46 protein-coding genes (1 of these 46 running past the window's edge) are annotated in these 57,671 nt (G+C 59.1%); 22 read left to right on the top strand and 24 right to left on the bottom strand.

Features of this window, described 5'->3' with window-relative positions:
* From Q0K10_RS07790 to Q0K10_RS07740, 11 genes are all read right to left on the bottom strand, one after another.
* Positions 1-541, bottom strand: the 5' portion of a protein-coding gene (locus Q0K10_RS07790) for a sigma-70 family RNA polymerase sigma factor (RefSeq protein WP_294505465.1). The gene continues 47 nt to the left of window position 1, outside the view; 541 of the gene's 588 nt are visible here — the first part of the coding sequence; the start codon lies at positions 539-541; the stop codon falls past the left edge of the window.
* A gap of 78 nt (positions 542-619) precedes the next feature.
* Positions 620-1,015, bottom strand: coding sequence for an NUDIX domain-containing protein (locus Q0K10_RS07785; protein ID WP_294505463.1), 396 nt, complete (start codon positions 1,013-1,015; stop codon positions 620-622).
* A 15-nt stretch (positions 1,016-1,030) separates the two neighbouring features.
* Positions 1,031-1,951, bottom strand: a complete 921-nt coding sequence (locus tag Q0K10_RS07780; protein WP_294505461.1) for a dihydroorotate dehydrogenase — start codon at positions 1,949-1,951, stop codon at positions 1,031-1,033.
* 8 nt (positions 1,952-1,959) lie between these two features.
* Complete coding sequence (locus Q0K10_RS07775) at positions 1,960-2,736, bottom strand: dihydroorotate dehydrogenase electron transfer subunit (protein ID WP_294505458.1); 777 nt, start codon at positions 2,734-2,736, stop codon at positions 1,960-1,962.
* Positions 2,723-3,352 (bottom strand): MBL fold metallo-hydrolase, encoded by a 630-nt coding sequence (locus Q0K10_RS07770; RefSeq protein WP_294505456.1) that lies wholly within the window; start codon positions 3,350-3,352, stop codon positions 2,723-2,725. The genes Q0K10_RS07775 and Q0K10_RS07770 overlap by 14 nt, the downstream gene beginning before the upstream one ends.
* A complete protein-coding gene (locus Q0K10_RS07765; protein ID WP_294505453.1) occupies positions 3,349-7,128 on the bottom strand; it encodes a DUF3857 domain-containing protein in 3,780 nt (1,259 codons plus the stop codon). The genes Q0K10_RS07770 and Q0K10_RS07765 overlap by 4 nt, the downstream gene beginning before the upstream one ends.
* A 493-nt stretch (positions 7,129-7,621) precedes the next feature.
* Positions 7,622-8,986 (bottom strand): MFS transporter, encoded by a 1,365-nt coding sequence (locus tag Q0K10_RS07760; protein ID WP_294505451.1) that lies wholly within the window; start codon positions 8,984-8,986, stop codon positions 7,622-7,624.
* Positions 8,987-9,141: 155 nt separating this feature from the next.
* On the bottom strand, positions 9,142-11,589 hold the full coding sequence (locus Q0K10_RS07755; protein ID WP_294505448.1) for a glycoside hydrolase domain-containing protein: 2,448 nt from the start codon (positions 11,587-11,589) through the stop codon (positions 9,142-9,144).
* Between the two features lie 74 nt (positions 11,590-11,663).
* Positions 11,664-12,485, bottom strand: a complete 822-nt coding sequence (locus Q0K10_RS07750; protein ID WP_294505446.1) for a type II secretion system protein — start codon at positions 12,483-12,485, stop codon at positions 11,664-11,666.
* A 4-nt stretch (positions 12,486-12,489) separates the two neighbouring features.
* Positions 12,490-13,227 (bottom strand): glycerophosphodiester phosphodiesterase family protein, encoded by a 738-nt coding sequence (locus Q0K10_RS07745; protein WP_294505444.1) that lies wholly within the window; start codon positions 13,225-13,227, stop codon positions 12,490-12,492.
* Positions 13,224-15,035: an FAD-dependent oxidoreductase gene (locus Q0K10_RS07740; RefSeq protein WP_294505442.1), complete on the bottom strand. Its 1,812-nt coding sequence runs from the start codon at positions 15,033-15,035 to the stop codon at positions 13,224-13,226. The genes Q0K10_RS07745 and Q0K10_RS07740 overlap by 4 nt, the downstream gene beginning before the upstream one ends.
* Before the next feature lie 202 nt (positions 15,036-15,237).
* Between Q0K10_RS07740 and Q0K10_RS07735 the strand changes: the two genes are divergently transcribed.
* Positions 15,238-16,182 (top strand): LacI family DNA-binding transcriptional regulator, encoded by a 945-nt coding sequence (locus Q0K10_RS07735; protein ID WP_294505440.1) that lies wholly within the window; start codon positions 15,238-15,240, stop codon positions 16,180-16,182.
* 202 nt (positions 16,183-16,384) lie between these two features.
* Positions 16,385-19,330 (top strand): pitrilysin family protein, encoded by a 2,946-nt coding sequence (locus tag Q0K10_RS07730; protein WP_294505438.1) that lies wholly within the window; start codon positions 16,385-16,387, stop codon positions 19,328-19,330.
* A gap of 39 nt (positions 19,331-19,369) precedes the next feature.
* Here Q0K10_RS07730 and Q0K10_RS07725 read toward each other — a convergent pair whose 3' ends face one another.
* The 5 genes from Q0K10_RS07725 to Q0K10_RS07705 form a co-directional block, all read right to left on the bottom strand.
* The gene (locus Q0K10_RS07725; RefSeq protein ID WP_294505437.1) at positions 19,370-20,494 is read right to left on the bottom strand and encodes a serine/threonine-protein kinase; all 1,125 of its coding nucleotides are present in this window, start codon (positions 20,492-20,494) and stop codon (positions 19,370-19,372) included.
* Positions 20,495-20,512: 18 nt separating this feature from the next.
* Positions 20,513-21,856: an ATP-dependent Clp protease ATP-binding subunit ClpX gene (gene clpX / locus Q0K10_RS07720; protein WP_294505436.1), complete on the bottom strand. Its 1,344-nt coding sequence runs from the start codon at positions 21,854-21,856 to the stop codon at positions 20,513-20,515.
* Between the two features lie 6 nt (positions 21,857-21,862).
* A complete protein-coding gene (clpP, locus tag Q0K10_RS07715; protein WP_294477174.1) occupies positions 21,863-22,468 on the bottom strand; it encodes an ATP-dependent Clp endopeptidase proteolytic subunit ClpP in 606 nt (201 codons plus the stop codon).
* 163 nt (positions 22,469-22,631) lie between these two features.
* On the bottom strand, positions 22,632-23,939 hold the full coding sequence (gene tig, locus Q0K10_RS07710) for a trigger factor (RefSeq protein WP_294505434.1): 1,308 nt from the start codon (positions 23,937-23,939) through the stop codon (positions 22,632-22,634).
* Positions 23,940-24,165: 226 nt separating this feature from the next.
* Positions 24,166-24,396 (bottom strand): NifU family protein, encoded by a 231-nt coding sequence (locus tag Q0K10_RS07705; protein WP_106055755.1) that lies wholly within the window; start codon positions 24,394-24,396, stop codon positions 24,166-24,168.
* A gap of 246 nt (positions 24,397-24,642) precedes the next feature.
* Here Q0K10_RS07705 and Q0K10_RS07700 point away from each other — a divergent pair, with 246 nt between their 5' ends.
* Entirely contained in the window at positions 24,643-27,483 is a 2,841-nt protein-coding gene (locus Q0K10_RS07700; protein ID WP_294505430.1) for a glycoside hydrolase family 2 TIM barrel-domain containing protein, read from the top strand.
* 21 nt (positions 27,484-27,504) lie between these two features.
* A complete protein-coding gene (locus Q0K10_RS07695) occupies positions 27,505-28,401 on the top strand; it encodes a hypothetical protein (protein WP_294505428.1) in 897 nt (298 codons plus the stop codon).
* Here Q0K10_RS07695 and Q0K10_RS07690 read toward each other — a convergent pair.
* The 4 genes from Q0K10_RS07690 to Q0K10_RS07675 all read right to left on the bottom strand — a co-directional run bounded on the left by Q0K10_RS07690 (position 28,371) and on the right by Q0K10_RS07675 (position 32,740).
* Positions 28,371-29,510: a hypothetical protein gene (locus Q0K10_RS07690; protein ID WP_294505426.1), complete on the bottom strand. Its 1,140-nt coding sequence runs from the start codon at positions 29,508-29,510 to the stop codon at positions 28,371-28,373. The two genes, Q0K10_RS07695 and Q0K10_RS07690, sit on opposite strands and share 31 nt — an antisense overlap.
* 82 nt (positions 29,511-29,592) lie before the next feature.
* A complete protein-coding gene (gene hisD, locus Q0K10_RS07685; RefSeq protein ID WP_294505424.1) occupies positions 29,593-30,882 on the bottom strand; it encodes a histidinol dehydrogenase in 1,290 nt (429 codons plus the stop codon).
* Positions 30,879-31,730: a pantoate--beta-alanine ligase gene (panC, locus tag Q0K10_RS07680; RefSeq protein WP_294505422.1), complete on the bottom strand. Its 852-nt coding sequence runs from the start codon at positions 31,728-31,730 to the stop codon at positions 30,879-30,881. The genes hisD and panC overlap by 4 nt, the downstream gene beginning before the upstream one ends.
* A 2-nt stretch (positions 31,731-31,732) precedes the next feature.
* Positions 31,733-32,740 carry a branched-chain amino acid aminotransferase gene (locus Q0K10_RS07675; protein ID WP_294505420.1) on the bottom strand — a complete coding sequence of 336 codons (1,008 nt, stop codon included), beginning with the start codon at positions 32,738-32,740 and terminating at the stop codon, positions 31,733-31,735.
* A gap of 265 nt (positions 32,741-33,005) precedes the next feature.
* Here Q0K10_RS07675 and Q0K10_RS07670 point away from each other — a divergent pair, with 265 nt between their 5' ends.
* From Q0K10_RS07670 to murJ, 18 genes are all read left to right on the top strand, one after another.
* Positions 33,006-33,635, top strand: a complete 630-nt coding sequence (locus tag Q0K10_RS07670) for an OmpA family protein (protein WP_294505418.1) — start codon at positions 33,006-33,008, stop codon at positions 33,633-33,635.
* 142 nt (positions 33,636-33,777) lie between these two features.
* On the top strand, positions 33,778-34,974 hold the full coding sequence (gene metK / locus Q0K10_RS07665; RefSeq protein WP_294505416.1) for a methionine adenosyltransferase: 1,197 nt from the start codon (positions 33,778-33,780) through the stop codon (positions 34,972-34,974).
* Positions 34,975-34,982: 8 nt separating this feature from the next.
* A complete protein-coding gene (locus Q0K10_RS07660) occupies positions 34,983-36,005 on the top strand; it encodes an adenosine kinase (RefSeq protein ID WP_294505414.1) in 1,023 nt (340 codons plus the stop codon).
* Position 36,006: 1 nt separating this feature from the next.
* Positions 36,007-37,413 carry an adenosylhomocysteinase gene (gene ahcY / locus Q0K10_RS07655; protein ID WP_294505411.1) on the top strand — a complete coding sequence of 469 codons (1,407 nt, stop codon included), beginning with the start codon at positions 36,007-36,009 and terminating at the stop codon, positions 37,411-37,413.
* 146 nt (positions 37,414-37,559) lie between these two features.
* Positions 37,560-39,290: a threonine--tRNA ligase gene (gene thrS / locus Q0K10_RS07650; protein WP_294505409.1), complete on the top strand. Its 1,731-nt coding sequence runs from the start codon at positions 37,560-37,562 to the stop codon at positions 39,288-39,290.
* Between the two features lie 100 nt (positions 39,291-39,390).
* Positions 39,391-39,891, top strand: coding sequence for a translation initiation factor IF-3 (gene infC, locus Q0K10_RS07645; protein WP_294505407.1), 501 nt, complete (start codon positions 39,391-39,393; stop codon positions 39,889-39,891).
* Positions 39,892-39,974: 83 nt separating this feature from the next.
* The gene (gene rpmI, locus Q0K10_RS07640) at positions 39,975-40,175 is read left to right on the top strand and encodes a 50S ribosomal protein L35 (RefSeq protein WP_106053776.1); all 201 of its coding nucleotides are present in this window, start codon (positions 39,975-39,977) and stop codon (positions 40,173-40,175) included.
* 25 nt (positions 40,176-40,200) lie between these two features.
* On the top strand, positions 40,201-40,551 hold the full coding sequence (gene rplT / locus Q0K10_RS07635; RefSeq protein WP_106053777.1) for a 50S ribosomal protein L20: 351 nt from the start codon (positions 40,201-40,203) through the stop codon (positions 40,549-40,551).
* Between the two features lie 269 nt (positions 40,552-40,820).
* On the top strand, positions 40,821-41,831 hold the full coding sequence (gene pheS / locus Q0K10_RS07630) for a phenylalanine--tRNA ligase subunit alpha (RefSeq protein WP_366942978.1): 1,011 nt from the start codon (positions 40,821-40,823) through the stop codon (positions 41,829-41,831).
* 26 nt (positions 41,832-41,857) lie between these two features.
* Positions 41,858-44,242 carry a phenylalanine--tRNA ligase subunit beta gene (gene pheT / locus Q0K10_RS07625; protein ID WP_294505403.1) on the top strand — a complete coding sequence of 795 codons (2,385 nt, stop codon included), beginning with the start codon at positions 41,858-41,860 and terminating at the stop codon, positions 44,240-44,242.
* 61 nt (positions 44,243-44,303) lie between these two features.
* Positions 44,304-44,789, top strand: a complete 486-nt coding sequence (ribH, locus tag Q0K10_RS07620) for a 6,7-dimethyl-8-ribityllumazine synthase (protein WP_294505400.1) — start codon at positions 44,304-44,306, stop codon at positions 44,787-44,789.
* Positions 44,789-45,310, top strand: coding sequence for a transcription antitermination factor NusB (gene nusB, locus Q0K10_RS07615; protein ID WP_294505398.1), 522 nt, complete (start codon positions 44,789-44,791; stop codon positions 45,308-45,310). The genes ribH and nusB overlap by 1 nt, the downstream gene beginning before the upstream one ends.
* The gene (gene ftsY, locus Q0K10_RS07610) at positions 45,307-46,257 is read left to right on the top strand and encodes a signal recognition particle-docking protein FtsY (protein ID WP_294505396.1); all 951 of its coding nucleotides are present in this window, start codon (positions 45,307-45,309) and stop codon (positions 46,255-46,257) included. Before nusB ends, ftsY begins: the two co-directional genes overlap by 4 nt.
* A 5-nt stretch (positions 46,258-46,262) precedes the next feature.
* On the top strand, positions 46,263-47,300 hold the full coding sequence (gene ribD, locus Q0K10_RS07605) for a bifunctional diaminohydroxyphosphoribosylaminopyrimidine deaminase/5-amino-6-(5-phosphoribosylamino)uracil reductase RibD (RefSeq protein ID WP_294505394.1): 1,038 nt from the start codon (positions 46,263-46,265) through the stop codon (positions 47,298-47,300).
* A 2-nt stretch (positions 47,301-47,302) separates the two neighbouring features.
* Positions 47,303-47,959 carry a riboflavin synthase gene (locus Q0K10_RS07600; protein WP_294505392.1) on the top strand — a complete coding sequence of 219 codons (657 nt, stop codon included), beginning with the start codon at positions 47,303-47,305 and terminating at the stop codon, positions 47,957-47,959.
* Entirely contained in the window at positions 47,956-48,726 is a 771-nt protein-coding gene (locus tag Q0K10_RS07595; RefSeq protein WP_294505390.1) for a hypothetical protein, read from the top strand. Before Q0K10_RS07600 ends, Q0K10_RS07595 begins: the two co-directional genes overlap by 4 nt.
* Positions 48,720-49,439: a pyridoxine 5'-phosphate synthase gene (locus Q0K10_RS07590; RefSeq protein WP_294505386.1), complete on the top strand. Its 720-nt coding sequence runs from the start codon at positions 48,720-48,722 to the stop codon at positions 49,437-49,439. Before Q0K10_RS07595 ends, Q0K10_RS07590 begins: the two co-directional genes overlap by 7 nt.
* Before the next feature lie 7 nt (positions 49,440-49,446).
* Complete coding sequence (murJ, locus tag Q0K10_RS07585) at positions 49,447-51,051, top strand: murein biosynthesis integral membrane protein MurJ (protein WP_294505383.1); 1,605 nt, start codon at positions 49,447-49,449, stop codon at positions 51,049-51,051.
* A gap of 64 nt (positions 51,052-51,115) precedes the next feature.
* On the opposite strand, the gene Q0K10_RS07580 is transcribed toward murJ, so the two are convergent.
* From Q0K10_RS07580 to Q0K10_RS07565, 4 genes are all read right to left on the bottom strand, one after another.
* Complete coding sequence (locus Q0K10_RS07580) at positions 51,116-54,829, bottom strand: hypothetical protein (protein ID WP_294505380.1); 3,714 nt, start codon at positions 54,827-54,829, stop codon at positions 51,116-51,118.
* A 14-nt stretch (positions 54,830-54,843) separates the two neighbouring features.
* Positions 54,844-55,500, bottom strand: coding sequence for a prepilin-type N-terminal cleavage/methylation domain-containing protein (locus tag Q0K10_RS07575; RefSeq protein WP_294505378.1), 657 nt, complete (start codon positions 55,498-55,500; stop codon positions 54,844-54,846).
* Positions 55,497-56,519 carry a LacI family DNA-binding transcriptional regulator gene (locus Q0K10_RS07570; protein WP_294505375.1) on the bottom strand — a complete coding sequence of 341 codons (1,023 nt, stop codon included), beginning with the start codon at positions 56,517-56,519 and terminating at the stop codon, positions 55,497-55,499. The genes Q0K10_RS07575 and Q0K10_RS07570 overlap by 4 nt, the downstream gene beginning before the upstream one ends.
* 385 nt (positions 56,520-56,904) lie before the next feature.
* Positions 56,905-57,671, bottom strand: a 767-nt coding sequence (locus tag Q0K10_RS07565) for a hypothetical protein (RefSeq protein ID WP_294505372.1), incomplete at its 5' end; no start/stop codon positions are given.

Below are 57,671 nucleotides of genomic sequence, written 5' to 3'. Positions count from 1 at the left end.
AACTTTTCATCGCATACTGCATGCGCCCGAGCACGGTGTTGATCGAACACCCCTGGATCTCCGCGATCTCCTTGAACGCGAGCTCCTGCTGACGCAGAAGAAACACCTCCCGCTGTTCGATCGGCAACCGTTCAACGGCCTGCGCAATCACATCTCCAACCTCTCCGAGCTCCAGCTCCTGATCCGGCTCCATCGCGGCCGGCCCGGCGACCTGCGGTGCCTCTTCCGTGTCGAGCTCCAGGGCCGCAGCGGCATTCCGGTTCCTCCGGATCCGGTCGATGAAGATATTCCGCCCGATCCGGAACAGCCACGCGCTGAACCGCCCCTCATCCCGGTAGCGGGGCAGTTTCTCCAGCACCCGCAGCCAGGTCTCCTCAAACACCTCATCCACTTCGGCCGGGTTGTTTGCGATCAGATTGTTCAGAAATCCGTACAGTTGGCGTTTATACCGGCCGTAGAGCTGCTCGAACGCCCGTTCGTCCCCCCGGACAAAGGCGGCGATCAATGCGCCGTCACTGGCTTCGACATCACTCTTTTCCATAAACATCAGCCCCTGTTCACACCATATAACGCGGCAGACCCGTAAAAAATTGTCCTGAAATCAAAAAAATTTCCCGATTCATCGCGATCCGGCCAGAAATTCCCAGACCGGACGATCCGGCGCAAGCAGTTCCGGCGGCATTTCTCCCCGGAGATCGAACCAGTCAAAACTCTGCCCCTCGAGCGGAGTGACCGCCTCTCCTTCCGGCAGAAAAGCGCGGATGAAACGCAGATGAATCACCGCCTTCTCCGTCTCATGCGAGATCCGGAAAAGTTCGTCAAGCGCCAGGACCTCGACCCCCAGCTCTTCGCGCAATTCCCGTTCCGCCGCCGCCTTCAGGCTTTCGCCGGATTCGATCTTGCCGCCGGGAAACTCCAGTCCGGCCGGCGGCTTCCCTTCCGGCCGGGTCGAGAGCAGAACCTTCCCGTTCCGGCGAATCACCGCGGCCGCGACATACAGAATTTTCTTCTCCATTCCGCGTCTCCCGTGTCAGCAGCGAACTGCGCCGATGATCTCCGAGATGCCCGCGATGCCGTGGCGGTCGAGATAGGCGTTGATTCCTTCGATGACCTTCAGCGCCGCATACGGATCGACGAAGTTCGCCGTGCCGACTGCGACGGCGGACGCCCCCGCGAGAAAGAATTCGATCGCGTCATCCCCGTTCATGATCCCTCCCATGCCGATGACCGGGACCTTGACGGCGTGCGCAACGTCGTAGACCATGCGCACGGCGATCGGTTTGAGCGCGGGACCGGAGAAACCGCCGGTACGGTTCGCGATGCGCGGGCGGCGCGTCTCAATGTCGATCGACATGCCCGGAATCGTGTTGATGAGTGAAACCATATCGCTGCCCGCGTCCACCACCGCCCGCGCGAAGTCGGCGATGCAGGTCACGTTCGGGCTGAGCTTGGTGATGAGCGGCAGTTTCGTCTTCGAACGGACGAGCGAAACCACCTCGTGCGCGAGTTTGAGGTCGGTACCGAAGGCGACCCCTCCGGCCTTGACGTTCGGGCAGGAGATGTTGATCTCAAGGGCCGCGATGCCGTCGCTTTCGGCGTCGAGCCGCTCGGCGACTTCGCCGTACTCCTGAATGGTCTTTCCCCACATGTTCACGATCGTGGTCGCATGGACGCTGCGCAGGAATGGCAAATAGTGTTCTCCGTGCAGAAATGCGTCGACGCCCGGCCCCTGAAGTCCGATGGCATTGAGCATTCCGCCGGTCACTTCCGCGACACGCGGCGTCGGATTGCCGGGCGACGGCTCCATGCGGATACCCTTGACGACCACCGCACCGAGTCGGGAGATGTCATAATATTGATGATACTCATAACCGTACCCGAACGTGCCGGACGCGGTCATGACGGGATTTTTCAGCGTGAGTCTGCCGAGATTGCAGGTGAGATCCGCCATGATGTTCCTTACTCCACATAAACCGAATCGAGATTGAAAACCGGCCCGTCGACACAGGCGCGCGCATAGGCCCATCCTTCCGGAGTGTCTGCCTTGACCTTCACCACACAGGCGAAACACGCGCCGATGCCGCAGCACATGAGGTGATCGATCGAAAGTTCACCGGGCTGATGATGCGCCCGCAACAGCTTTGCCAGTGCCATCAGCATCGGATGCGGGCCGCAGCCGTAAAAGAAAAACTTCCCGTCGGGCTTCTCTGCAAGCAGCTGTTCGACCAGCCCGGTTACGAAACCGCAATATCCCATCGAGCCGTCGTTGGTTGCGACGCGGACTTCGTATCCGGCCTTCTCATACTCGTCGGTGAGCAGCACGTCGCGTTCGCTGCGCGCACCGAGCAGAAAGAGTCCGCGCTGCGGAGCCTGCTTCGTAAGCAGATAAGTCGCAGCCGCGCCATAACCGCCCGCCACGAGAACGGGCGTCACACCGGGAGCCGGGTCGGAGAAGCCGACACCGAGCGGTCCCATCAGATCGCAAACCGCGCCGGGAGCAAGTTCCGAGAGTTCCCGCGTACCGTGACCGACGACCTTGTAGACCAGACTGAGCGTATCGTTTTCGCAGTTGTGAATGCTGAACGGACGGCGCAGAATGCGGTCGTAATGATCGTTGATCCGGACGTGTACGAACTGTCCCGCCCGCGCCTTCGAGCAGATTTCCGGCGCGTGGAAGCGGACGAGAAAGTAGTCGCCTTTGAGGCGGTTGTTTTCAAGAATTTCACCATTGATCATAGCCGGAGTCCTGTAAATATGGATTGTTTTTGCGTTCGCGCCCTACCGTGGTCGCGGGGCCGTGACCGGGATAGATCACGGTGTCGTCCGGCAGTGTCAGCAGCCGGGAGCGAATCGAGTCGAGCAGTGTCCGGGTGTCCCCTCCGGGCAGGTCGGTGCGGCCGACGCTGCCGGCGAAGATCGTGTCGCCGGCGAAGAGAGTCGCAGGCGTTCCGGGAAAGAGAAAACCGCTGCCGCCGGGCGTATGCCCCGGAAGCGGGATAATCCGGAAATCGGCCGCATCGACATGGTCCGTCGTCTTCGGCAGATGTTCCGCCGCGGAGAGATAGGGTTCGAGTGCATTCTCGGGGCTTTCGTAAAGATCGAGATCGGGCGCGCGCAGATAGACGTACTCAGGTTTCACCAGTCGGACAAGTTCTCCGAGGCCGGAGATGTGGTCGACGTGGGCGTGGGTGAGCAGCACGGCGCAGCGGTCATGGTTGATCCGGGCCGCCGCGTCGGCGATTTCCGGCGCGTCGCCGCCAGGATCGATGATGTACAGCGTCCTGCTGTTATCAGGCTGAACCAGATAACAGTTGGTTTCAAGGATTCCGGCTGGAATGGTTGTGATTTTCATGGATTGATCCGTTTCTGTTGTTTCAAGATGATCCGCGAAGCGGAGAGTTTCGAAAGTGCCTTCTGAAGCTCGACGAGCCTGCCGTAGTCGGCGGGAGAGATCTCCTCGACCGGAAGCGCGAGTTCATATTCCAGGGAAAGCACGCCGGGCCCCTCTTCCATGTGACGGAAGAAAGTGGCGCTGCCGGGTTTTCCGAGTTCGAGCCGGTCCGGCCCGGCGGCGACCGGAATGAAATTGCGGGGCAGCTCGATCCGGTATTCGAGCATGACTTTTGCGGGGCGGTTGCGCCAGAGCGGGGTTTTCCGGCTCGATTCGGCTGTTTTGACCAGGCGCGAAAGGGTGGAGAATTCGGGCAGTTCAAATTGCAGATGCCCTTTTGAAACCGCCGCAAAATCCGGCACGTCCAGCGTGAAGAAAAGTTTTCCCGGATAACCGTCGAAGGAGGTGACCGGCTCGCCCCGGAACACGGCGTTCTGCGAAATTCCGGCTGCGAGAGACTCAAAATACTGCCCGCGCTCCGCGGGAGTCATCTCCGTGAACATCTGACGCGCAGCCTGATAGTCGAGGCCGTAGTAGCTGCGGGTCGCCTCGATGCGGGCGGAGCCGTCGGCCTGCAGGCGGATCCGGCAGGAGAGCGCGAGCGCGCTCTCCCCTTTGCGGCGCGGCCGGATCGTCATCAGCCGCCCGGTGTCCAGAGCGAGACCGATCGCCTCCTCCGAGGCGGTGGAGCCGAGCGAGGCGTATTCGCCCGTATCGTTCAGATGACTGTCAAACGCGGGAAGATAAACGAGGATTTTTGTAAAGATGTTCTGCGGAGAACGCATGAGCGGCCGCGTGGAGGCCACCGCGTATCCGAGTTCCGAGGCGGCCACAAAATGGTAGTCGATTCCCACCGCCTTCAGCATCGCGCCGAGCAGAATCGCGCGATCGGCGGAGTCGCCGTAGCCAGACTTCAGCGTCACGTCGGCGGGGGAGAAGGCCGACCATGGCAGTTCGTTCAGCGGCGGTCCGGCCGGGCGGATGTTGCGCGCGACCCAGGTGCGGATCGCGTTGACCCGGAAATCGGCCGGCATCGACACGGGGGCGAGTTTGCGGGCGAGCGCGGCGGCTTCCGGCGCATCCCCGGTTTTCGCATTCAGCGCAGCCGCCAGTTTCTTTCCGAAATCGGCGTAGTCCCCGCTCGAAACCACAATCGTCGGCGCATACATCCAGAGCGGGGGGCGGTCCGACTCCGCCGGCAGCTGCGGAAGATTCGCGGCGCTCCATTCATAAAGGGCCAATTCGTTCTCCCGGGATTCGGAGAACGTCACCTCTTCCGGGGCGGCGGAGTAACGCAGCTGCAGTTTTTTCGGAGCTTCTACCGTAAAGCGCTTCGCGACGATCGGAGAGTCCGCGGCGAACACCACGGCGAGATGGAAGAACGGGCGATTCCGGCAGACGCGGCGGACGACCGTTTCAACCGTCGCACCCGGAACCACTCCCGGCAGACTCGCAACGATCAGCTTCCCCGCCGGATAGCGCGGCGCGGCCGCGACCCATGATGCGTCCATGGTATTGATCTCCTTCGGAGAAAGCGTTTTGACGGATCCGTCCGGGGCGGTCACTTTCGCCTCGATCTCCACCGATTCCCAGACCGGATTGAAGGCGATTTTGAGTTCGGAGTAATCCTTGACGCCCGCGTAGTTCAAGATCTTCCGCGCCATGCGGTCGGTACGCGTCCAGGCGGAGGCGTTCTCCAGTTTGACTTCGACCGAGGAGGAAAGAATGATCGAGTTCGCAGCGGGGAATGCCGTCGCGGCGGCGTTTCCCGCCGCCGTCGCAAAATCCGGGCAGGCGATCGGCAGTTCGCGTTCCGCCGCATCCACTCTGGCGAGCGCCCGCTTGAGTTCCGCGTACCCCTTCGGCCGGAGTTCAACCGTGTCGATCGAAAAGTAGTTCTCCCCCGTCAGCACCGCACCCTCCTCCCGCAGGACCCGGTTGAAGTTCATGATTCCGGGAGCGCTGATCGTGGTGTTCTGCGGCAGTGAAACGATGCGGCAGCTCGGCGGGAGAGTGAGTTTGTAGCGCTCCGAGACGCCGCAGGTCGAAAAGAGCTGCATCGGGAATTTCCGCTCCTTGAGTCCGACCGAGCCGAGCACGAAGTTCGCCGCGCCGAATTCGGAGCCGAAGCAGGGCAGTTCCAGCAGATAGACCGGCCCCTTTTCCGGCAGATACCCTTCCGCGCGGAAGGTCAGTTCCGCAACGAGCGGCCGGCTCATGTCGCGGATGTTCTCCGGAAAAATCTTCAGCGATTCCAGCTCCGCGCCCGCAACCGCCCGTTTCAGGCAGGTGGCGAAGAACTGGCGGCGGTAGTCGAGCGGCCAGCGCGAAAACGCATCGCGGTAGATCTGGTCGTTCACGCCGAGAAAGTCGATAACGCTGCGCCCCTCAAGCGTGCCGTCCGGCGTGACGGACGCCTCGGTTTTGATTTTGAGCAGATTCTTCGCAGTCGGAACCAGTTCGGTCCGGCGCAGAATCTCGCCTTCGGGTTTTGCGACGAGATAGCTCATATTCGCCATGGTTGAAGGAAGGAGTTCGGCAGTGGTCTCGTAGGTCGGGTCCATGAGAATGTAGTGGCCCGGCCGGTCCTCGACCGCCGTGACCGCGTGGTTGAAGTAGTTGTTCGGGACCTCGTCGTCTTTCGGATATCCGGCCATGAACAGCACCGGAAACGCCTTGATTCCGGCGACTTCGAGCATTGCGGCCAGCAGCGCGGCTTTGTCACGACAGACGCCGTAACGCTGGTTGAAGGTCAACGAGACATCGTGCGGTTCGTACCCAGGCGCTTCGGTCTCTGCGGTGATGCCCATGTAGCGGATCTGCTGGGAGACGAACTGAAAGAGCGCCATGATCTTCGCCTCGGGAGTTTTCGCGTCTTTCGTGAGTTCGGCGACCTTCGCGCGGATCTCGGGCGTCACGGCATCGAGGCGGGGACGGCAGATGTTGTAGTACCACCGGGAAATCTCCGGCCAGTCCTTTGCGGTGCTGACCAGAAGCCGCTGGACACACATGTAGACCGGCGGCATGTCCGGTTCGGGGATGATCTGCGGGACGTTGGCGGCGGTCCAGGTGTAGAGGATGCGGCCGTCTTTCTTCACTTCGGTGGCCCGGATGCTCCCTTTGACTTCGTCCTTGATCCGGATTGCGCGCAGCGGAAGCGCCTCCGGCGCATCGATCTTCACCTCGTAATGGAGGATCGGCGTATCGGACTGCAATACGTAGATGTTGCTCCATACCCCCGGAATGCGCGGCTTGAGGATCGTCTCTTTAGAAACAATGTGGACGATGTCGCCGATTTCGAGCTCCGGAATCGTCACGGCAAAAATTTTGTTGGCCGGATCGTAGATGTTCGCGCCCATCTGAGAGGGTTCGACCGCGACTTTCCCATTGGTTTCCACATCGATTTTCACGATTTTCCCATCGGGTTTGATGACTTCCAGGAGGGGGAGTTCCAGTTTTTCATAGGAGGTATTGAACTGGAAGGAGAGTTCGCGCAGATTGCGCCGCCCGGTTTCGGTCAGAATTTTCTGATAGAAGTCATCGGTTTCGACGCCGGTTCCGTCGGGCTGATAGACGGCGCTCTGCCAGTCGTACAGCAAAACGGTTTCGGCGTTCGGAAACCGTTCTGAAGTAGCGAGGGCCGATTGCGCCTTCAACTGTTCCGGCGTAACCGCCGCCGACAGCGACAAAACTGCGGACAGCAACGCCGCGAACAATACTCCAAACACTCGTTTCATTCTTTCTCCTCCAGACCTTCCGGGACTCAAAACAGCATTCATTCAACCTATAAGATAAACCTTTTTCCGGGAAAATGAAATGAAAAACGCAAGATTTATTTGAAATTTGCAGTTCCGGCACTATATTTATCAGGACATGGTCATGAAAAACCCTTTATTATTCAGGAGTTGAAATGGGACAGCAGCTTAACAAGATTCAGAAACGCCGCCGCCGCAAGGCCTACCTCGAACGCTGCAAAGCGAAGATCCGCGCTGCGATCGGCGCTGCGAAGAAGAAATAATTTTCTTCTGCGGACAGAGGCCCGGAGGTGTTCATCACTTCCGGGTTTTTTTGTCGTTCCGGTTCCGGAGTCCCGTGTGTTTTCCGCGAACGCGGTAATGGAAACGGGCACGGATTTCGTTCATGGTTCCCGGTCAAAGAATTCCTCCGGTACGGTGACGGCTCAGCTCTTTTCTTTTTTGCCGTGGACGTATATGGAACTTTGATTTGTTGTTACCGGTTTTTCTGTTCTTCTCTCTGTGCAATGGTCGGTGGTACATATCCGTGTTCGCCGCCGAGTTGTTTCCAACGCAGGTAGACCCAATGCATCAGCAATACGCTCAGGAAAGTGAAAAGGAAATCCCAGACAAAAAGGTATTGGTAACCGAGTTGATCAATGAACCATCCTCCGAAAGCATTCGATGCCACCAGCAGCACGGATTTGATCATGGCGTTGGCGCTGGAGAACTGCCCGAATTGACTTTTCGGAAAGAGGCAGATGGACAACGGCAACCCCGAATTGTTTTGTATAACATAGACTACCGTGATCAGCATGGTCGTAATGAAAAATGAGGGATAGTCATGGCAGAAGAAAAATCCATAAATGTTGACCGCTATCACCATCCATGCCGCCGCAATATACATGCGAAGCGGATGAAAACGATCGATCAGATAACCTACCGGAATTGCCAGGCCGATCGACAAAATGCTTCCGCATGCCATGATCCGGCCGTATTCGCCGGTCGAAAGTCCGAGGTATTCTGTGCCGTAGAGAATATTGAACAATGCCCGGCAGACCGTGGATACGTTGTTCAGACCGAGTCCCAAAAAAACAATCAGCCAGTAGGGCATGGAAAAACATTCCTTGAAATAAAGACGGATCCGGTCGACGAAAGTCATCCCCCCGGGAGACGGCGGAGGATACTCCCCCTCTTTGACCTTCAGGCACATTCCTCCAAAACCGATGACGTAAATCAACGCTATAACGATGCAGACTAGTGCCATGTGAGTCTGTATTCCCGGCATGACAAGCAGATTGAACAACAATCCGCCGCAACTGCCGGCCATGCGGAAGAAACCCATGAAACGTCCCAGCAGTTCCTGAGGGACAACATCGGAAAACAAATAGTAATAAACGCAACCCGCAAAAAGATCGAAAAACAGGAATCCGATGGAAAAACATGCGAGTACCCCGATAACAAACGATGCGACGGCCGCTTCGTTTTCCGTCACCAGGCCGGCGAGTCCTCTTCCGATCTGATCGCTGAATCCGAGCAGGATCAGAAACATGGATACAAAAGGAACGCCCCACAGAAGATAGGGAATGCGCCGCCCCCATCTCCGGGTGCGCGTCCGGTCACTGGCCGTACTGATAATCGGATTTACGATGAAGTTCAGCAGCGGCGGAATGCTTCCGCACAGCAGCCCGATCGTGAAGTTGCTGGCGTCGTGTGCCCGCAGCAGCAGAGGAACGATAACAGGTCTGGTGTTCTCGAGCAGCACCAGGCAGAAGTCTCCCCAGAGCAGCCAGCAGAACAGCGTCACGACACCGCAGCGGGTGTAGGTGAGAGTTCCGCACTTGTAGGTTTGTTTTTTCATGGAACATATTTGTGAGTGATAAAGCTCCGTGACAGGACGCGGCAATTCGTCCTGATTGTTTCGCCGGGCGGCGGAAGAAATGTCAGGAGCGATGGAGAGGGATCCCGCCGCATCGTTCTGCGGCGGGAATCGGATTTCCGGTATGGACACGACTTTTAACGGGTACCCGGGGCGTCTTCGATCAGGGAGGCGATTCCGGCCCGCCAGGCGCGGAGTACATTCGGATCGCGCGAATAATTCCGCATGCTGTTGACCAGAGCAGCGGGGACGATCAGAGCTTTTTCCGCTTTTGAGCACCAGAGGGGATCCTGTCCGCTTTTTTTCGCCTCCTTCAGGCGCATTTCCAAAATCTTCACATAGGCGTAATCCTCGAGTCCGTCACGGAAGTTTTCCAGCCGGATCGATGCCAGCGGGGTGCTGTCCGGCCCCGGATAGGTCCAGTTTCCGTCTCCGTTGTAGCCCGGATAGCTTTCCGCCGGCCATTCGAGGAAGGGACCGGAAGTGATCGGTTTTGTGCTGTTCCAGTGACTGGTCTGGTAGTAGAGAAAGCCGTCCGGCCGGTATTTCGCCGCCATTGCGCCCATCAGCAGTCTTGCTTCGATCGCCGGGGATTCGATGAATACATTCGCGTAAGGGCGTTGTGGATTGAAGCAGATGTACCACCAGACCTGTTTCCCCGCCTTACGGGCTAGCTCTGCCTGCTTCACGTTATATTCGGAGGTTTTGGGGCAGAACCAGTCGAATGAGGCGAGCTGGCCGTCGCAGCCATAGGTTTTGTCGAACGCCGTTGTGAACAGCGGTACATCGGGAAACTCTTTTTTCAGAATGGAGGCGGCCCGTTCCGCGTTGGAAAATGTCGGGGGCTTGCTTTCATCGCATCCGTAAAGATAAGCATATTCAAGCAGTCCGAGGGCTTTGGCTTTTTCATATCGCGCCCGGATCCGTTCGATTTTCTGCTGGAATTTGTCGTCATTTTCCTCGATGGGCTTGATATTGTCCAGATTGAAGGCGCGCAGAGTGCCTCTCCGTTTTCTTTCGACGAGATCGTCAAACTGCGGTTCCCAGTTATCGTAGGCGTAAAGGCTGTCGAGTCCCAGATAGTACTCCTGAAGAAAATCGCTCCAGGCTTTCTTCTGTTTCCGCCACGCCCTGGCCGGGGCGTCGGGATTCAGGCGCTCCCTCGGATCGGCCTGCGGATTGATCATGGGGATGATACCGTCCCGCGGCCAGAAGGTCACGGCCAGCGGGAGCATGGAGTGATCCGGCAGCGAAAAATTGCGAACGCGAATCGCAAGAGGAACGCGAAACACTTCTACGCCTTCCACCGTGACGCTCAGGTCTCCCCGGTAGATTCCCGCCGGCTGTCCTGACGGAATATCGGCCTTGATCCAGAACGGCTGCGCCTCTCCTGCACGGATTGTCACATCTTTCAGGAACGAAAGCAGCACATCCGGCCAGAACCCGAGGTAATCCGAACCGAAAATCGGTTGAAAACGGGTTTCGATGAATCCGACCGGGACTGCGGTGATTGCGGATTCCGGCAGGGTTCTTCCGGCCGGATCGATAAAGACGCCCGGGCGGATTCCGACAGCTGACCGGTCTTTGTTCAGCGGCATGGCGATTAGCTGGACAGACTCCTTCTCGTTGCCCGCCACATCAAGTTCGAGTTTTTCCGGGAGCGGATGAAAAACCGCCGCGCGCGGCAGAACTTTTTCGGCGGAATCGGCCATGCCGAGCAGAATGTCTTCGGAATTCCCGGCGGGAGAGAAGTTCCGGCGGGTTTTCGAGAAACTGTTCAAGACAGGCAGAAGTTTCGGCAGGTAATGCCATGTGGGACAGGCCGGGTTGTTCAGGAGCATATCGAATTTTCCGTTCAGAATCGCGGTATTCAACGACTCTGTTTCCCGGTTCAGATATTCGACGAAGGAATCCGGCAATCCGGCAGCTGCGTCTGAGATTGCCTTGGGGGCGATTAATTTCTGCTGCCGCAGCGGTTGGAGCCGGGCCTCTTTCCCCGCTGCGACGAGTTTTTGGAAATCCGGCGAGAGCGGCGGAACGGCTTCCCCGGGTTCGAGCAGGGTGATATTGTCGAGAAAGATCCGAACGCCGCCTTTCGGATTGGCGGAGTAGAAGTGTATCAACCCGACGTCCGTCAGATCGATTTTCCGGGTTCCCCGCCGGAGTGAAATCACCCATTGCCGCGCCGAGAACGGTTGAAGAATCTGCCGGAAAAGAGTTCCCTCCTGCGCCTTCTTCCCGGTATTGGCGAGATACAGATTGAATTGTGTCGCCTCGAGGCAGTCATTGTAGACCGTAACACAGAGACGATCGAATTTTGACCAGTCCTTCGGCACGCGGCGGGTTTCAAATGCCGGCCAGATGGAGTATTTCCCATCCCATTTCGGCGCGGTGAAAAGCAGGGCATATCTGCCGCCGGATACCACTTCCCGGGATCGGGTCAGGGTGTCGGTTTCGGAATGGCGGATCTTCCAGCTTGCCACATCCGACTCCTGTTCAAAATCGAAGAGCACTTCCGCCGCATTCCCTGCCGGCAGCACGGCCAGAAACATTGCCAGCAGGCAAAATAAATTGAATTTTCTCATAACTTCTCCTCCGGTGTTTCCATGTTCCGGTGATTGCTCGTCAAACGTTCCGTCCGGAACCGGTTACGTTGATTTTATTCTCCTTTTTTTCTGGTGAAAACCAGATTTTTGTCCCAGACGCTGACAGTGACATTCGCCTGATCCTGCACCTTGTATTCTTTCAGCAGGGAGTCCAGAAAACTTCCCGGATCCGAGTAGGCCGCGACATGTCCGTCGAGAAAGGCGAAATTCCCATGCGTTTTGTGCTGTCCAAGATAAAAGAACGAACTGTCATCGTAAGTTGATTCGTTCAGGTTCGAAGTTATGCGCACTCCGGCATGCATTGTGCCGCACCGGCCGTGATCGGAATCCGGATTCATCGCCTTGTAAAGGCAGAAAACGTCGCCGAGCATCACGAACTCCGATGGATAGACAATGCGTTGCGTGAAATAATAGGTGTTTTTGTTGACCGTTCTCATGCAGCGCAGTGGAATGTGTTTGTTCCGGGACGCGTAAATATTCCGCATCCGGTATGCGTTGTCCGGGTCGAATTTTGTGGTCAGATTGGACGGGCAGCAGACCTCATTCGGCGCGTATGATAAATAACCCTTCATCCGCAACGGCTTGCTCCAGTTGCTGTGTTCCGCCTCATCGATCACCAGGGCGCCTTTCCAGTCGTTGATGTAGAATATCTGCGCCGTGATACACTGTTTGAGATTGCTCGCACATTTGACGCTTTTGGCTCTTTCCCTGGCCTGATTCAGCGCGGGCAGCAGCATGCTCGCCAGAATCGCGATGATCGCAATTACAACGAGAAGCTCTATAAGGGTAAAAGCGGCAGGAGGACACCTTTTTTTTTCGAATTTTGAAGAGATTTGGCAGGGAGTCGGTTTTCCGGCGTGTATTGTATGTTTCATGGTCTCATTTTCCTCCTTTCGGGATCAGAATATTGGTTGGAATGTAATCAAGTTTCAGATCTATCATGATCCGGAGACGTTCCGGTGAATCTGCCGCCCGGAGACAGACTCGGACGCCGTGTTTTTTGGTTTCCGCAATCCGTTCCGGCGGCGCCGAGGCCGGATCCGGATAGTTCCACGAGACTCCGCCGTTGCCGAGTTCCGCCAGCCGCTCCAGCTGTTCCCGGGTGGTGAAAATGTGGTGGAGAAAAATGTTCGGGTCGATGCTTCGCGCCTCTTCCAGATGGGAAAATTCCGTAGAGGAGAATACGGCGTGATGGATCAGGTCGTATTTCCGCAGAGCAGCCAGGATTTTCCCCGCAACCGGCGCTTTGCTTTCCAGGAAGGGAACCGCACCGTATTTCCGGCAGATGGCGAGATACTCCTCGAACGTCGGCAGGAGCAGTTCATCATCATCCAGAAGTTCAACCCGGTTTCCCGAGGTGAAGCGGAGGCGGCGCAGTTCGGAAAGCATACTCTCCGCGATGGAAAGCGCCGCGTTGAAACGGCCGCCCGTATCCGGATTGTGACAGCAGACCAGCGCACCGTCGCGCGTTTCGTGCACGTCGCTCTCAATCGCCCAGAATCCGAGGCGCCCCGCCGCTTCAAATGCGAACAGGGAGTTCTCCGGCGCCAGCGGCGTAAAGCCGCGATGAGCGATCAGACGGGGGAAGGAGGTTTCTTCAAACAATCTTTTCCTCATTCATTTACCTCAAAGGCGAAAAGGTGGACGCTGCCGCTGCCGTAGGTGTGATACAGCCGGGCGGAAGCCCAGGTTTCCAATGGGACAAGACGAATCGCCTCGGTCTCCACATGGAGAGTATCCCGCACAAGGCGCATGATATTGTTGTCTTTTTCATAGACGCTCTCCCAGCCGCCGTCGGCAGACGGAATCTCCAGCCGGAATTTTTTCAACATGCACGTGGGAAATCCAAACGAAGTACCGTCGTAACTTTGCGCATGAAAAAGCGGCATGGGAATCTTGACGAGATTCGGATTCCCCTCCACAAATTCGCGGTCGAGATCGCTGTCGGTTACGAGCCGGAAGGAGGAGAGTTTCACTTTCCTCCCGAACGAATAGGTGATCGGCTGATTCAATTTCCCGAAAAAGCCGTTGTCCGTCCCGGCATAACGACGGTCGATCCCGTTGCGCAGTGCTTCCGGGTTGCCGGCAGGGGAATCGAGGGTCGCCGTCCGGCAGAGTTTTGAAATCTCCCGGCGGAAATGGGGCAGAAAACAGTCGTCATCGAGCAGCAGTTCCCGGATTCGGTCGATCTGGTCGCGGCATGCCGCACGCGGCGAAAGTCCGTGCGCAACTGCGACGGCGGCTGCCGTGCCGACCGCCTGCCCCATGATCCCGCAGGTGCCCATGACCCGCGTGGAGCAGAACGCCACATGGGTGGCGCTGATGTTCCGGCCGGCGAACATCAGATTGTCGATGTTTGCCGAGTAGAGCGCCCGCAGAGGAATCCCGTAGGGTTCGGACAACCGCCGTTTCTGCAGATGGGCGCCGCCGCATCCGGAGAGCTCGAAACCTCCCGGCAGATGGTTGTCGATCTGCCATGCACCGTAGGCGACTTCATCGGGGAAAGCGGCTCCCTGCTCCACATCGTTCTGCGTCAGGATGCAGTCGCCGATGTATCGGACACTTTCGCGTTTTCCCGGCAGAAACCCGACCCATTCCAGTTCCCAGTTGTCCGCCCCATGGTCGCCGTGGTTCTTCATGTGGTCCCAGCAGCCGAAGGCGATTTTCAGAAGTTCGTCACGGATCTCCTCGGTGTCGTGAATGGAATCACGCAGCCCCCCAAGTTCAATCCAGTAAAAATTGGTATTGAGATCCCGGAGCATCGTATGGGGCTTGTCGTGCATTTCGGCGTCGCTTGTGAATCGGCAGGCCCACGGCGGCGGCGTGAATTCGACTTTCCGGTCGGTTTCCCGGGCCTGAAGCAGCAGGCTCATTCCCATGGTATGACAGTCGGCTGTTTCGAGTCCGAACTCCTCGCCGTGTTCTGAGGCGGCTTCGCGTCCGATCCGATGAAGTGCTCCGGTCAGCGGGGCGAGAATACTGTCGCCGGAACAGTCGGCAAAGATTTTCGCCCGTACCGTGTGCCACGTATAGGTTGTGAGTTGAAATCCGGTTACAGACGTGATTTTCGTTCCGTTCATTTCGGCGTTGCAGCAGGCGCAGTTCATCAGCAGTGTAATGTTCGGTTCGAACCTGACCTTCTCATAGAGCAATGCGTCCCAGAGCGAATAATTCCGCTTCGGGTTGCGGTGCATGTTCTCCAATGCGATCTCTTCGAGAATGCCGGTCTCCTGCAGGTAAGGCACGCGTGACCCGGCCCCGCAGATCCACATGCGAATTTCGCTGGAGGCGTTTCCGCCGAGCACAGGCCGGTCGTGCATCAATGCGACCCGGAGCCCATGCCGTGCCGCGGAAATCGCGGCAAGCATTCCGGCAATTCCGCCCCCCACAACGCAGAAATCTACCTCGTGAACGTTTTTTTTCAATCCGTTTTCCTCTGAAAAAATGGGTTTCAATGGATGTTTCCTTCTTTTCGGTCTGTCATGCTTTTCATTTCCAATTATACTCGATTTTTCCTTTCGGAACAATAGACGAACCAGGCTATTTGATGAATAAAAATGAATAAAATTGGAAATATGAGATTTTAGCAATTATATTGTCATTACGATGAAAAAGGTCAATTCAACAATGGTGGCCCGGGCGGCGGGGGTTTCGCAGGCAACCGTATCGCGGGTTCTGAACAATCATCCGGCTGTGGATGAACGGACGCGCCATGCGGTGCTGGCCGCCGCAGCCTCGCTTGGATATTCTGTGCGGATTCGGGGAAAACATCTGCGTGTCGGGATTGTGATGTCGAAAAATACGCCGATCGGCAGTTATCAGGCGATGGCGCTTTCTGCATTGAAAACCGATGTTTACCGCCGGTCTTGGCAACTGGAAATTGTTTTCAACGAAGACCTTGCCGTGCTTGGAAGCCGGGCGTTGAGCGGAGCGGTTTCCATCTCGGGAGACCGGGACCTGAATTGCCGGTGGAGTGAATTCACCACGCTTCCGCTGGTGCGGTTTGCGGCGCGCAGTTCGCATTCGGACAACATCTATTCGGTCTACACCGACGAGGAACCGCTCTGGCGGGAAATGCTGAAAAAGCTTCATGATCTCGGACATCGCCGGATCGGACTTCTATTGCGGCGAACCCGATCGGCCGATTCGGTCCTCTATGAGAATTACGGAGAACTCTTTCCACGCTTAATGGCCGGATTCGGGCTGGCAGACGCGGAAGAGTTCGTCTCTTACGGCGAAGCGGGAATTCCGTTGGCGGAACGTCTGGACTCCCTTCTCGTCAGAGGGGTGACGGCTCTTGTCGTGATTCCTTGTGACACGGCGCTGGAGGTCTGCGCTGAGCTGCGGAAGCGCGGGATCCGAATTCCTGACGATCTGTCGTTGATTACACGCGATTTTGCCGGGGTTGCGGAATTCTGGGATCCTCCGCTGACGGTTCTGCGGCCCGATTATGCGGCAATGAGCGCCTCGGCTCTGGATCTGCTGGAGCGATTGGTTCGCGGAGAACGTGATGTGGAGGACATTGCGATTCCCGGCACTCTGATTCTGCGGGAATCGGTTCGCCGCATCTGAAACGGCTTCCATCTCACAGGGCGGGGAATCATCGCTCCTTCTTCGTGGTGCGGCGGAGTGGATTCTGCCGGATTCTTTCAAGCTCAGAGTGCCGTTTCGATTTGATTTTCCGGCGCAAAGCACTATGTTGAAAATCAAATTCCCGGGAATCTGCCTATGGAAATGTTTCCGGAGGGTTGTTCAGTCAAAAAGAGGAGGACTCATGTCTTTTTTTCATAAAATCACACTGGCATTGGTGCTTTGCTTCACGCTTGCGTCGGGGCTTTCCGGCGGAGCGACGCCGCTCTTCGGAACGCCGCTCCGGGATGACCCGATGCAGGCCCGCTTCCACCGCCTCGACAACGGCCTCACCGTGGCGCTCTCAGTCAACCGCGAAACGCCGAACATCCGCGGCTGTATCGCGTTCCGGGTCGGTTCCGGCAACGATCCCGCCGACAAGACCGGGCTTGCGCACTATCTCGAACACCTGCTTTTCAAGGGTTCGGAGCGGCTCGGCACGATCGATTTCGAGGCGGAACGGCCGCTGCTTGAACGGATCGAACAACTGTATGACCGTCACGAGGCGAGCAGTGATCCGGAGGAGCGCCTGGAGCTCTACCGCGAGATCGACCGCCTTTCGGCCGAAGCGGGGAAATACACCGTCCAGAATGAATTCGTTCAGGCCGTCAACGCGATGGGCGGCAGCGGACTCAACGCCTATACGAGCCTCGACCGGACGGTCTATTTCAGCTCGTTTCCGGCCAATCAGCTCGAAAAATTCATTCTGCTTGAGTTCGATCGGTTCAGGAGCCCGGTTTTCCGTGGTTTCCACACGGAACTCGAAACCGTGTTCGAGGAGTACAACCTCTATCAGGACCGTTCCGATGCGCGGTTTTCCCAGCTGCTGCTCACGGCGCTGTTTCCGAATCATCCGTTCGGCCGTCCGGTGATCGGGCTGCCGAAGGATCTGAAGAATCCCTCGCCGCGCCGTGTGATGGAGTTCTACCGACAGCATTACGTTCCGGGGAATATGATCATTGCACTCGCGGGCGACTTCGACCCGGATGCGGCCCTGCGGATGATCGAACAAACCTTCGGGACACTTCCCGCCGGAGAAATTCCGCCATCGCCCCTGCCGGAACTTGAACCGGTCAAGGGGGAGAGCATCCACACGCTGGTCGCACCGGAAAACGAACTCTGCGCGGTCGCGTGGCGAATGGAGAAACCGACGCTGCGGGAACTCGACCTGTTCGAACTCTCCGCACGGGTTCTGTCGAACGGGTCAGCCGGAATTCTCGACCAGAATCTGAATATCCCGCAGAAAGTCGCCGACTCCGGCGCCGGGAGCGGCGGGAAACCGGGCGTCTACGGCTACCTGCTCGTGAGCGCGACTCCAAATCCCGGAGATTCTCCGGAACGTGCGCTCGAACTGCTCAACGCCGAGATGGAAAAACTCAAGCGCGGCGATTTCCCCGACTGGCTGCTTACGGCAATCCTGGACCACGCCGAGCTCGACCGGACCCGCTCGCTGCGGAACAACGACTTCCGGGCCGATCAGCTGCTCGACAGCTATCTTGAGCGCATCGACTGGCCGGACGCCGCAAACACGCTTGCCCGCCGGAGATCGATCACAAAGTCCGAGCTCGTCGAATTCGCCCGAAAACACTTCGGCCCGGATCGCCTGGTCTTCTTCCGGAAAAACGGACCGCTCTCCCCCGCCGAAAAACTCGCAAAACCTCCGCTCACTCCGCTCGTGACCGCACAGGGACATTCGGCGCTCTTCCGGGAGCTTGCGGCGATGAAGGTCGTCGCGATCGAGCCGGAGTTCCCCGACATCGAATCGGGAATTCTCCGCGACAGCATCCGCATCTGCGATGAACACCAGTCTGACGACCGGGGGAAACGTGTGTTGCGGGAAGCCGAATTCAACCGGATCCCGAATTCCCGTGACAACCGTTTTCAGCTGAGTTACCGGTTCGCGATCGGCAGCCGCCACAACCGCCTGCTGCCGATTGTCGGCGAATACAGCGCGGTTGCCGGAACGGAACAGCGTTCCGCCGAGGCGCTGAAACTGGAACTTTACAAACTCGCCGGTTCGGTGTCGATCACCGTCGACAAGGAGGAAACGGTCGTAACCCTCACAGGGCTCGCACGGAACCTGCCCGCCATCGCCGGAATCGCGAACGAAATGCTCAGCTCCCCCGCCGTCAATCCCGACGCCCTGCGGCGGCTCACCGGGAAGATTCTGCTTGAACGCAAGGCGGAAAAGGAGAACCCGGACACGGTTCTGTACGCGGGACTTCTGCCTTTTGTGCGTTTCGGGGCGGAGTATCAGAAGAACTCCACCCTCTCCGCAGGTGAACTCGAAAGGCTGGAGGCGAAAGAGATCGCTTCGCTGCTGCGGGAATTGACCGGCTTTCCGGTCCGCATCAACTACTACGGTCCGGAGCTGCCTGAACTCAAACGCATCGTCGCAAAACTCATACCGCCGCCGGAGAAGAATCCTCCCGCCCCGTGGAGGCCCGTGGAGCGGCCGATCACGGCTCCCGCGGTCTATTTTGTACACGTTCCGAACGTGAGTCAGCTGAAACTGCTCTATCTCTCCGCCGGTGAGCGGTTCAATCCTGAAAATATCGGTGTGCGGTTTCTCTTCAACCGTTACTACGGCAGCGGAATGGCGTCAGTCACATTCCGGACGTTGCGCGAATCGAATTCGCTCGCGTACAGTTGCTACTCGAATTACGCCACTCCCGAAGAACCGACGGAGAATCACTTCTTTCTGATCTCTCTTTCCACCCAGGCCGACAAACTCGCCGACGCAATGAAGGCAGTCAGTGCAATGGGATTCCCCGTCGACTCCGCCGCGATTGAAAACAGCCGCGACACGCTGCTGAAATCGCAGGCCGCCGAGCGCTGGCATGACGAAGCCCTCTTTGAACTTGCGGAGAACTTTCGGAAAATGAAACTTCCACCGAATTACCGCGAAGTGACCTATCGGCAGATTCAGAAAGTTTCGGCGGCGGATCTGCAGGAGTTCTACCAACGCGAGATCGAGGAGCGCCCGCGCGCACTCCTCGTGGTCGGCGACGCCGACAAGGTTGACTGGAAAACGCTCGAAGCATTCGGACCCGTCAGGCGGCTTTCGGTGGACGAAATCTTTCCACGTTGAACCTCTCCAGCAAATCCTCCTCCCGGGCGTGGGAGGAGGTCACTGGATCGCATCCAGATAGTAGTAGGCGAGAGTCGCCAGCGCCGCGGCCAGAATCAACGTCAGCAGCACCAGCACGATCAGCCGGTTCCGGCCGAGAAACATGCCCGCGTGCTTGAGCGGCGAAGCGTTTTCGGCCTTCGGCACATAACCGGTCTGAAACGCGAAAATATCCTCGCGCAGTTCCGCCACGCTCCGGTACCGGTTGGCGGGATTGACCGCCATCGCCTTCTGGCAGATTGCCTCCAGCGCGGAAGGGATGTGGCGGTCATCCGGCGCGACCGCTCCCATCGGCGGGATCTCTCCCGCGACAGTACGGCGCAGAACCTCCTCCATCGGAAGGGCCGAAAGCGGATTGCTCAGCGTGAGCATCGCATAGAGAATTCCCCCGAGCGCATAAATGTCGGAGGCAAAACCGACCGGATGTTCCTTCGAAATCCGGATCTGTTCCGGAGCCATGTAACCGGGGGTGCCTTTTACATGCCCGTTCGCATCGACATCCTTGACGTTCGGCGAGGCGACCGGCGAATCGGGATTCAGCGAACGCGCGAGCCCCCAGTCGAGAACCAGCACTTCACCGTATTCGCCGATGTTCACATTTTCCGGCTTCAGATCGAGGTGACAGATTCCCTGCGAATGGGCGAATTCAATCGCGTTGCAGATCCGGATGAACACCTGCAGCAACCGGAGCTGACTGAAACGGTGCACCGTCTCCGGATCCTCCTTCTTAAGCCGCCGCAGCACCGACGCAAGCGACTGCCCGTGCAGATATTTCATCGTGAAAAACGGTGATCCGGAGCTGTCGACCCCGAGGTCGTGCACCGGCACAATGTTCGGATGCTCCAGCTGTGCCGTGAGTCTCGCCTCGCGCACAAACCGCTCCAGATCCACGCGCGGACGCTCCCTGAAATCCGGCATGATCGCCATCGCGACTTCCCGCCCCGTATCCGTGTCGAACACCAGAAGGACGCTCTTCATCCCGCCGAAGCCGATGCTCCGCAGAAATTTATAACGCTCCTGCGGCTTGATCGGCAGCGAGGCGAAAACATCCACTTCGTCCCGCCGTTCCGCGGGAGGGGCCCCGATGTTGATGACCCGGGTTTTAAGATCGGCGGATCGTGTCATTGGAAACGGTTATCCTTTTCAAGCCTGAGCTTTCTTCATCACGCGCCGCGTCACCGGTTTGACCGTGTCGGAGAGCAGTTTCGGGGCGGATTCCCCGCGCACCGCGTCCGCATCGACGACGCACCGCGTGACCCCTTCCGCAGAGGGCGCTTCGAACATCACATCGGTCATGAGCTCCTCAAGAATCGCGCGAAGTCCGCGCGCTCCCGTCCCCCGCTGCACGGCCTTGTCGGCCAGCGCGATCAGAGCCTCGTCCGTGAATTCCAGCGTGACCCCCTCCATCGCGAGCAGCCGCTGGTACTGGCGGATCAGTGCATTTTTCGGCTCCTTCAGAATGCGGATGAGATCATTTCGCTCAAGCGGCTCGAGCGAAGTGACCACCGGCAGCCGCCCGACGAACTCCGGAATCAGCCCGAACCGGATCAAATCCTCCGGTTCGCACTTCGAATAGGGGTTCTTTTCGAGCTTTTCCGCAGCCTTCTCCGCCTTTTCCGCCTCATCGTCGATGAGCCGCTTGAAGCCGAGCACCTGCTTGCCGCAGCGTCTCTGGATGATCTTGTCGAGCCCCACAAACGCACCGCCGCAGATGAAGAGAATATTCGATGTGTCGATCCGGATGAACTCCTGCTGAGGATGTTTCCGCCCGCCCTGCGGCGGCACATTCGCGACCGTCCCTTCCAGGATTTTCAGCAGCGCCTGCTGCACCCCCTCGCCGGAGACGTCGCGCGTGATCGAAACGTTTTCCGTTTTACGCGCGATCTTGTCGATCTCATCGACGTAGATGATGCCGATCTGCGTGCGGTCGATATCGTTCCCGGAAGCCTGATAGAGCCGCAGAATGATGTTCTCGACATCCTCTCCGACATATCCCGCTTCGGTCAGCGTCGTCGCGTCGCAGATCGCGAACGGCACGTCGAGCAGCTTCGCGAGCGTCCGCGCGAGCAATGTCTTGCCGCTGCCGGTCGGCCCGAGCAGCAGGACGTTGCTCTTGTCGAGCTCGACGTCCTTGAACAGTTCGGCATTCGCCCTGCTGTGGATACCCGCCTGGGTCTGAAGCCGTTTGTAGTGATTGTGAACCGCCACGGCGAGCACCCGCTTCGCCCGCTCCTGACCGATGACGTAGGCGTCAAGTTCCGCCTTGATCGCCGCAGGGGTCGGAACCTTGAGATTCAGCACGGGCGGAACGTTCCGCTTCGCCTGCTTCTCCTGGCAGAGCGCCTCGTAACCGTTGCGGAGACAGTTCGAACAGATCGCGAGTCCCTCGTAACCGCTCGGAGCAAAGATCACCTGCGGTTCGTCACCTTCACGCGCACCGCAGAAGGCGCACATGAGCTTATTGTCGTTGCCGCGTTTCCCTGCCATGATCCGTTACTTCTCCTGAGAGGGTTTGGACACCACCTTGTCGACGATTCCGTACTTGACCGCCTCTTCCGCTCCCATGAAGAAGTCGCGCTCGGTATCCTTTTCGATCTTCTTGATCGGCTGTTTCGTGTGGGAGGAGATGATGCCGTTCAGCATCGACTTCAACCGAAGAATCTCCTTCGCCTGGATGTCGATGTCGGCGGCGGTTCCCTGCGCCCCGCCCCAGGGCTGGTGGATCATGATCCGGCTGTTCGGCAGCGCGAACCGTTTGCCCGCGGCGCCCGCGCAGAGCAGAACCGCCCCCATCGAGGCGCACTGCCCGACACAGTAGGTCTTCACGTCGCAGGAGAGAATCTGCATCGTATCATAAATCGCAAGTCCCGCCGTGACAGAACCTCCGGGGCTGTTGATGTAAAGGTCGATATCCTTCTTCGGATCTTCCGCCTGCAGGAACAGCAGCTGGGCGACCACGAGATTCGCGACATCGTCGTCGATCGGCGTACCCAGCAGAATGATCCGGTCCTTCAGCAGCCGGCTGTAAATATCGAAAGCTCTTTCGCCCTGACCAGTCTGCTCGACCACCATGGGAACCAGAAAAGAGTTGGCTTTCATTCCGTCACCTCATCAAGTTGTTTGGTTATGAACTCCACTTGCTCCGGCGCGTCACCGCGCCCCCCTTCCAAAAAAACCGTCAAACAGAAAAAGAGCCGCGTCGGGCCGTCCCTCGTCGGCAACGGTCCGCCACCCGGCTCTTTCAAAGTGCGCTTTGTGCTGCTTACTTCGTCGCCATTTCGGCGAGGTGGTTCAGCACTTTATTGCTGAGCATGTCCAGCTGAATGTCATCCATTCCGCCGTTTTTCTCGAGCATCGAGCGGAACTCTTTCTCTTTGTAGCCGTAGTAGCGGCTCATCTCCCGAAGCTGGGTATCGACCTCGTCGTCTTCGAGTTTGATGTTCTCGGCCTTCGCAATCCGCCGGAGGATGAAGGTGCGGCGCAGAGACTTCTTCGCCTCCTCCTCGGCCTTCTTCTTATTCTCTTCGAGAGCCGCCTTGAACTTCTCGGCGTCCTCTTCGCTCTTCACGACCTCGCGCGCCATCTTCTGAAGCTCCTTCTGAACTTCAGCCGCGAGGATCGACGGCGGCAGTTCGAATTCCGGAATCGCCTTGTCCAGCTCCTCGTAGATCTTTTCGACGGTCGCGTTGTGCTGTTTGGCGGCATTCTCCTGCTCCATCGCCTTGCGGAGCATATCGCGGAATTCGGCGACGGACTTCACGCGCGCTTTTTCCGCGAGCTCCTCATCGCTGAGCTCGGCGCGGCGCTGAATGCCTTCGACCTTGACCGTGTACTCCACCGTCTTGCCGGCGAGAGCCGCTTCGCGGTAATCGGCCGGATATTCGGCCTTGAACGTGTACTCCTTGCCGACTTCGGCGCCGGTCAGCGCAGCGGTACAGCCCGGAATCGTCTCCGGATCACTGAGCCACAGGAACGTACTCTCGGCCTCGACCTGCCGCTTCAGAGCGGCGGAGGCGTCTTCCGGAAGAGCGAAGTCGCTCTTGTAGCTCACCTTGAGCATGTCGTCCTTCTGAGCCGGGCCGTTCACTTCGGTGTAGTTGCCGTACATCGTCCGATAGAATTTCACACGTTCGTCGATCTGCTCGTCGGTCACGGCGTCAAGCTCCTCCTTGACCTTGATCGCCTTGTAGTCGGTCAGTTCGAACTCCGGCGCGGTATCCACTCCGAGCGTGAACTTGAACTCCTGGTCGAACTCAAGCTTCGGTTCGCCCTCAATGCCGCAGGTCACAAGATCAAGCGACCCGTCCTTGCCCGCGAGTTCGAACGCGGCATAGATGATCTTCCGCTCAAGTTCCTGACGAATCTCATTGGCGTATTTGCTCTTGAGCATCGCAGCCGGCGCTTTGCCCTGGCGGAATCCCGGAATGGAGACCGCATACGCAAATTCGCGGAGCACCTTGTCCAGTTCACTTTTGACGGTCTCTGCCGGAACAACGAAATCCAACTCCTTGCGGCAGGGCTGCTTGGAACGCACTTCCATCTGCATGGAATCTACGAGACTCTTCGCCATCTGAATCAAACCTTTCTTTTCTAAGCCGTCCGGCTGCTCTGTTCCGAACATCCGACTGCGGCCGGGCTTTGCATTACCTTTTCAAACTCTTACAGATACAGAGCAATTAATGTAACACCCGTTTTTCCGTTTTTCAAACGAAAAAAAAGAAAAAACGGGCACACCTCCAAAAAAACGGCACTCCATCAGGGGAGCGCCGGATTTTCTCCATATCCTGGAAAAGGCGTTAAAGAACCCGTTCGATCACGATTTCCGGATCGATCTCCTCGCGCAGAATGCGTTCGAGCCCCCCCTTGATGGTCATGGCCGCATGGGGGCAGCCGCCGCAGGCGCCGCGCAGCCGAAGCTGAACCGTTTTCCCATCGATCCCGACGATTTCGAGATCGCCGCCATCCGCCTGCAGGTGCACTCTCAACTCTTCGAGCCGATCGGTGATTTTCTTGCTGAGGTCGTCCATAATATGTCGCTCCCGGTGTTACTGGTGAATGGGCCTTCGCCGCGGGACGTCTCCCATATTCCAGTCTCCGCGCCCGGCCCGATGTCTGCTTATGTCAAACAGTATATGCCGGGAACATGGAAAAATCAAGCTGCCGGATGAAAAATCGCATTTTTTTCATCGGTTTTCGTCCGACAGGGGTTGCAAATCCACTCCCCGGCCGTTCCATTAATCAACAAAGACGAAATGGAGTCACCCGGAAAAATCATGAACCAACTGACTGAACTGCTGGAAAATCCCGCCGTGTTCGGGATTCATAAACTTTCTCCCCGCGCCACCTCCTGGCCGTCGAAGCGGACGGAACTTGCCCCCGGAGAATTCCTCTATGATGTCGATGACTGGCGCCTCACACTCGACGGCAGCTGGAAGTTGCACTGGTCGCCGACGCCGGATGGCCGGATCGACGGCTTCGAAGCTCCCGGTTTCCATGATTCCGCATGGAATCAGATCGAACTGCCGGCGAACTTCGAATGTGCCGGATTCGGCACGCCGATCTATTCGAACATCACCTATCCGTTTCGCTGCGCTCCTCCGCATGTGATGGAGGAGCCTCCGCACGACTGGACCACATTCGTCGAGCGCAATCCGACCGGGCAGCTGCGCAGAACCTTCGACCTCCCCCCCGAATGGCAGGGCCGCCGCACGGTCATCCACTTCGCGGGCGTGCAGAGCGCCTTCCGGCTCTGGATCAACGGAATGTTCGTCGGATACAGCGAGGATTCGATGGGACCGGCCGAGTTTGACATTACGCAACTCCTTCATGCCGGAAGCAACCTCGTTGCGCTGGAGGTGTACAAGTATTCGAGCGGAAGCTATCTGGAGGATCAGGATTTCTGGCGTCTCTCCGGCGTTTTCCGCAGTGTGTTTCTCTATTCGACGGCGCCGGTTTTTCTCGCCGACGTGGTGATTTCCGCCGATCCGGAGCGTCGCACAGTGCGGGCGGCATGTGAAATTTCCGGATGGAGCGACGCATGTTCGCTTGAACTTTGCGTACGAACTTCCTCCGGAAAAACCGTTGCGCGGGTCTCCGGAGGAACGACGCTCGAAGCCCGGCTCGAACAGATCGAACTCTGGAGCGCCGAAACGCCGAATCTTTATTGCGCGACGCTCGTTCTGCGCCGCGGCGGAGAGATCCTCGACATCCGCCACTTCCGCACCGGATTCCGCTCGATCGAGATCCGCAACCGGACATTTCTGTTCAACGGGAAGCCGATCAAGTTCCACGGCGTGAACCGCCATGAACTCGATCCCCGGCGCGGCCGGGCCGTCACCCGGGAGGGGATGATCCGCGATATCGAGATGATGAAGGCGGCGAATCTTGACGCGGTGCGGTGCAGCCACTACATGAACCATCCGCTCTGGTACGAACTCTGCGACCACTACGGCCTTTACGTGATCGACGAGGCGAATGTCGAAAGCCACGAGCTCTCCTATCACGCCTGCGTGCTCCCCGGCGACGATCCGGCCTGGACGCCTGCCGTGGTCGACCGCGCCGACCGGCTCGTCAGGACCGACCGGAACTCGGTTTCGATCACGATCTGGTCGCTCGGCAACGAGGCGGGATTCGGCACCGCGTTCGAAGCGATGGCCGCGCGCATCCGCGAACTTGATCCACGTCCGATCCAGTATGCCGACATGAACGTCGTCGCCGATTTCGACAGTCAGACCTACCCGACGCCGCACTGGCTCGCGGAGTATTCAAAGGACAACGCGATCCGCATTGGCGAACACGGCGAGATTCCGCACCCGCGCCAGCATGGACCGAACCCGAGTACGAAACCATTCATCATGAACGAATACGCGCATGCAATGGGAAACAGCACCGGGAATTTTCAGGAGTACTGGGATGTGATTGCGCGTCACAATTGTCTCGCGGGGGGCTTCATCTGGGAGTGGTGTGAACATGCGCTCGCATTGCCGGGAGGCGGTTACGGTTACGGCGGCGACTTCGGCGACCGCCCGAACGACGGAAATTTCTGCTGCGACGGCCTTGTGCGTTCGGATCGAACGCCGAATCCCGGCCTCGCGGAGGTGAAATGGGTGCATCAACCGCTGACGGCGTCGCTCGACCGTGTCGCACGGACGATCACGCTGACGTTGCGGAGAAGTTTCCGCTCAAGCGCCGGAGAGCCGCTCGTCTGGAGCCTTCTCCGGAACGGCGAAGAGGCCGCCTCGGGCGCCTGGGATTTCATTCTGGCCCCCGGTGAATCAAAGCGTGTACCGTACCCGGCGGAGCTGCCGGAGACGGGCGAACTTTTCTGGCGGATCGCACTCGGGGCGTCCGCCGAAATCGAGCTGCCGCTCGGCGGGGAACCCACGTTCACTCTCTTTCCCGATCCGAATCCGCTGTGGAGCGAGCCGGAAGAAGCCGATGAGGCCGTTGCGCCGGATCTCCCCTGCATGGAACCGCCGGAAATTGTCCTCGACCGCGCCGAAACCGACAACGACCGCGGCTGCGGATTCGATCGACGCACCCGGACACGCCGCCCCGGAGATTTCCGCAGCTTCCTCGTCTGGAAACGGACGGAGGACGGCGCGCTCGCCGAACTCGTGTTCGATCCCGAACCCGCCTGCCCCGAAGTCGCCCGGGTCGGGTTGCGGCTCGTGCTGCCGAAGCCGGCCGTGGCGCGCCTGGAGTGGTACGGCCGCGGCCCGCACGAGGCGTATTGCGACCGCAAACACTCCGCCCTGGTCGGCCGGTACGGAACGGATGCACCGGAGAAACTCTGCACGCCCTACACGCGACCGCAGGAGAACGGGCAGCGGATCGACGTCCGGATTCTCACGCTTGTCTCGGCATCGGGGGAGCAAATGGAGATCACCTCGGACCGTCTGTTCGGTTTCACGCTGCGGCCTTACCGTGCCGCGTCGCTGGAGCGGGCGCGCCACGCCGGAGAGCTGCATGACGAAGGGATCTGGGAACTTACCCTCGATCACGTGCAGCGCGGCGTCGGCGGAGACAACAGCTGGAGCCTCGATGTTCACGACCCCTGCCGCGTCCCGAACCGGAAGATCGAAACGCGTTTCCGGTTCCGGCGCAAGTCATAACAAATTCCGGAGGAAATCAAAATGACGTTTTGTGATACAGTCGCTTATCGGAACTGGAAGAACTGCCTGCGCCTCTCAAACGGGACAGTCGAACTGATCGTTTCCGTCGGGCTCGGCCCCCGCATTCTCTGCTACCGCCGGATCGACGGCGGCGTGAATTTCATGAAGAATTTCGACGAAGAGATGGCCGACGTGAAACCGGATGAGTGGCAGAGCTACGGCGGCCACCGTCTCTGGCATGCGCCGGAGGTGTGGCCGCGCACCTACTACCCCGACGTGGATCCGGTCGAACACAGCTGGGACGGACGGACGCTCTTCCTCAAATGTGCGACGGAACGCACCACCGGACTGCGCAAGGAGATCGATATCTGCCTCCTCGGCAGCGGGAGCGGCGTCGTTCTGCGCCACCGCATCTTCAACGAAAATCCGTGGGCGGTCACATTCGCGCCGTGGTGTCTGACCGTCATGGCCGAAGGCGGTGAACTCGTCGTTCCGCAGGAACCCTATGTGCCGCACGGCAAAGAACCGGACGAATCGTTCGAATACGCCCGCCCGGTCGTTCTCTGGCGGTTCACGAAAATGGCGGATCCGCGCTTCACCTGGGGGGACGACTTCATCCGGATGCGTCAGGACAACCGGTACGTCTCCAAGCAGAAATTCGGCGCAACCGTGAAGCCGGGCTGGGCCGCGTATGATCTCGCGGGCGAGCGTTTCGTGAAACACTTTCCATACGATCCAACTGCGACCTATCCGGACGGCGGCTGCAATGCGGAGTTCTTCACGATGCCCGGATTCCTCGAGATCGAGTCGCTCGGACCGCTCGCTCCGGTCGAACCCGGCAAATGTGCCCGGCTCGATGAACGGTGGGAGATTCAGCCGGCTCCGGATCAGCGCGCGAGCGAGAGCACCGTTTCGTAATAGAGAAGGCGCCGCCGGGCGTCAGATACCGCTCCGGGCAGATCTGCGGCTTCAAAGACGCGAATCGCTTCCGCCTGGAGCTTTTTCGCCTCTTCGAGCTTTCCCAAGCGGTAGGCGAGCAGCGCCTGCGTATTCAGGCATGAGCCGCGCAACGCCCCCTGCGCATCGGTCTTCAGCAAAGTCCGGGCGCGTTCCGTGAGAACCCTGGCGCTCTTGAGCGCTTCCGGCTCGTCCGGCTGGCGGGTCAGGAGCATCCACGCCATCTGATTGTCGGCATCAGGATCGTTTTTCACCGCCTCGGTATAGGCGCGGACGACCGCCTCGTTCTGCGAGGCGAGCTGCGGATTGCGGGCAATGAGGTTCATCGCCTCGAAGTAGAGCCGGGTCACCTTCGGTGCAAGTTTGATCTGCGACTGAACAAGTTTCAACGCTTCGGCGGCGCGGCCGTTGCTTTCGAGCACGAAAAGCCGGATCCGCAACGCGGTCGGCTGGCCTGGTTCGATCCGGAAGATGGAGTCAACGAGTCTCCGCATTCTCGATTCATTGTCGCCGCGCAGCAGGGTCGGGAGTTCATCGAGCAGCGGGGAGAGTTTCCGCTGTGCATCGCGGTCGAGCGTGCCGTCGAGACACTTCTGCAGCGCCTCCCCGAGATAGGCCGCCTCCCCGCTCCAGACGATCTCCCCCTCCCTGTCCGCAACAAAAGCCAACGGGAGAAGCAGACTGCTGCCGATGTATTTCGGCGTCAGCGTCCGTTTGGTGTCGACCCCGAAACTCGCGGTGAAGTCCGGGCGCCGTTTGAGCAGTTCTTTCACATCGGTTTCGGAGTCCGGAGTCACGACTGCGAAACGCACCCTGTTCGCAAATGTGCGTCGGAGAAAATTCAGCAGCGTGAGCGTATCGTCCGTATTCTGGGCGCGGGTCAGCAGAAACACCACCACCTTGAACTCGGGGTCGCCGGGCGACGGGTTCTCCGGCGGCAGCATCGCAAGCGGAGCGCCCTGCACCCAGTTCACCCCGATCAGCTCCTCGACCGGATCGCCCGGGCGCAGTGCGAACGCCTCGGCCGCCGCCAGAAGTGCGGCCGCAAACAGCAGAATTTTTTTCTCCATACAGAATTCCTCCGGAAAAACGAAATATTTTGAGTTCTGAATAAATATACTCCGCCTTTCCGGGCAGTCAAGCTCAACCCGGCTACTTCACCCGGATCGTTCCGGCGCGCCCGTGGGCGGCGAGTCCCTCCATTTCACCGAAACACTCGACGATGCCGACCTCCCGGCGCAGTGCGGACTCCTCATATTTCACGAGGCTCGTGCGCCGGAAGAATCCGGCCGTTTCAAGCCCGTTGAAGTAACGGGCGCTTGAGGCGGTCGGCAGCACGTGCGACGGCCCGGCACAGAAGTCGCCGATCGGCTCCGGCGTCCACGGCCCGAGGAAAATCGCCCCCGCGGCAGTGATTTTCGCGGCGACCGCTTCCGGATTTTCGGTCTGGATTTCGAGGTGCTCCGGCGCATAGGCGCTCGCTATGCGGGCGGCCTGTTCAAGGTCGGCGGCATGGATCAGGAAGACGCCGTGCTCTTCGACACGTTCGATCGTCGCGATGCGCGGCAGCGTCGCCTTCTGACGCCGGAACGCGGCCTCCACCCGTTCGATCATCGCGCGGTCGGTCGTGACCAGCACCGCCTGCTCGAGTCCGGATCCGTGTTCGGCCTGGCTCAGCAGGTCGGCCGCGATGAACTCCGGATTCGCGTGGGCGTCCGCGATGACGAGAATCTCCGAGGGACCCGCAACCATATCGATCGCGACCCGGCCGTACAGCAGCTTCTTGGCCGCAGTCACGTAGGCGTTGCCGGGGCCGACGAGTTTTTCAACCCGGCGGATCGACTCCGTCCCGAGCGCGAGCGCCGCGACGCCGTAGACGCCGCCGAGCCGCAGAATCTCAGTCACCCCCGCCCGACGCATCGCATAGAGCACGGCCGGATGAACCTTCCCCTCCCGGTTCGCCGGGGTGGTCGCCACGATTTCGCGGACTCCCGCCGCCCCCGCGATCCCCGCCGTGTGCAGCACGGTCGAGACCAGCGGCGCCGTGCCGCCCGGAATGTAGACGCCGACACGATCCATCGGCGTGAATTTCTCACCGAGCGTCACCCCGGGGCGCGGCGAAGCGCTCCACGGGCGCGGCAGCGTCGCCAGAGCGAAATCGCGCACCTGGAAGAGCGCCGTATCGATCGCTTTCTTCTCCCGTTCCGAAAGCAGCTGTTCCGCTTCGTCGATCTCCTCCTCCGTCACCCGGAAGCGGGACGGATCAAGTTCGGTGTGATCGAATTTCGCGGCATATCGGACGATGGCGGCGTCTCCCTCTTTCCGGACATCCTCGATGATGGCCGCAACCTGGGATTCGATCTCCGGCGGGTAGCCGGGACGGTCCGCCAGCGCCCGCAGTTCCTCTTCAAAACCGGGAGCGTTGTAATAAAGTTTCTTCATCGTTTCACCCATACGAGAGTGTTGTCGATCAGTCGCGTTTTGCCGAAGTAGACGGCCAGCGCGACGAGCAGGTCTGCAGATTTTTCCGTCGGCGGTTCAAGGGTCGAGGCGTCGAGCGCTTCGACGTAATCGATCCGCCCGCCCGCCTTTTCGATCTCATGCCGCATCGCCTCGAGTACGGCGGGAATCGCTTCGATCCCCCCCTCGATCAGCGCCGGCCGCGCGGCGTCGAGCACGCGCGAGAGCACGACCGCCCGCTCTTTTTCATCTTCGGAGAGATAGGCGTTGCGCGACGAGAGCGCCAGTCCGCTGTGTTCGCGGATCAGCGGAGCAGCGATGATCTCCACCGGGAAGTTCAAATCCCGCACCATGCGTTTGATGACCAGCAGCTGCTGCGCGTCTTTCATGCCGAAGACGGCGTAGTCGGGCAGCGCGAGGTTGAACAGCTTGGCCACCACGGTCGTGACGCCGCGGAAGTGGCCGGGCCGCCGTGCGCCGCAGAGCGGCCGGGAGAGTCTGGTCTCCTCCACGAAGGTCGAGGCGTCCGGAGCGTACATCACACCGGGTTCCGGAGCGAAGACCGCGTCCGCGCCGTGCTCTTCACAGAGTTTCGAATCGCGCTCGAAATCGCGCGGATATTTGTCGAGGTCCTCGGTCGGCCCGAACTGGATCGGGTTCACGAAGATCGAGACGATCACGATATCGGCTTTCTGCCGGGCGATGTCGATCAGCGACAGATGCCCGGCATGCAGATACCCCATGGTCGGAACCAGCGCGGTCGTTTTGCCCGACCGCTTGTTCGCAAGCGCATACGCCTGCAACTCGGCAGGCGTTCTGAAGATCTTCATGATTAAATCTCCACCAGCCACCCGTGTTTGTCCGGACGGGCGCCGTCCTGGATGCCGGTCATTTCGTCGTAGAGCTTCTTCAAATGCGGACCGATCTCCGTAAGATGGTAGTCGATCACCTTGTCACCGTCGAAGATGCGGCCGACCGGGGTGAGCACCACGGCGGTGCCGCAGGCGGCGACCTCCGCGAAATCGGGGAGTTCCGAGGCGCGGATCTTCCGCCGCTCGACCGGCATGCCGAGATCGGCCGCGATGGTCATGAGCGACTTGTTCGTGATCGAAGCGAGAATCGAGTCGGAGAGACTCGTGACGTATTTGCCGTCTTTCGTGATCGCAAGGAAGTTGCTTGTTCCGAATTCATCGACGAAGGTGTGGGTCGCCGGGTCGAGGAAGAGCGCCACCGCGCATCCCTTCTCTTTGGCCTGCTTGCTGGAGATCAGGCTTGCGGCGTAGTTGCCCGCCGCCTTGATGTGGCCGGTTCCGTGCGGCGCGGCGCGGTCGTAGTCGCGCGAAATCATCGCGTCGACCGGCTTGATGCCTCCCTTGTAGTAGGCGCCGACCGGGACGACCATGATGACGAGTTCATACTCAAGACTCGAACCGACGCCGATCTGCGGAGTCGTTCCGAACATCACGGGACGGATGTAGAGTGCGCCGCCGGTGCCGTAGGGCGGAACGTAATCGATGTTGTCACGCACGACGGTCTTGACCGCTTCGACGAATTTTTCAACCGGAAATTCAGGCATGAGCAGATGGGCCGCGGAACGATTCAGACGGATGCCGTTTTCATCCGGGCGGAAGATGCGGACCTTGCCGTCCTTGCAGCAGAACGCCTTGCCGCCTTCGAAGATCGCCTGTCCGTAGTGGAGCGCATTGGCCGCGACGCTGATGCTGATGTCGTAGCTGTTGTACAGCTTGCCGTCATCCCATTTCCCGTCGGCGTAGTGAAACCGGATATTGCTCCGGGTCGGCATGAATTTGAATCCGAGGTTCTCCCAATCGATATCCATGATCTGCTGTCCTCCCTATCTGCATTTACAGGATGTTACAGAGGAAAATATAGCAGAGTTGCGTTGCAATATCAAGGTTTTTTTTGAAGTTTGGGGGCAAATGCGGGAGGATTTTCCGTCCCGGCGCCGCTGCGCGGCCGGAATTCATAAAAAAAAACCGCTTTTGTCGGAAAATCATTGGAAATTTTTTATTTCAAGTCTATGTTATGAGAAAACGGGTTGTCATTGGTTTTCGGAGACTTATTTCCAGAGAGGAACAACAGTTATGATGAAGCATCTTTTCGGTTCGGCGCTTGCGCTCGCGATTCTCGGATTCGGAACAGCCGGCTGCGGTCTTTTCAGCAACGAAACCCCGGCGGAGGCGACCACCCCGGTGGAGGAGGCGTACGCGGATCCCGGTTTCGGCATGAACAACACCGGTCTCAACGGCGTCCCCGGCGATTCGTTCGGCAACGGACCGTCCGGCTGGGCTCCGGGTGCGACCGATGCGGGAATCGACTCCGTCGCCGGGAACGGCTCCGACTGGGTTGAGGCCGATCCGGCCAACCGGCTCAACATGCCGATCATCTATTTCGCTTATGACTCGGATGTGCTCGTCCCCTCGGAGCAGGCGAACCTCGACCGCATCGCCCAGTATCTCCAGGCGAATCCGTCGCTCGGACTCGTGATCGAAGGTCACTGCGACCAGCGCGGCACCGAGGAGTACAACCGCGCGCTCGGCGAACGCCGGGCAAATGCGATCCGCGCTTATCTCGCCGGCTGCGGCGTTGCCGACGCGCGGATGAGAACCCTCAGCTACGGCAAGGACAAGCCGGCGGTCGAGGGCACGGGCGAAGCGGTCTGGGGGCAGAACCGTCGCGGCGTTCCGGTCCCGATGCGGATGCCGCAATATTGATCATGACGAACCGCATGATGTTCGTTCTTGACTCTTTCTGACGTTTTGAACTTCGCTCGTCCGACCGCATTCGCGGTCGGTCGGGCTTTTTATGTATGAAATAAAAATGCAATAAATCTTTAAATATCAGGAGTTTATGTAAATGAGCAAAATTCATGCCGATCATGTTTTCACCTCCGAATCGGTTTCGGAGGGGCATCCCGACAAGGTGTGTGATCAGATTTCCGATGCGATCCTCGACGCCTGCCTCGCGCAGGATCCCGAGAGCCGGGTTGCCTGTGAGACGCTGACCACGACGAATCTCGTCGTCATCTCCGGTGAGATCACGACGAAAGCGAAAGTCAACTGGCAGGAGGTCGCTCTCGACGCGGTCCGCAAGATCGGTTACAATGAGCATGGTGTCGGTTTCTGCGCCGATGATGCGAAGGTGATGATCTGCATCCACAAGCAGTCTCCGGACATCTCGCAGGGCGTGACCGAAGGTCAGGGCCTCTTCACCGAGCAGGGCGCCGGCGACCAGGGAATGATGTTCGGTTACGCGTCGAACGAGACGCCCGCCTACATGCCGGCGCCGATCTATTATGCGCACAAGATCGTCGAGGAACTCGCGCGGCTGCGCCACACCGATCCGGAGAACTACCGTTACCTGCGGCCCGACTCGAAGAGCCAGGTTTCGATCCGCTACTCCAAAGGCAAGCCGGTTGCGCTGACCGCGGTCGTGGTTTCGCACCAGCACACGCCGGACATGGACATCAAGTGGCTGGAAACTCTCGTCAAGGAAGTTGTGAAAAAGGTTGTTCCGGCCGAGCTGCTGAATGACGACATTGTGTATTATGTCAATCCGACCGGCCGGTTCGAGATCGGCGGTCCGCACGGCGACACCGGCTTGACCGGCCGCAAGATCATCGTCGACACCTACGGCGGCGTCGGCAGCCACGGCGGCGGCGCGTTCTCCGGCAAGGATCCTTCGAAAGTCGACCGTTCGGCCGCCTACATGTGCCGTTACATCGCGAAGAACATCGTCGCGGCAGGACTTGCGGACAAGTGTGAAATTCAGGTTGCCTACGCCATCGGCGTGGCCGAACCGCTTTCGATCAATGTCGACACCTACGGTACCGGCAAGCTCAAGAACGAACAGGATCTTGAGAAGGTCGTCCGCAAGGTGTTCAGCCTGAAGCCGGCGGCGATCATCCAGACGCTCGGGCTCAAGCATCCGGGCAACGGCTGGTGCTACGCGGACACGGCGGCCTACGGTCACTTCGGCCGTTCGCAGTTCCCGTGGGAGAAGCTCGACAAGGTCGAAGAACTCAAGGCCGCCGCCGCGGAATATCTGAAGTAATCAAGATCATGGGAATTCTGAACGGACGCAACTCCGCGGACGGCGGGGAATTCCGGCTGCTCGGCGTCGGGTCGCCGCTGCTGGACATCCTCGTACCGGTCGATGACGCGTTTCTCGAAACCGTCCCCGGCGAAAAGGGGGGGATGGTCATGGTCGAGCCGGAGTTTCAGGAGGAGGTTCTGCGGCGGCTGCCGTCGGAGCCGCGGCTTGTGCCGGGCGGTTCGGCGGGCAACACGATCTTCGGGCTCGCGCGCCTCGGGATTCCGGTCGCGATGTTCGGCAAGCTCGGCACAGATGAGAAAGGTTGTTTTTACCGCCGCCGGCTGCGGGAGCTCGGGGGATCCGACGAGGAGTTCATTGCGACCTCGGAGCTGCCGACCGGGACGTGTCTCTCGATGATCACGCCCGATGCGGAGCGCACGATGCGTTCGGCGCTGGCCGCCTCGCTGCTCGTGCGGCCCGAGGAGGCCGCCGCGGTCGATTTTTCGAAGTACGATTTTGTCTATATCGAAGGATATATGTTCTATTCGGCGGTCATGCCGACCGTGCTGCGGAAGGCGAAGGAGGCGGGTTGCCGGATCGGAATCGACCTGGCTTCGTTCGAAGTGGTCCGGGATTTCCGCGAGAGTCTGCCGTCGATTCTGAAGGAGTACGTCGACGTGATTCTCGCAAACGAGGAGGAGGCGGCCGCGCTGCTCGGGGAGATGTCGGTCGAGGAACGGCTTGAACGTCTTGCCTCATGGTGCGACGTCGCCGCCGTGAAGCTCGGACGGAAAGGCGCGCTCGTGAAGTCCGGAAACGAAACCGTGCGGATCCCGGCGCAGCTCGTCGAAAATCCGGTGGATACGACCGCCGCCGGCGACCTCTGGGCGACGGGGTTTCTCTACGGGCTCTGCCAGGGAAAGAATCTGGCGGAAGCGGCCTATTACGGTGCGCTCGTGAGTTCCGAGGTGGTCAAGGTGGTCGGCTCCGAAATTCCGGAAGAGCGCTGGAGCTATATCAGAAGCAGGATGCAGGAAGGAACCAATTGAGATGGAATACAAGGTGAAAGACATCAATCTGGCCGACTTCGGCCGGAAAGAGATTGAAATTGCCGAGCAGGAGATGCCCGGACTCATGGCGACCCGCGCGAAATACGGTCCGCAGCAGCCGCTCAAAGGCGTCAAGATCATGGGAAGTCTGCACATGACGATCCAGACGGCCGTGCTCATCGAGACGCTCAAGGCGCTCGGCGCGGACGTCCGCTGGGCGAGCTGCAACATCTTTTCGACGCAGGATCACGCGGCGGCGGCGATCGCGGCCGACGGGGTGCCGGTCTTTGCCTGGAAGGGCGAGACGCTTGAGGAGTACTGGGAGTGCACCTACCGGGCGATGACCTGGCCGGACGGTTCCGGGCCGGACCAGATCGTCGACGACGGCGGCGACGCGACGCTGCTGATCCACCGCGGGTATGCGGCGGAGAACGATCCGTCGATTCTCGATGTGCCGACCGATGTGGCGGAACTTGCGATCATCAATGCGCTGCTCAAGCGGGTGCTTGCGGAGGATCCGCAGCACTGGCACAAGGTTGCCGCGAACGTGAAGGGCGTCTCGGAGGAGACCACTACGGGCGTCCACCGGCTCATTCAGATGCAGGCGAAAGGTGAACTGCTCTTTCCGGCGATCAACGTGAACGATTCGGTCACGAAGAGCAAGTTCGACAACATCTACGGCTGCCGCCACAGCCTGACCGACGGAATCAAGCGTGCACTCGACGTGATGCTTTCCGGCAAGACGGTCATGGTCTGCGGCTACGGCGACGTGGGCAAGGGGTGCGCCGAGGCGCTGCACAACGAACGCGCCCGGGTGCTGGTGAGCGAGATCGATCCCATTTGCGCGCTTCAGGCCTGCATGGCCGGTTTCCAGGTCTGCACGGTCGAGGATGCGCTGCCGCAGGCGGACCTTTTCGTCACGACCACCGGCAACTGCCGGATCATCACGGCTGAGCACATGGCGAAGATGAAAGATCAGGCGATCGTCTGCAACATCGGTCATTTCGACGACGAGATCGAAGTTGCGCGGCTCGAAAGCTGGCCCGGCATCAAAAAGACGGTCATCAAAGGCAGCGAGTGTCCGGTCAGCCGTTTCACGTTCCCGGACGGGCACAGCATCTATCTGCTGGCGGAGGGGCGGCTCGTGAACCTCGGCTGCGCGACGGGACATCCGTCGTTCGTGATGTCGAACAGCTTCACGAACCAGACGCTCGCTCAGATCGACATCGCCCGCAGCAAGGATCGGAAAGTCGGCGTCTACCTGATCGAGAAAAAGCTCGACGAAGAGGTTGCGCGGCTTCACCTTGAGAAACTCGGCGCGAAGTTGACGAAACTTACTCCGGAGCAGGCCGCCTACATCGGCGTTCCGGTTGACGGGCCTTACAAGCCGGAGAGTTATCGTTACTGAGAGATGCCGGGAAGGGAGAACAGAATGAATCGGAACTTGACCAAGAGAGGAATCCCCCGCGTCACCGACGCGGGCGTGACCGGCGGCCGCGGATGACGTTTATTTCGTGCAGGCAGTAAGAAGTTTGGAATGGAAGGTTTACGAAAATGAGTGATTATCCTCTTGAGACGATCCGCCACAGCGCGGCGCATGTGATGGCCGCGGCGGTTCAGAAACTGTATCCCGATGCGAAATTCGACATCGGTCCGGCGACCGAGAACGGGTTCTACTACGATTTCGACATGGAGCACCGCCTCGTCAACGAAGACCTGAAAGAGATCGAGAAACAGATGAAGAAGCTGATCGGCCGCAAGCTGCCGTTCGAGCACTTCGAGCTTCCCCGCGACGAGGCGCAGAAAATGCTGACCGAGGCGGGCCAGCCCTACAAGCTCGAACGTCTCGCGGACATTCCCGAGGGGGAGAAGATCGGCTTTTACCGGACGGGCGACTTCGTCGATCTCTGCCGCGGGCCGCACGTCTCGAATACCGGCGACATCGGCGCGGTGAAGCTGCTGTCCATTGCGGGCAGCTACTTCCGCGGAGACGAGAAGAACAAGATGCTCCAGCGCATTTACGGGACCGCGTTCGCGACCGAGGCGGAACTCAAGGAGCACATCCGCATGCAGGAGGAGGCGGCGAAACGCGACCACCGCAAACTCGGCCAGGAGCTCGATCTCTTCAGCTTTTCCGAGAACGTCGGACCGGGGCTCGTGCTCTGGCATCCGAAAGGGGCGTTCATCCGGCACACATTTGAGACTTTCTGGAAGGAGGAGCACTACAAGAACGGGTATCAGCTGCTCTACACGCCGCACATCGGCCAGAGTGTGCTCTGGGAGACGAGCGGACACCTCGACTTCTACCGGGAGAGCATGTATTCGGCAATGAAGATCGACGAAAAGGATTATTTTGTCAAGCCGATGAACTGCCCGTTCCACATCGAGATCTACCAGTCGCGCCTGCGCTCCTACCGGGAGCTGCCGTTGCGCTGGGCGGAACTCGGGACGGTCTACCGTTATGAGAAGTCCGGAGCGCTGCACGGCTTGCTGCGTGTGCGCGGGTTCACGCAGGACGACTCGCACATCATCTGCACGCCGGAACAGATCGAGGATGAGATCGCCGAGGTGCTGCGGTTCAGCCTCTACATCTGGAACTGCTTCGGGTTCAAAGATATCAAGCCGTATCTGTCGACGCGTCCTGCGAAGGCGGTTGGCGAGCCGGAGCGGTGGGAGAAGGCGATCACCTCGCTGCGGAAAGCAGTTGACAAGCTCGGTCTCGACTGTGAAGTCGACGAGGGCGGCGGTGCATTCTACGGGCCGAAGATCGACCTGAAGGTGAAGGATGCGATCGGCCGCGAATGGCAGACCGCGACGATCCAGTTCGACTTCAATCTGCCGGAACGGTTCGACATGACCTACATCGGCGAGGACGGGAAAAAGCACCGTCCGTTCATGGTGCACCGTGCGCTGATGGGTTCGCTCGAGCGTTTCTTCGGAATTCTGATCGAGCAGTACGCGGGAGCGTTCCCGCTGTGGCTTGCGCCGGAGCAGGCACGGGTGCTGCCGGTTTCGGAGAAACAGCTCGACTACGCGAAGAAGCTCGAACTCGAGCTGCGGCAGAAGGGATTCCGGGTCGAAACCGACGTGCGCGCGTCGAGCCTCGGGGCGAAGATCAAGGATGCACGCAACGAGCGCATTCCGTATCTGCTCGTGGTCGGCGAGCGCGAGGCGGCGGACGGAACGGCGGCGGTCCGGAACCGCCGGGAAGGGGAACTCGGGACGCTTTCCGTCGAACAACTTGCGGAAAAAATGCGTTACGAGGTTGAAAATAAGATCGTTTGAAGTATTGTATTCGGATACGACAATTCGCGCCGGGGGGTGCCCGGCGCGGAAAAAATAGCAAAGAGCCGACGTCTGGAAGGAGGGTATCGCTATTGCTAAGTTGTTGAAACCCAATGATCGCAGCTTCACTGCGGATCAGGTTCGTCTGATCGGGCCGGATGGCGAACAGATGGATGTGGTTCCGCTGGCGAGAGCGCGTGAGCTGGCGCATGAGGCCGGATTGGATCTGGTTCTGGTATCGGATCGTTCCACGCCGCCGGTGGTGCGCATCATGAATTTCGGCAAACTTCAGTATGAACAGAAGAAGAATCTGAAGGCGCAGCGCCGGAATTCCGCAGCCCAGAAGCTGAAGGAAGTCAAGTTTCATGTGAACATCGACAGTCACGATTATGAGACAAAAATCAAACATGCGCTTGACTTTTTGGATAAAGGGTGTAGATTAAAGATCACTCTGGCTCTCCGGGGTCGTGAGATGGCCCATCAGGATCTGGCTTTTCAGCTGATGGATCAGGTCATGGCCGAGCTGGCGCCGTACGCGGATGCCGACGGGAAACCGAAGATGCTGGGGCGGAATATTTCCGTGAACTTCGCTCCGAAATAAGGGGAGCGGGAAACGCGTCGCAGCCGGTGGTGCATTGACCGGCTCGACGGAAACTAATCCTTACAAAAGGGAAGGAACGAACAATGCCGAAGCTCAAGACCAGAAAATGTGCCGCCAAGCGGCTCAAGCAGACCGGAACCGGCAAGTTCCGGCATCACAAGGCGGGCGCCCGACACCTGAAGTCGTCCAAGAACGCCAAACGCCGTCGTCGTCTCCGTCAGGACGGAGCCGTGAAGTCGACCGAAATGAGCCGGATCAAGGCCGCGCTCCCGTACGGTCTCTAATTCTTAACGACGGAGGAAAGCAAAGATGTCGAGAGTTACTTATGCCGTGCCGTCGCGCAAGCGTCGCAAGCGCACTCTGGAGCGCGCGAAGGGGTTCTACGGGAACGCAAGCAAGAACATTCGTACCGTGTACGACGCCGTCGACAAGGCGGGCGTCCATTCGTACAAGGGGCGCAAGCAGAAGAAGCAGCAGTACCGCGGTCTCTGGATCGTGCGCATCAACGCCGCCTGCCGCGCGCTGGATGTGAATTACAGCAAGTTCATGAACGGGCTCAAGAAGGCGAACATCGAGCTGAACCGCAAGGTTCTTGCCGATCTCGCGGTCAACGAACCCGCGGAGTTCAAGGCGCTGGTGGAAAAAGTCACCCAGGCCTGAGGCTCGCAACACATGGCTCAAGCAGCTTGAAGGTGGTGACTTTTTTCACCGGCTTCAAGCTGTTTTTGCTTTTATCTGCGGAAAGGATCACGATAATGTCTGGATTGAGGCGATTTAGCAGCCGCCGCCGGATGACCCGAGGCCGTCCCCGGGGGACGGATTCGGGTCATCCGGCGGCGGGAGGATTTGTCGGAATTCGGAGTCAGGAATAGAGCCGCCCCCGACGGCGGCGGATGGATACAGTTCAGGAACGGAATTTTATGAACGCGATCATTGAAAAAATCAACCGGGCGCTGGAAGAGGCGGCGGCGAAGGCCGCGGCAGCCTCCGCCGCAGACGCCGTCGAACAAATTCGGATCGATTACCTCGGACGCAATGGATTGTTCCCGGCGCTTTCGAAGGAGATGGGCAGCGTCGCGCCGGAGGAGCGCAAGGAGACCGGACGCGCCTTCAACGAAGGGAGAAACCGGATTCAGGCCATGATTGAGGAGGCCGCAGCACGCCTCGCGTCAGCTCCGGGCGCCGCCGAAGGGGCGCTCGACCTTTCGCTGCCGGGACGGCGCTGGAACTGCGGGCGCAAACATCCGGTCACGATCGTTGCCGACGAGTGCGCGGAAATCTTCCGCCGCATGGGATTCATCGTCTCGGAGGGGCCGGAGATCGAGGATATCTTCCACAACTTCGACGCGCTCAATACGCCGATGGATCACCCGTCACGCGATCCGCAGGATACGTTTTACTTTGAGGACGGTCGCATTCTGCGCACGCAGACCAGTCCCGTGCAGATCCGCACGATGGAGTCGCATGAGCCGCCGGTCCGCATCGTCGCGCCGGGGCGGGTGTTCCGCCGTGACACGCCGGACGCGACCCACGGCATGAACTTCCACCAGATCGAGGGGCTCTACATCGACAAGGGGGTCTCGATGGCGGATCTGAAGAGTGTGCTGCGCATGTTCGCGACCGAGATGTTCGGGCCGAAGGTGAAGATCCGGCTGAGGCCGCACTTCTTCCCGTTCACGGAACCGTCGGTCGAGTACGATTTCTCCTGCATCATGTGCGGCGGCAAGGGGTGCCCGGTCTGCAAGCACTCCGGCTGGATCGAGATCGCCGGAGCGGGCATGGTCGACCCCGCGGTGTTCAAGAATGTCGGATACGATCCCGAAATCTGGACGGGGTACGCGTTCGGGCTGGGCATCGAGCGGCTCGCGATGCTGCGCTACCGGATTCCGGATCTGCGTTATCTCTATGAGAACGACGTCCGGTTCCTCGAACAATTCTGAACGGCTGAAATGAGGATGGATCTCAAATGAATATTTCAAGAAACTGGCTTTCCCGTTACGTCACGATCGATTGTGACCTTGAAACCCTCTGCGATAAACTCACGATGGCCGGAATCGAAGTCGAGGCGGTCGAATCGGCGGGGACGGTTCCCGCCGGCGTCGTCACCGGCCGGATCCTGACCCGCAAACCCCATCCGGATTCGGATCACATGTCGGTCTGCACAGTCGACATCGGCGGAGGAACGGTGCTCCAGATCGTCTGCGGCGCGCCGAACTGTGACGCCGGGTGCGTCGTCCCGGTCGCGACGATCGGGACGGTCTTCCACACGCCGGAGGGGGATTTCAAAATCAAGAAGTCGAAGCTCCGCGGCGTCGAGTCGCAGGGGATGATGTGCAGTGAAAAGGAGCTCGGGCTCTCCGAAAATCACGAAGGGCTCATGATTCTCGATCCGGCGACGGAGCTCGGGCAGCCGGTCGACCGGCTCTTCCCGGGCGACACCCGCATTGAGATTGAAGTGACGCCGAACCGCCCCGACTGGCTCTCGATGTGGGGCGTCGCGCGCGATGTCTCCTGTCTGCTGGGGACGGAGGCGAAACTTCCGGAAATCACGATTCCCGCGTGCGACAAACCCGCGCCGGGACTTGTCACGGTCGAGGCGCCGGATCTCTGCACCCGCTACATCGGGCGGCTGATCCGCAACGTGAAGATCGGGCCGTCGCCGGAGTGGATTCAGAAGTCGCTCGAAAGCATCGGTCTGCGGCCGATCAACAACGTGGTCGACGTGACGAACTTCGTGATGATGGAACTCGGGCAGCCGCTGCACGCGTTCGACCTCGCGAAACTCAAGGAGGGGCGCGTGATCGCGCGCCGCGCAAAGTCCGGGGAGAAGATCACGACACTCGACGGCAAAACTCTGACGCTGGAACCGCGCCACCTCGTGATCGCCGACGCCGAGAAGCCGATGGCGCTCGCGGGCGTCATGGGCGGCGAATACTCCGGCGTCACGGAGGAGACGACAGACGTGCTGCTTGAGAGCGCGGTATTCTTCTCTTCGAACATCCGGGCAACGAGCCGGGAGCTGGGCATTTCGAGTGATTCGAGTTACCGTTACGAACGCGGCGTCGACTGGGACATGGCGGAGCTCGCGTCGAAGCGGGCTGCGCAGCTGATCCTCGAAACCGCGGGCGGCGAACTCGGCAGCGAGGCGGTCGATGTGAACACGGGCCGCCCCGCCGAGAAAGTCATTCCGTGCCGGTTCGACCGGGTGCGCGCGCTCATCGGCACGCAGGTGTCGAACGAGCGGATCGTGGAGATCTTCCGCACGCTGCATTTGAAGGTGGACGACGTGACCGGAAGCGGCTGCGTTGTGACTGCGCCGCTCTTCCGTCTCGACCTTGAGCGCGAGGCGGACCTGATCGAAGAGGTGGCCCGCATCGACGGGCTCGACCGGATTCCGGAGATCGCCGTGACCGGCAAGATCTGCGGTTCGATCCGTGAGGATGCGTATCTGCCGCTTGAGACACTGCGGAACAAAATCATTTCACTTGGTTTTTACGAGTGTCTGCACTACAGCACGGTGAACCGGGAGTCGGCGCTCTCGGACAGCCGGTTCACGGAATCGGATCTGATCCGGCTGAAGAATCCGATCAGCCAGGAGCTGGCGATCATGCGGCCGAGTCTGCTCGGCGAAATGCTCGGCACGATCGAGCGGAACATCTCGCGCCGGAATCTCACGCTGAAGCTCTTCGAGACCGGCAAGGCGTTCTGCCGCAATCCGGAGCTTTTCCCGGAGGAGCGGTTCGAGCTCTGCCTGGCGCTGACCGGGCTGAAGCATCCGGAGCAATACTCGGAGGAGCTCAAGGCGCAGTACGATTTCTTCGATATGAAAGGCGCGCTCGAGTCACTTTTCGAGTTGATGAACACCAAGCGTTACCGGTTTGTTCCGGTCGAGGACGGGCGGTTCCGCAAGGGGTGCGCGGCCGAAATTCAGATTGAGGGGAAGAAGGCGGGCGCATTCGGCGAACTTGCGCCGTCGCTCGTAAAGGGATGGCGCACGACCTATCCGGTTTTCGTCGCACAGCTCGATATGGCGGTGCTTCTGGCGGCGGATCACGGAGTCGGCTACTACGTTCCCTTCTCGCTCTTCCCGGCGACGAGCCGCGATGTGGCGTTCGTCGCTCCGACGGGGCTCACGCACGCGGACGTGCTGGAGTTCATCCGCAAGGCGAAACCGGCGGATCTCGAATCGGTGCGGCTCTTCGATATCTTCGAGAAGGATGGGCGCAAAAGCATGGCCTATCAGCTCACGTTCCGGAACCGGGAGCGGACGCTGACCGATGCGGAGGTCAACGCCCGTTTCGACAAGCTGCGCGAGAAGCTGAAGAATGAGTTGAAGGTGGAATTGCGGTGATCTTCCCGGAGACCGGGAGTCCCGAAGTGAATGTGCAACAGCAATTGGGAAGGATATGACAATGAGCAACAGCAGAAGTGCCGGGACGGTGTTCGAGGGAAATCTCGACGCGAAAGGCCTGAAATTCGGAATCGTCTGCGCGCGTTTCAACGATTTTTTCGTGAGCCGGCTGCTCGACGGAGCGATGGATGCGATCGTGCGGCACGGCGGCAGCGCGGCGGATGTGGCGGTGGCGTATGTACCCGGCTCGTATGAAATTCCGTTCGCCGTGAAAAAGCTGCTTGAAACGAAGAAGTTCGATGCGGTACTCGCACTCGGCGTGGTGATTCAGGGAGCGACTCCGCACGCGGGTTACATCAACGCGGAAGTGGCGAAGGGGCTTGCGCAGCTCGGGCTCGAATTCGGCGTTCCGGTGACCTACGGCATGATCACCGCGGAGAACCTGGAACAGGCGATCGAGCGCAGCGGAACGAAGGCCGGCAACAAAGGTGTCGACGCGGCGGTCGCGGCGATTGAAATGGCGAATCTGACCAGGGCGATCCGGTGATGTTTGAGGACGACGACTTTACCGGGGCGCAGGAGCCCCGTCCCCACGCCAAGCGGATGGGGCGTGAGCTGGCGATGCAGTATTTGTTCCGCTGCGACATGCGGCAGGAACTGCCGGATGCGGAGACGTTCGCACTCTTCTACGATCAGATCCGGAAGGAGCACGGTCTCAAGGAGAACCGGTTCGGACGCAAGGCGCGAGAGTATGCCGAAAAGCTCTATCTCACGGTGGCGCTGAACGGGGAAGAGATTGACTCGGTCATCCGGCAGCGGAGCCAGAATTGGGATTTTGAGCGGATTTCGCATGTTGACCGCAACATCATGCGGGTCGCGGTTGCGGAGATGCTCTACATGGAGGATGTACCTCCTGTGGTCAGCATTGACGAAGCCGTCGAGATTGCGCGCGACTACTCCGGCGACGAGGCCGGCAGTTTCATCAACGGAGTTCTGAACGGCATCAAGGATACCTTGAAACGGAATCCGCGCGGCGGAAAACAACCGAACAAAGGCGAACAGGAATGAAATCGATTTTCTCCATCTTCAAGCGGGGGCTGGAAAAGACCACGACCCGTGTCGCCCGGACGATCGGCTCGATCTTCACCGGGGTCAAGGCGCACAGTGCCGCGACATTCGATGAACTCGAGGAGCTGCTGATTTCGGCCGATTTCGGCGTGCCGGCGTCATTGCGCATCGTCGGGGAGATCCGGGATCGGTACGAGCGGGGCGCGATTTCAACGAACGCCGACCTCGTCAAAGTCGCTTCGGAGACGGTGAAAGAGATTCTGCGCGGGCGTTCGCGCCCGATTCATTATGCCGAAGCGGGCAAGCCGACCGTGATTCTGATGGTCGGAGTGAACGGCAGCGGCAAAACCACGACCATCGGGAAACTTGCGGCCCGCTTCCGGGCGGACGGGAAGCGGGTGGTTCTGGCCGCGTGCGACACATTCCGGGCGGCGGCGGTCGAACAGCTGCAGCTCTGGGGGGAGCGGACCGACTCGCAGGTGGTCTCCGCGAAACACGGGGCCGATCCTGCGAGCGTCGCGTATGACGCCACGCAGGCGGCGCTCGCGCGCAATGCGGACTATCTGCTGATCGACACGGCGGGCCGCCAGCACAACCAGAAGGGATTGATGGAGGAACTTGCGAAGATCCGCCGGTCGATAGAGAAGGTCTATCCCGGCGCGCCGCACGAGGTGTGGCTCACGGTCGATGCAAGTCTCGGCGGCAATGTGCTGAATCAGGCCAGAGAGTTTTCGAAGGCGACCGGCGTAACCGGGCTCGTGCTGACCAAACTCGACGGCACCGGCAAGGGAGGCATGGTCGTAGCGCTGCACCAGGAGTTCGAATTGCCGACGTTTTTCATCGGTCTCGGGGAGCAGCCGGAGGATCTCCAGCCGTTCAGTCCGGAGTTCTTTGCGGACGCACTGTTCGGAGAAGAGTCAGGAAACGAAGTAGAGGAGCATGACTGATCCCCATGGGCGAAGAGAATACAGACCGTTCCTACATGCTTGAAGCGCTGGGTCTTGCACGCATGGGGTGGGGGTTGACCAGCCCGAATCCGATGGTTGGTGCGGTGATCGTGCGCGACGGGGTCATCATCGGGCGCGGCTACCACTTCCGGGCGGGGGAACCGCACGCGGAGATCAATGCGTTTTCCGATGCGGCGCGGCACGGTTTCGATCCGAAGGGGGCTACGCTTTACGTTACGCTCGAACCGTGTTGTACGACGGGACGCACCCCTCCCTGTACGGACGCGATCATCGCCGCCGGAATCGGGCGGGTTGTGATCGGTTCGCTCGATCCGAATCCGCACCATGCCGGGCGCGGTGTGGAGCTGCTCGAAGCGGCCGGAATCGAGGTGACGGTCGGCGTCGAGCAGAGCGCGTGCAGCGAGTTGAATCAGGCGTTCTTCAAATGGATCAGCACCGGCAAGCCGTTTGTGATTTTGAAAATGGCCATGACGCTCGACGGAAAGATCGCCACCGCCTCCGGCGAATCGAAGTGGATCACCGGACCGGAGGCGCGGCGGCGCGTACAGACGCTGCGCCGCCTCAGCGACGCGATCATGGTCGGTGGCGAAACCGTGCGGCAGGATCATCCGCAGCTGAACGTGCGCGAACCGGAGTCGTGGCCGCGTCAGCCGCTGCGGATCATCGCGAGCCGCAGCATGGATGACGAGGAGGTCGCGTCTTATTTTCCGGACGGAAATTTTGAGCGGGTTGAGCTTGAGACGAACGAGGAGTGGCACAGTCTGCTGATCCGTCTCGGCGCGCGCAACATCACATGTCTCTTGATTGAAGGGGGCGGCGAACTCGCGGCGGCGGCACTCGATGCGAACGCGGTCGACATGGTCGAGTTCCATATTGCGCCGAAGCTGCTCGGCGGACGGGACAGCCGTCCCGTGCTCGGCGGAAACAACCCCGAATCAATGGAGTTTGCACGCAAGCTGCACAACGTCAAAGTAACCCACTACGGCGAGGACATCGCCGTAAGCGGACACCTGGAGGAGTAGCGATGTTTACCGGGCTAGTGGAAATGACCGGCGTACTGGTCGGATTGCACGGAGAACATCTGACATTGCGCCCTGCGAAGAAATTCGAAAAACCAATTTACGGCGAGAGTGTTGCGGTGAACGGCTGCTGCCTCACGCTCGAACGGGAGCTTGCGGGCGGAGTGCTGGAGTTTTTCACCATGGCCGAAACACAGCGCCGGACCAATCTCGGGCGGTTGAAGCCGGGATCGCTTCTGAATGTGGAACGGGCGCTGCGGCTCGGCGACCGGTTCGGCGGACACATCGTCTCGGGACACATTGACGCTGCGGCCGAAGTGATCGACTACCGGAAAATGGCGGACGGGGATTACGAGCTTCGCGTGGAACTGCCGGAGTCGCTCGCGCCTGAAATTGTCGAAAAGGGCAGCATTGCGATCGACGGCGTATCCCTGACGGTGGTCGATGTCGGGAAACGCGATTTTTCGGTACGGTTGATTCCGGTCACGCGCAATGACACCGCGCTTGTGGCTCGAACGCCGGGGACGCCGGTGAATCTGGAAGGAGATCTTGTCGGCAAATACATCCGTCGTCAATTCGAACTGCGCATGGGAGAGGCTGCAGTGGAGCCCTCCTCTGCGGGAATCACGATGGATACGCTGCGGGAAGCGGGGTTTCTGTGACGCCGGCGGTGGAATTCGGTGCGGTGCTCTGTTCCGCGGACGGCCTGGCCCGGATGCCGGAGCCGTACCCGGCAGGGCTCGGATTTCTCGCGTTTCCGGGAGAGGCGTTTGAGAGCCAGGAGCTGCGCATGAAACTCCACAAGGTTGTTTCCGGCAAGGTGGCGGTTATGCCGCGTGAGCTTCTCGCGTATGAGATGATCTCTCTGCTTCCGGAACAGAATCTGGCGCTGAAGGTTGAATTCGCCCGGGTATTCCGGGCACGCTGCAAACGGGCGTTGGAACTCCGCAGCGGAGAAGTCGGACTCCGGATCGACTGGGAGCGCATGCAGGCGGAGGAAGGATATCGCGACGCGTTGCGGCAGTTGCTGCGCGGTACGTTCGGAATACTCGATGAATTCCATCTGAAGCTGCGGCTCGCGCTGCGATTGCCGGGGAATGCGGCGGCGTATATGAGATTTCTGCGGGAGATGCAGTTCCCGGGGCTGGTGTTTTCGCTGGAGTGCACACCCGGGGCGGTGGAGACTGACGCGCTGCATACGCTGCGGTTTTACTCGGATTTTTTTGCGCTGCACCCGGATCCGGAAACCGGACGCGGCTGGAGCGTTGATGAGATACGCAAACTTGCCGGTGAGGCGGGAACGCTCTGCGTTTCGCCGCGCCGGTTCGGAATCGTGACCGATGATGTTCCGGCGGCCGCCGCGCTGGCGGAGGAGTTCCGCCGCCCGGCTGTTGTGCCGGAGGAAAACAGGGAGGTGAAATCATGTTGAAACTGGGAGTGAATATCGATCATATTGCGACGGTTCGTCAGGCGCGTCTTGCGTCGTCACCGCGTCCGCTGGAAGGGGCGCGCCTCGCGGAAAAAGCGGGCGCATGGGGGATCACCGCGCATCTGCGCGAAGACCGCCGCCACATCCAGGATGCGGACATCCGCGAACTCGCAAAGAACGTGAAGAACCTGAACATGGAGATGGCCGTCACCGATGAGATGGTGCGCATCGCCTGTGAGGTCAAGCCGCACAGCAGCTGCCTCGTGCCGGAGAAGCGGCAGGAATTGACCACGGAAGGCGGACTCGACGTTGCCGGGCAGCGAGACAAGGTGCGCGCAGCCGTGGCGAAACTGCATGAAGCCGGAATCGTCGTGAGCTGCTTCATCGATCCGGTCGAAGAACAGCTCGACGCGGCGAAGGAGGTCGGCGCCGACTACGTCGAACTCCACACCGGAACCTACTCAAACACGACCGGTGAAGCGCGGCGTCAGGAGCTTGAACGACTCAAGGCGGCGGCGGAACACGCGCACAAAATCGGGCTCTCGGTCAACGCGGGACACGGGATCGACTACGAGAACATCGCCGGAATCCTTGAGATTCCCCATCTCTCGGAGCTGAACATCGGTCATTCGATCATCGGCCGGGCGATCATGGTCGGCATGGAACGCGCCGTCGGCGAGATGCTTGAAGCGATGAAACCCTACTCGAAATAAAGCATCCATGAGTTCCCGGCGCGGCCACGGTATTTTGAAGAGTTCGCTCGGCGTTTCGCTTGCGACGCTGCTTTCGCGTCTGCTCGGACTGGTCCGGGTGATGCTCGAAGCACGCGTGCTCGGCGGAGATGCCGTGGCGAGTGCCTGGGGGCTTGCGTTTGCGATTCCGAACACCTTCCGCCGGCTGCTTGGAGAAGGGGCGCTCGGCACGGCGCTGATTCCGCTCGTATCCGAAACCGATGAGAAGGCGGGTCCCGAGCAGGTACGCCGCGAACTCGGCATCGTCTTCTCGGTGCTGTCGCTGATTCTGGCGCTGATTGTGGCAGTGGTCGCGGCAGGAGCGATCGGCTTGCGGGAGCTCGCCGCGGAAGAGGAGTTTGCCAGGTGGTTTCCGGTGCTCGCAAGCAGACGTGTACAACTGGCTCTTTCGATTCTGCCGCTTCTGATGCCGTATGCGTTCTTCATCTGCCTGATCGGAGCGATCGGGGCTGTGTTGAACACAAGGAAAATCTTTGTGCTGCCTGCGCTCGGGGCGCTGCTGCTGAATTTTTTTCTCATCGGCGGGCTGTATGCGGGATTCCGGCGGGATGTCGCCGGGGAGAGTCTGGCCGCTTTTCTTGAGACGCTGTCCTATCTGGTATTGTTGTCCGGGGCGATTCAACTTCTGCTGATGCTGCTGCTGCTCTGGAGAGCGGGGCGCTTCCCGCTCCTCTCATGGAGAGCGTTCCGGGAGAGTGATATTTTCGGGAGGCTCTGGCGGCTCGTGCTTCCGGGGATGATCGGCGGAGCTGCGTTGCAGATCAGTTTTCTGATCGACCGTTCGCTCGCGATCTGCCTCGGGCCGAAGGCGGTTCCGGCGCTGAACTACGTCGACCGGATCATCGATCTGCCGATCGGAATCTATGCGATCGCACTCGGTTCGGTGTTGACCGCGACGATGTCCCGTGCGGCGGCGCGCGGAGACCTTGCGGAAATTTCGCACGATCTCGGATTCAGTCTGCGACACGTTTATTTTCTCTGCGTCCCGATGGCGGTCGGGGTCATCTTCTTCTGGGAACCGATGCTGCGGATTCTCTGTCTCGGCGGGAATTACACCGAGGAGGATCTGGAGGCGGCCCGGATGGTTGCAATCTTCTACGGGGCCGGAATTCCGGCATTCTGCTCGATCAAGGTGCTGCTCGCTCCTTTCAATGCCCGAAAAATGATGACGACGACGCTGCGCTGCTCGCTCATCGCGATTGGCTGCAATGTCGTATTGAATCTGCTGCTCATGTGGCCATTGCGGCAGGGGGGAATTGCGCTGGCGACGGTGCTCTCCTCGATGCTGAACAACACGCTGCTGCTGCGCCATCTGCACAATGAGGGGATTCCGCTGGATGCGCGCGGAATCGGCCGTACGTTCGTACGTTCTCTTGTCCTCTCCCTCGTTGCGGGCTTTGCGTTGATGTGGCTTTATCCGGTTCTGCGGGAACACCTGACGTTTCGTTACGTCGGGGAATTCCCGGCATTTGCGCTGCTGGGAGCGCTTTTTGCGTTGCTCTATTTTGCGGGGAGCCGGATCTTCCGATCACCCGAACTCCCCGAACTGTTCGCCGTCCTTCGCCGCCGTTGAGCCGGGTCATCCGATCTTCGGCCGGATTTCAGAAACAGCAACGCGCGGCTGCAGACGGACGGTGCTATTTCGCGGCGGCCGCGGAAACGATCTCGAAAAACGGCGTGGGGCCGGCCACGGGAAGTTTTGCGGTATCGACCTCGAACACGATCTCGCCGCCGATCGACCTTGCGGGGATGCGATCTCCGCGCAATCCGTTCAGTTTCAACGCATAAACTTCCGGGTCCCGAATTGCGCCGTTCCGAATCCCGATCCGGAACGTACCGGTCTGGACAAGAACCGGAGCCGTGCCGATCGTAACAAGCCGGTAACGGGAGTTGTCCGTGAAGGTCATGCCGGAATTCAAAGCGTCAGTATTGATGATCGCCAGCAGCCGGTCGTCGGACTCAATCGTGCGGTCGGCATTGCGGGCGATGACCGTAATCGAAGCCGGACAACTCGCCGCCTCCACCGACAGCGCATCCAGCCGTTTCGGAACGTTGCCCTTGATGGTGGTCCCTTCGAGACGCGGAGTCACAACATCAAGAATCCCGCCGTTGCGGATATTCATCGTGAGCTCTCCGGTATCGCTCTCATAGATGCCTTTGTCCGGATCCGTCCGGTTTTCGGGGCTGATCAATCCATTCGCGCGCATTCCGGCCACAGCCTCGACCAGTTTGTCGCTGCCACGGTAGGAATCGGTTACGGAACCGTACATGCCGAAGTCGTTGAACGAAGCGTCGCCCAGCGCAGGAACTTCGAGATCCGCGGAGATCTTCGAACGGACATCGCGGTCATAGCGCAAACCGATCCGGCTGACGGCGAACAGAAACGCGAGATTCCCGTTGAAGGCTGAAAAAGGACGGTTCCCCTGGAAAATGAATTCATCGTTCACGGGAAAAACCACCGTCCGCCGCGCCGGAGAAACATCTCCACGCAGATAAGCGAAAGCGGTCACCACGTCCGAAGCGCGGATCACCGGGTCGGGACCGACCTGAAACGGCACCAGACGCCCGCCGTGATGCACGACCGGCGCAGCATGCACCATCATGAGATCCCACTCCTGCAGTGCGGCGTAACTGCTTGCGAGCCCCTGCTCGTGGCGATACCGGTTCCAGAACACCTGACCATACTCCGAGACCATGTATGGACGATCGATGAAACGAACCGGCGCCATCACCCGCAGCATGCTGCACCCGGAGGTGATCACACTCGACTGCGGCACCGTTGAGTTGCGTGAAATGTAATCGGACGGATGCGCATGGTAAGCGTGCATCGACACCACCGGAACCGAAGCACGCGGCGGAATCTCGCTCAACCGGTAGATGAAATCCCACTGGCTCGTGAGCCCGCGATATCCCGCCTCCTTCATGACGCCCTCATACCAGCGGGTCAGTTCCAGCTCGGAGTCGACAATGCACTCGGCCATGTCGCAGGCGAACACCGTGTTCTTCTGAGTGGCGGGCATATTCAGGAGCGGCAGCGACTCCCAGGTGGCATCCTCCGGGATCGGAGTCTCCTTCCATGCCTTTCGAACCGCCTCGATCGAGCCGTACTTCTTCTTCAGGAAGGCGATCCACTTCGGCTGCATCATGCGGCCCATGAAGTCGGACATGCTCCAGCGCAGATTCTGTTCGTTGTGGAACAGCGCGACCGCGATCGTCGGATCGTCCGCAAGACGCATTTTCGTGTAATGATTTACGGCGGTGAGCATGCGGAGCACTCCGGCACGGTAGTTCGCGCGGTAAGCCTCATTTCCGGCGATGAGTCCGACGCCGAATCCGGTTGGACCGCCGCCCCAGATGCTCGCAGTCGTCCAGCCGGAACTGAACGTCGCCAGGTCCAGATAGACGTAGATCCCGCGCTGTTTCAGGCAGAAAAGAAGATAATGAAATCGATCCTCGTTCTCTTTGATGAACGGAATCGTCTCCGGATCATCGTAAAGTTTTCCGTCCCAGCGATTGCGCGAAATCAGAAATCCGTTGATGCCGTGGAATCGGATCATGTTGTATCCCTGGGCTGCAAGCGCATCGGCGAACGCCTCGATTTTTTCCTTGTCCGCGGGGATTCCTTCCGGACCGCAGGAGTGGCCGAAAAACCGGACCGGCTTCTCCGGCCGTTTCTCGAAGGCGGTCCGTCCCTGTGCGTTCACGATGACCCGTCCATAAGTTCCGCACGGCGCGCGGTCGGCGAGATCCGAAAGATCCAGCGCACTGCCGGGGCGGATGTAAAGATCACTCAGATCGATCGGGCGCCACTCGGCATTGGCAACGAACTTGACCTCGCGAACCTGCTTTTCATCGACGCCGAGCGATGAAAGCGAAGCGGCAACGAGGTACCATTCCCCCGGCCCGGTCTGACGTTCCAGCACGATCCGGTCAAACGGCTCAACCGGCAGCTCAATCCGGCTCAAGTACAAGCCGAGTTCATCCGTCCCGTCGCTGACCCGGCTGCCGGGAAATCCATTCTCACAGAGCTTTGGAGAACGCACGTTGTCGAGTTCGACACCGGTGCGGACCATTACGGATTTCACCTGCCGATTCCCCTGGCAGAATGAGATTTTCCCGATCGCTTCGTCACGGAGACCGTCGCCGGTGTGCAGCAAATAGAGTGCATCACGAACCGAGGGTTCCTTTTCCCACTTCAGCTCCAGACGCCGCTCCACCTCGGTCGGAATTCCCGGTTGAAACGGGATGCCGCAGAAAATTTCCCCGAGAGGAGAAAATGCGGAAAACCACTCCGGTGCCTGTTTCGACCGGACGAATGACAACGGCTGGAACGGCATGAGCTCTTCGGCAGTAATCGTTCCGATCGAAACCGTGCTTCCTGCCGGGAAACCTCCAAAGGTCAGAGAAGGCAGCCGGAACTGTCCCGTCCAGTCAAGCGAGGAAGTACAGACCCACTCAACCTCACGCCATTCGGAGGTGAGCTCGACCGTTGTCGGTTTTCCGAGGGTAAGCCATTTGCCGCCGGCCTGATATCCGCCGATCCCGAGTTTTCCCGGAACGCTCGCCCGTGCCCGGAACCTGATCCGGTAGACGGTTCCCTTCTTCGCAGAAAAATCCCGGTTTGTCCAGATCTGACGGCCGCCGACATCCGACTTGCCGTTGTGGGCTTCCATCGTCAACAGAAGAACCCCATCCTGTGCGGAAACGGTGAACGTATTCCCCGGTTTCGACTCTTTCCAGACCTGTTTGGCCGTTTTGTCGTTCCATTTGCAACTGAAGAGCTGAACCGGATTGCGCGGTGTCTCCGCGAGGGAAGCGGAAAGTTCTTCGACCGTGATCGTGCCGATGGTGATTGTGCTCCCGGCGGGAAACCCGCCGAAGGTCAGGGAAGGCAGCCGGAACTGTCCCTTCTTGTCCAGTACACAAACGCAGTTCCAGCTCACTTCACGCGGCTCGGTCGAAATTGCAACGGTCACAGGAGTTCCGAGGGTTCTCCATTTTCCACCGGACTCGTATCCGCCGATTCCGAGTTTTCCCGGAACGCTCGCCGATGCCAGAAAGCGAACCCGGTAAACACTCCCTTTCTTCGCATCGAAATTGCGATTGATCCAGATCTGGCGGCCACCGACATCGGATTTGCCGTTGTGGCCGGTCATGGTCAGCACCAGCGAACCGTCCTGCGCGGAAACGGTAAAATCGTTCCCGGGCTTCGACTCCTTCCAGACCTGCTTCGCCGTTTCGCCATTCCATTCACTGCGGAAAAGCTCAACAGGGTTTCCCCGTTTCTGTTCTGCAGCGGCCCCTCCCGCCAGAAAAAGACACAATAAGAGTGCGATCAACACATTTCGCATGGGAGACAACTCCTTTATTTTGTGGTTTGAAAATCGTAGCTGTGCGTCCAGTCGGCTCCGTCACTTCCTGGCTGCCGCTCCCCGATACGCAGTGGAGAGACATGCCAGTCGAGCCAGAGGACATTCGTTGCGCCTGAGTGGCGGGCATCCACAGTCGTCTCCGCCTTACTGAACGGATACCAGTACCAGCCGCCCCAGTGATCGCCAAATTCAAATTTATTGCCGTCGACAACTCCGACCTTGCGGGAAGGGCTCTTCCAGCGGGAACGCTTGCCTGCGCTGTTCCAGGTTTCACTGCCTGAGTTGAAATTCTGCATCATGTAGAAGCCGGCTTTCACATTTAGAATCGACTCCGGCCGGGAGCAAAGAACGGGACAATAGAGAGCTTTGCGAGTCGAATATTTTTTCGTGATCAGATAGTTGTCCCATTGGACGCCTCCCCATTGCGCTTTCTCGTAAGTTCCCGGCATCCACCCCCGGAGACACCAGTCGTCGTTATCGTTGCAATACTGATCGATCGAGAGGCCGGCCTGCTTGAGATTGTTGACGCACGCGGCAGTCTTGGCCCGATCCCGCGCCTGATTCAGTGCAGGCAGCAGCATCGCCGCCAGAATCGCGATGATCGCAATCACCACAAGCAGCTCTATCAATGTAAAGCTTTTTCTTGTCATCTTTCCGATCCTTTCCTGTTTGAACGAGTCGAATTAATTTTTACACTGCCGCCAAATTTCAATGTTGTCGGAATCTCAACCGCATGAGGTTCGGATTCGCCTTCCAGAGCTGAAAGCAACTCTTCGATTCCCGCCCGGGCCAGCAGGGCGCTGTCCTGCTTGATCGCCGTCAGCGGCGGGTTGTAAAGCTCCGCCCAGCGGGTTCCGTCGATCGACACGACCGAAAGGTCCTCCGGAACCCGAATTCCTTTCTGCCCCAATCGACTGATTGTCATTGCCGCTACGTAATCGGAACTTGCGATGATCAGTTCTGGACGTTCGTCCGCCACCCGGTCGATGCAGGCAATCTCGGATTCGAGGTCTCCGTAATGAAACTCATACTCGCGTGGAGATACCCCATACCGGCGACAGGCGGCGCGGTATGCTTCGCATTTCTGGTGAAAACGCAGATCATCCATGAGGGCAATTTCCCGGATTCCACTCTCAAGAAGATACGAGAACAGCTCCATCATGCCCGGTTCCATATCGAAGCCGACACTCCGGAATCCATTACAGGAAGGATTCCCCAGAAATACGAGCGCCTGCCCGGGACGGCAAAGCTTTTCGAGCCGTTCCCGGTGAGTTACGCCGATCATGCTGTACATGAGGATCCCGTCGACCGCGCGGGTCAGCAACAGTTCCAGCGCCTCGAACTCCTTTTCAATGTCCCAGCGGGTCGGCTGGGTCATGAGTCGATAGCCGCGTTCCTCCGCCACTTTCGCCAGCTCATCGGCCAGCTCCGCGTAGTAGGGCGTTGCGATGTCCCCGCAGATGAAGCCGATTGTCCGTGTCGACTGATGAAGCATCGCCTTTGCCAAGTGATTCGGACGGTAATTCAGTTCCGCCGCGAGCTGCCGGATCCGCAGCCGGGTTTTATCGGCGACGTGACGCGCCAGCGGACGATCGTTCAGTACAATCGACACCGTCGCCGGCGATACACCTGCTCTCGCCGCAAGTTCACCCAAGGACACCGGTTTCATTGTCTTATCCTTATTAAATGCTTTTAATAACTATTTAAATTATACCGGAAATCTCTTTAAATGTCAAGAGGCGAGAGAAAAAATCTTCAAAAAAAGATTCCCATGAAGCTCGTAATGGTGTGGTTCGCTCCCCGAGTGGGAGGATTTTTTATGAAAATGCGCAAAATATCGGACACTACCAAGAATCCGGCTCTAAAATTCCGGTAAAAATTTTGCGTGTATATTGCGCGTCTTTCCCCGCTTGGACAATTTTCCATTGGACGATCGGCGCAAGGTCCTTGAGTTACTATAGTCGCATTGGCCGCCGGTTGCAAATCCAGAAAAGGACATCCCAGGCGTCGGATCGTGTCGAACCGGATGAAAGCCTTATCGAAAAAGAAACCTCTTAAGCATTGGGAGGGTCGAATATCAATAATGAAATGTGAAAATCTGCCGGATGCCTTTTTACATAATATACGGAACTGAAATTGATCTCCTCGCCATCGTTAAAATGAATCTTTCCTTCTATTTTTACTGTATCTCCGCTTTGTATTTTTTCCGGTAAATGTAACGCTAAACCTCCTTCACGCAAAACGAATTGAGGTTGCTCCGGATATGATAACGACAATAAATTGTATTGTTGATGATCCACAGTGATATAAATTACAGAAAAAAGTTCAACTGATGAAATCTTATCATCTATCCCCAGACAGCTTCTTTCTCCCAACTCGTCTTCTGTTGAACAAGATGATTTAGACAAAAGAAAATCTTTTGGGGCAGCCTCAAACAGATATTCAACAACAAAAGGTACGTTAATTTCTGTTGAATTGGTCAACAAATATGGACTCAAAAAATAAGCTCCGCTTGATTCCTTCAGGGTAAAACCATACATCTCTTCTGTGACATAGATCAATAATCCCCCTGTGAGAATAGAAAAAATAATATATCCTATCCCCACAATCCACAAGATCCAGGCAATTATTTTTTTCTTCATGTCAACGATTCTCGTGAAAATCTGCCAAGCCGCTTTCCCAAGTATCTCCGGAGAATAAGACGCTTCCGGCGATGCCAATCTTACGCAGTTTTCCGGAATCGTGGCAAAAAAAGACCCGCGCTCGTGTGTGCGAAACGCGAGAGCGGGTAAAAAAATTCCCGGCGCCGTGCTACTCTCCC

Source organism: uncultured Victivallis sp., assembly GCF_944391105.1.
In the GTDB taxonomy this organism is placed as follows: Bacteria; Verrucomicrobiota; Lentisphaeria; order Victivallales; family Victivallaceae; genus Victivallis.
This window is presented reverse-complemented; position numbering and strand designations above follow the sequence as displayed.

Excerpts from the sequence above, each read along its gene's own strand:
- Q0K10_RS07730 (WP_294505438.1), top strand. The coding sequence starts at position 16,385 with ATGTCTTTTTTTCATAAAATCACACTGGCATTGGTGCTTTGCTTCACG.
- Q0K10_RS07770 (WP_294505456.1), bottom strand. The coding sequence starts at position 3,352 with ATGAAAATCACAACCATTCCAGCCGGAATCCTTGAAACCAACTGTTAT.
- Q0K10_RS07775 (WP_294505458.1), bottom strand. The coding sequence starts at position 2,736 with ATGATCAATGGTGAAATTCTTGAAAACAACCGCCTCAAAGGCGACTAC.
- Q0K10_RS07580 (WP_294505380.1), bottom strand. The coding sequence starts at position 54,829 with ATGCGAAATGTGTTGATCGCACTCTTATTGTGTCTTTTTCTGGCGGGA.
- ribH (WP_294505400.1), top strand. The coding sequence starts at position 44,304 with ATGAGCAACAGCAGAAGTGCCGGGACGGTGTTCGAGGGAAATCTCGAC.
- Q0K10_RS07570 (WP_294505375.1), bottom strand. The coding sequence starts at position 56,519 with ATGAAACCGGTGTCCTTGGGTGAACTTGCGGCGAGAGCAGGTGTATCG.
- ribD (WP_294505394.1), top strand. The coding sequence starts at position 46,263 with ATGGGCGAAGAGAATACAGACCGTTCCTACATGCTTGAAGCGCTGGGT.
- Q0K10_RS07700 (WP_294505430.1), top strand. The coding sequence starts at position 24,643 with ATGAACCAACTGACTGAACTGCTGGAAAATCCCGCCGTGTTCGGGATT.
- murJ (WP_294505383.1), top strand. The coding sequence starts at position 49,447 with ATGAGTTCCCGGCGCGGCCACGGTATTTTGAAGAGTTCGCTCGGCGTT.
- Q0K10_RS07590 (WP_294505386.1), top strand. The coding sequence starts at position 48,720 with ATGTTGAAACTGGGAGTGAATATCGATCATATTGCGACGGTTCGTCAG.
- Q0K10_RS07705 (WP_106055755.1), bottom strand. The coding sequence starts at position 24,396 with ATGGACGACCTCAGCAAGAAAATCACCGATCGGCTCGAAGAGTTGAGA.
- thrS (WP_294505409.1), top strand. The coding sequence starts at position 37,560 with ATGAGTGATTATCCTCTTGAGACGATCCGCCACAGCGCGGCGCATGTG.
- Q0K10_RS07735 (WP_294505440.1), top strand. The coding sequence starts at position 15,238 with ATGGTGGCCCGGGCGGCGGGGGTTTCGCAGGCAACCGTATCGCGGGTT.
- Q0K10_RS07785 (WP_294505463.1), bottom strand. The coding sequence starts at position 1,015 with ATGGAGAAGAAAATTCTGTATGTCGCGGCCGCGGTGATTCGCCGGAAC.
- tig (WP_294505434.1), bottom strand. The coding sequence starts at position 23,939 with ATGGCGAAGAGTCTCGTAGATTCCATGCAGATGGAAGTGCGTTCCAAG.
- metK (WP_294505416.1), top strand. The coding sequence starts at position 33,778 with ATGAGCAAAATTCATGCCGATCATGTTTTCACCTCCGAATCGGTTTCG.
- panC (WP_294505422.1), bottom strand. The coding sequence starts at position 31,730 with ATGAAGATCTTCAGAACGCCTGCCGAGTTGCAGGCGTATGCGCTTGCG.
- clpP (WP_294477174.1), bottom strand. The coding sequence starts at position 22,468 with ATGAAAGCCAACTCTTTTCTGGTTCCCATGGTGGTCGAGCAGACTGGT.
- rpmI (WP_106053776.1), top strand. The coding sequence starts at position 39,975 with ATGCCGAAGCTCAAGACCAGAAAATGTGCCGCCAAGCGGCTCAAGCAG.
- ftsY (WP_294505396.1), top strand. The coding sequence starts at position 45,307 with ATGAAATCGATTTTCTCCATCTTCAAGCGGGGGCTGGAAAAGACCACG.
- Q0K10_RS07695 (WP_294505428.1), top strand. The coding sequence starts at position 27,505 with ATGACGTTTTGTGATACAGTCGCTTATCGGAACTGGAAGAACTGCCTG.
- rplT (WP_106053777.1), top strand. The coding sequence starts at position 40,201 with ATGTCGAGAGTTACTTATGCCGTGCCGTCGCGCAAGCGTCGCAAGCGC.
- Q0K10_RS07575 (WP_294505378.1), bottom strand. The coding sequence starts at position 55,500 with ATGACAAGAAAAAGCTTTACATTGATAGAGCTGCTTGTGGTGATTGCG.
- Q0K10_RS07670 (WP_294505418.1), top strand. The coding sequence starts at position 33,006 with ATGATGAAGCATCTTTTCGGTTCGGCGCTTGCGCTCGCGATTCTCGGA.
- Q0K10_RS07690 (WP_294505426.1), bottom strand. The coding sequence starts at position 29,510 with ATGGAGAAAAAAATTCTGCTGTTTGCGGCCGCACTTCTGGCGGCGGCC.
- Q0K10_RS07660 (WP_294505414.1), top strand. The coding sequence starts at position 34,983 with ATGGGAATTCTGAACGGACGCAACTCCGCGGACGGCGGGGAATTCCGG.
- clpX (WP_294505436.1), bottom strand. The coding sequence starts at position 21,856 with ATGGCAGGGAAACGCGGCAACGACAATAAGCTCATGTGCGCCTTCTGC.
- Q0K10_RS07780 (WP_294505461.1), bottom strand. The coding sequence starts at position 1,951 with ATGGCGGATCTCACCTGCAATCTCGGCAGACTCACGCTGAAAAATCCC.
- hisD (WP_294505424.1), bottom strand. The coding sequence starts at position 30,882 with ATGAAGAAACTTTATTACAACGCTCCCGGTTTTGAAGAGGAACTGCGG.
- Q0K10_RS07755 (WP_294505448.1), bottom strand. The coding sequence starts at position 11,589 with ATGAGAAAATTCAATTTATTTTGCCTGCTGGCAATGTTTCTGGCCGTG.
- pheT (WP_294505403.1), top strand. The coding sequence starts at position 41,858 with ATGAATATTTCAAGAAACTGGCTTTCCCGTTACGTCACGATCGATTGT.
- Q0K10_RS07600 (WP_294505392.1), top strand. The coding sequence starts at position 47,303 with ATGTTTACCGGGCTAGTGGAAATGACCGGCGTACTGGTCGGATTGCAC.
- Q0K10_RS07725 (WP_294505437.1), bottom strand. The coding sequence starts at position 20,494 with ATGACACGATCCGCCGATCTTAAAACCCGGGTCATCAACATCGGGGCC.
- Q0K10_RS07745 (WP_294505444.1), bottom strand. The coding sequence starts at position 13,227 with ATGAGGAAAAGATTGTTTGAAGAAACCTCCTTCCCCCGTCTGATCGCT.
- Q0K10_RS07675 (WP_294505420.1), bottom strand. The coding sequence starts at position 32,740 with ATGGATATCGATTGGGAGAACCTCGGATTCAAATTCATGCCGACCCGG.
- nusB (WP_294505398.1), top strand. The coding sequence starts at position 44,789 with ATGTTTGAGGACGACGACTTTACCGGGGCGCAGGAGCCCCGTCCCCAC.
- Q0K10_RS07750 (WP_294505446.1), bottom strand. The coding sequence starts at position 12,485 with ATGAAACATACAATACACGCCGGAAAACCGACTCCCTGCCAAATCTCT.
- ahcY (WP_294505411.1), top strand. The coding sequence starts at position 36,007 with ATGGAATACAAGGTGAAAGACATCAATCTGGCCGACTTCGGCCGGAAA.
- Q0K10_RS07760 (WP_294505451.1), bottom strand. The coding sequence starts at position 8,986 with ATGAAAAAACAAACCTACAAGTGCGGAACTCTCACCTACACCCGCTGC.
- Q0K10_RS07765 (WP_294505453.1), bottom strand. The coding sequence starts at position 7,128 with ATGAAACGAGTGTTTGGAGTATTGTTCGCGGCGTTGCTGTCCGCAGTT.